Origin of the sequence: Psychrobacter sp. NZS113 (genome assembly GCF_015864825.1) — a bacterium.
Lineage (GTDB): Bacteria > Pseudomonadota > Gammaproteobacteria > Pseudomonadales > Moraxellaceae > Psychrobacter.
In genome coordinates, this window is the sequence record NZ_JADYWL010000001.1 from 403,701 (window position 1) to 461,371 (window position 57,671).

The 57,671-nt window shown below is 43.0% G+C and carries 52 protein-coding genes and 3 tRNA genes (2 of these 55 cut by a window edge); 32 read left to right on the forward strand and 23 right to left on the reverse strand.

Going from position 1 to position 57,671, the window contains the following annotated elements:
• The 4 genes from rsfS to I6E61_RS01745 all read right to left on the reverse strand — a co-directional run.
• Nucleotides 1-340: the 5' portion of a ribosome silencing factor gene (gene rsfS / locus I6E61_RS01730; RefSeq protein WP_194196055.1), read on the reverse strand. It extends 74 nt beyond the left edge of the window; only the first 340 of its 414 coding nucleotides appear in the window; the start codon lies at nt 338-340; the stop codon falls past the left edge of the window.
• Between the two features lie 141 nt (nt 341-481).
• Nucleotides 482-1,405 (reverse strand): nicotinate-nicotinamide nucleotide adenylyltransferase, encoded by a 924-nt coding sequence (locus tag I6E61_RS01735; protein ID WP_227685620.1) that lies wholly within the window; start codon nt 1,403-1,405, stop codon nt 482-484.
• 251 nt (nt 1,406-1,656) lie between these two features.
• Nucleotides 1,657-3,804: a phosphate acetyltransferase gene (pta, locus tag I6E61_RS01740; protein WP_197128895.1), complete on the reverse strand. Its 2,148-nt coding sequence runs from the start codon at nt 3,802-3,804 to the stop codon at nt 1,657-1,659.
• A 186-nt stretch (nt 3,805-3,990) separates the two neighbouring features.
• Entirely contained in the window at nt 3,991-5,220 is a 1,230-nt protein-coding gene (locus tag I6E61_RS01745; protein WP_197128897.1) for an acetate/propionate family kinase, read from the reverse strand.
• Nucleotides 5,221-5,863: 643 nt separating this feature from the next.
• Between I6E61_RS01745 and I6E61_RS01750 the strand changes: the two genes are divergently transcribed.
• The 4 genes from I6E61_RS01750 to I6E61_RS01765 all read left to right on the forward strand — a co-directional run bounded on the left by I6E61_RS01750 (nt 5,864) and on the right by I6E61_RS01765 (nt 9,865).
• Nucleotides 5,864-6,163: a lipoprotein gene (locus I6E61_RS01750; RefSeq protein WP_197128899.1), complete on the forward strand. Its 300-nt coding sequence runs from the start codon at nt 5,864-5,866 to the stop codon at nt 6,161-6,163.
• 62 nt (nt 6,164-6,225) lie between these two features.
• Nucleotides 6,226-7,557 (forward strand): diaminopimelate decarboxylase, encoded by a 1,332-nt coding sequence (lysA, locus tag I6E61_RS01755; protein WP_197128901.1) that lies wholly within the window; start codon nt 6,226-6,228, stop codon nt 7,555-7,557.
• A 329-nt stretch (nt 7,558-7,886) separates the two neighbouring features.
• Complete coding sequence (gene dapF / locus I6E61_RS01760) at nt 7,887-8,774, forward strand: diaminopimelate epimerase (RefSeq protein WP_197128903.1); 888 nt, start codon at nt 7,887-7,889, stop codon at nt 8,772-8,774.
• Between the two features lie 47 nt (nt 8,775-8,821).
• Nucleotides 8,822-9,865: a tyrosine recombinase XerC gene (locus I6E61_RS01765; protein ID WP_197129452.1), complete on the forward strand. Its 1,044-nt coding sequence runs from the start codon at nt 8,822-8,824 to the stop codon at nt 9,863-9,865.
• A 35-nt stretch (nt 9,866-9,900) separates the two neighbouring features.
• Here the strand turns inward: I6E61_RS01765 and I6E61_RS01770 are convergent, their stop codons facing one another.
• Nucleotides 9,901-10,797: a nitrilase-related carbon-nitrogen hydrolase gene (locus I6E61_RS01770; RefSeq protein ID WP_197128905.1), complete on the reverse strand. Its 897-nt coding sequence runs from the start codon at nt 10,795-10,797 to the stop codon at nt 9,901-9,903.
• Between the two features lie 315 nt (nt 10,798-11,112).
• On the opposite strand from I6E61_RS01770, the gene rpoN reads away from it, so the two are divergent.
• Complete coding sequence (rpoN, locus tag I6E61_RS01775) at nt 11,113-12,777, forward strand: RNA polymerase factor sigma-54 (protein WP_197128907.1); 1,665 nt, start codon at nt 11,113-11,115, stop codon at nt 12,775-12,777.
• A 372-nt stretch (nt 12,778-13,149) separates the two neighbouring features.
• Nucleotides 13,150-13,530: a ribosome-associated translation inhibitor RaiA gene (gene raiA, locus I6E61_RS01780; protein WP_197128909.1), complete on the forward strand. Its 381-nt coding sequence runs from the start codon at nt 13,150-13,152 to the stop codon at nt 13,528-13,530.
• 348 nt (nt 13,531-13,878) lie between these two features.
• Here the strand turns inward: raiA and thiS are convergent, their stop codons facing one another.
• The 4 genes from thiS to I6E61_RS01800 all read right to left on the reverse strand — a co-directional run bounded on the left by thiS (nt 13,879) and on the right by I6E61_RS01800 (nt 16,133).
• Nucleotides 13,879-14,079 (reverse strand): sulfur carrier protein ThiS, encoded by a 201-nt coding sequence (gene thiS, locus I6E61_RS01785; protein WP_194196045.1) that lies wholly within the window; start codon nt 14,077-14,079, stop codon nt 13,879-13,881.
• 72 nt (nt 14,080-14,151) lie between these two features.
• On the reverse strand, nt 14,152-14,523 hold the full coding sequence (locus I6E61_RS01790) for a DUF423 domain-containing protein (RefSeq protein WP_197128911.1): 372 nt from the start codon (nt 14,521-14,523) through the stop codon (nt 14,152-14,154).
• Nucleotides 14,524-14,569: 46 nt separating this feature from the next.
• Entirely contained in the window at nt 14,570-15,433 is an 864-nt protein-coding gene (gene rpoH, locus I6E61_RS01795; RefSeq protein WP_197099889.1) for an RNA polymerase sigma factor RpoH, read from the reverse strand.
• Nucleotides 15,434-15,674: 241 nt separating this feature from the next.
• Nucleotides 15,675-16,133, reverse strand: a complete 459-nt coding sequence (locus I6E61_RS01800) for a sulfurtransferase TusA family protein (RefSeq protein ID WP_197128913.1) — start codon at nt 16,131-16,133, stop codon at nt 15,675-15,677.
• 347 nt (nt 16,134-16,480) lie between these two features.
• Between I6E61_RS01800 and I6E61_RS01805 the strand changes: the two genes are divergently transcribed.
• The gene (locus I6E61_RS01805) at nt 16,481-18,199 is read left to right on the forward strand and encodes a M48 family metallopeptidase (RefSeq protein WP_227685622.1); all 1,719 of its coding nucleotides are present in this window, start codon (nt 16,481-16,483) and stop codon (nt 18,197-18,199) included.
• Between the two features lie 56 nt (nt 18,200-18,255).
• Here the strand turns inward: I6E61_RS01805 and I6E61_RS01810 are convergent, their stop codons facing one another.
• Both I6E61_RS01810 and rpsU read right to left on the reverse strand, forming a co-directional pair.
• A complete protein-coding gene (locus I6E61_RS01810; RefSeq protein ID WP_197128916.1) occupies nt 18,256-18,705 on the reverse strand; it encodes a GatB/YqeY domain-containing protein in 450 nt (149 codons plus the stop codon).
• 140 nt (nt 18,706-18,845) lie between these two features.
• The gene (gene rpsU, locus I6E61_RS01815; protein ID WP_110921885.1) at nt 18,846-19,061 is read right to left on the reverse strand and encodes a 30S ribosomal protein S21; all 216 of its coding nucleotides are present in this window, start codon (nt 19,059-19,061) and stop codon (nt 18,846-18,848) included.
• A 409-nt stretch (nt 19,062-19,470) separates the two neighbouring features.
• Between rpsU and I6E61_RS01820 the strand changes: the two genes are divergently transcribed.
• From I6E61_RS01820 to I6E61_RS01835, 4 genes are all read left to right on the forward strand, one after another.
• Nucleotides 19,471-19,839 (forward strand): hypothetical protein, encoded by a 369-nt coding sequence (locus tag I6E61_RS01820; RefSeq protein ID WP_197128918.1) that lies wholly within the window; start codon nt 19,471-19,473, stop codon nt 19,837-19,839.
• Between the two features lie 91 nt (nt 19,840-19,930).
• Entirely contained in the window at nt 19,931-20,464 is a 534-nt protein-coding gene (locus I6E61_RS01825; RefSeq protein ID WP_197128920.1) for a cytochrome c5 family protein, read from the forward strand.
• A 140-nt stretch (nt 20,465-20,604) separates the two neighbouring features.
• Nucleotides 20,605-21,663 (forward strand): tRNA (adenosine(37)-N6)-threonylcarbamoyltransferase complex transferase subunit TsaD, encoded by a 1,059-nt coding sequence (gene tsaD / locus I6E61_RS01830; protein ID WP_197128922.1) that lies wholly within the window; start codon nt 20,605-20,607, stop codon nt 21,661-21,663.
• 81 nt (nt 21,664-21,744) lie between these two features.
• The gene (locus I6E61_RS01835) at nt 21,745-22,116 is read left to right on the forward strand and encodes a CrcB family protein (protein ID WP_025651934.1); all 372 of its coding nucleotides are present in this window, start codon (nt 21,745-21,747) and stop codon (nt 22,114-22,116) included.
• Between the two features lie 130 nt (nt 22,117-22,246).
• Here I6E61_RS01835 and I6E61_RS01840 read toward each other — a convergent pair whose 3' ends face one another.
• From I6E61_RS01840 to potA, 6 genes are all read right to left on the reverse strand, one after another.
• Nucleotides 22,247-22,783, reverse strand: a complete 537-nt coding sequence (locus I6E61_RS01840; RefSeq protein WP_197128924.1) for a hypothetical protein — start codon at nt 22,781-22,783, stop codon at nt 22,247-22,249.
• 141 nt (nt 22,784-22,924) lie between these two features.
• On the reverse strand, nt 22,925-23,473 hold the full coding sequence (locus I6E61_RS01845; protein ID WP_197128926.1) for a hypothetical protein: 549 nt from the start codon (nt 23,471-23,473) through the stop codon (nt 22,925-22,927).
• A 253-nt stretch (nt 23,474-23,726) separates the two neighbouring features.
• A complete protein-coding gene (locus tag I6E61_RS01850) occupies nt 23,727-24,617 on the reverse strand; it encodes a LysR family transcriptional regulator (protein WP_197128928.1) in 891 nt (296 codons plus the stop codon).
• Nucleotides 24,618-24,754: 137 nt separating this feature from the next.
• Nucleotides 24,755-25,561 carry a spermidine/putrescine ABC transporter permease PotC gene (potC, locus tag I6E61_RS01855; protein WP_197128930.1) on the reverse strand — a complete coding sequence of 269 codons (807 nt, stop codon included), beginning with the start codon at nt 25,559-25,561 and terminating at the stop codon, nt 24,755-24,757.
• Nucleotides 25,561-26,439, reverse strand: coding sequence for a spermidine/putrescine ABC transporter permease PotB (gene potB, locus I6E61_RS01860; protein ID WP_197128932.1), 879 nt, complete (start codon nt 26,437-26,439; stop codon nt 25,561-25,563). Before potB ends, potC begins: the two co-directional genes overlap by 1 nt.
• Complete coding sequence (gene potA, locus I6E61_RS01865; RefSeq protein ID WP_197128935.1) at nt 26,439-27,692, reverse strand: spermidine/putrescine ABC transporter ATP-binding protein PotA; 1,254 nt, start codon at nt 27,690-27,692, stop codon at nt 26,439-26,441. The genes potB and potA overlap by 1 nt, the downstream gene beginning before the upstream one ends.
• 570 nt (nt 27,693-28,262) lie before the next feature.
• Between potA and I6E61_RS01870 the strand changes: the two genes are divergently transcribed.
• The 3 genes from I6E61_RS01870 (at nt 28,263) to I6E61_RS01880 (ending at nt 30,679) form a co-directional block, all read left to right on the forward strand.
• The gene (locus I6E61_RS01870) at nt 28,263-28,901 is read left to right on the forward strand and encodes a carbonic anhydrase (protein WP_197128936.1); all 639 of its coding nucleotides are present in this window, start codon (nt 28,263-28,265) and stop codon (nt 28,899-28,901) included.
• Between the two features lie 153 nt (nt 28,902-29,054).
• Nucleotides 29,055-29,636, forward strand: coding sequence for a lactoylglutathione lyase (gene gloA, locus I6E61_RS01875; RefSeq protein WP_197128939.1), 582 nt, complete (start codon nt 29,055-29,057; stop codon nt 29,634-29,636).
• 104 nt (nt 29,637-29,740) lie between these two features.
• On the forward strand, nt 29,741-30,679 hold the full coding sequence (locus I6E61_RS01880; protein ID WP_197128941.1) for a mechanosensitive ion channel family protein: 939 nt from the start codon (nt 29,741-29,743) through the stop codon (nt 30,677-30,679).
• Nucleotides 30,680-31,053: 374 nt separating this feature from the next.
• Here I6E61_RS01880 and I6E61_RS01885 read toward each other — a convergent pair whose 3' ends face one another.
• From I6E61_RS01885 to ribA, 3 genes are all read right to left on the reverse strand, one after another.
• Complete coding sequence (locus I6E61_RS01885) at nt 31,054-31,536, reverse strand: cytochrome c (RefSeq protein ID WP_197128942.1); 483 nt, start codon at nt 31,534-31,536, stop codon at nt 31,054-31,056.
• A 401-nt stretch (nt 31,537-31,937) separates the two neighbouring features.
• The gene (hemF, locus tag I6E61_RS01890; protein WP_197129458.1) at nt 31,938-32,885 is read right to left on the reverse strand and encodes an oxygen-dependent coproporphyrinogen oxidase; all 948 of its coding nucleotides are present in this window, start codon (nt 32,883-32,885) and stop codon (nt 31,938-31,940) included.
• Between the two features lie 52 nt (nt 32,886-32,937).
• Complete coding sequence (ribA, locus tag I6E61_RS01895; protein ID WP_197128944.1) at nt 32,938-33,582, reverse strand: GTP cyclohydrolase II; 645 nt, start codon at nt 33,580-33,582, stop codon at nt 32,938-32,940.
• Nucleotides 33,583-34,101: 519 nt separating this feature from the next.
• On the opposite strand from ribA, the gene dxs reads away from it, so the two are divergent.
• Together dxs and I6E61_RS01905 are read left to right on the forward strand one after the other, a co-directional pair.
• On the forward strand, nt 34,102-36,165 hold the full coding sequence (gene dxs, locus I6E61_RS01900; protein ID WP_197128946.1) for a 1-deoxy-D-xylulose-5-phosphate synthase: 2,064 nt from the start codon (nt 34,102-34,104) through the stop codon (nt 36,163-36,165).
• Nucleotides 36,166-36,524: 359 nt separating this feature from the next.
• Nucleotides 36,525-37,352: an inositol monophosphatase family protein gene (locus I6E61_RS01905; RefSeq protein ID WP_110921870.1), complete on the forward strand. Its 828-nt coding sequence runs from the start codon at nt 36,525-36,527 to the stop codon at nt 37,350-37,352.
• A gap of 42 nt (nt 37,353-37,394) precedes the next feature.
• Here I6E61_RS01905 and I6E61_RS01910 read toward each other — a convergent pair whose 3' ends face one another.
• From I6E61_RS01910 to I6E61_RS01920, 3 genes are all read right to left on the reverse strand, one after another.
• Entirely contained in the window at nt 37,395-38,822 is a 1,428-nt protein-coding gene (locus I6E61_RS01910) for a wax ester/triacylglycerol synthase family O-acyltransferase (RefSeq protein WP_197128948.1), read from the reverse strand.
• Nucleotides 38,823-39,162: 340 nt separating this feature from the next.
• A complete protein-coding gene (locus tag I6E61_RS01915) occupies nt 39,163-39,990 on the reverse strand; it encodes a thiazole synthase (protein ID WP_197128950.1) in 828 nt (275 codons plus the stop codon).
• A gap of 604 nt (nt 39,991-40,594) precedes the next feature.
• A complete protein-coding gene (locus I6E61_RS01920; protein ID WP_227685624.1) occupies nt 40,595-41,323 on the reverse strand; it encodes a DUF4442 domain-containing protein in 729 nt (242 codons plus the stop codon).
• A 327-nt stretch (nt 41,324-41,650) separates the two neighbouring features.
• On the opposite strand from I6E61_RS01920, the gene I6E61_RS01925 reads away from it, so the two are divergent.
• The 16 genes from I6E61_RS01925 to I6E61_RS02000 form a co-directional block, all read left to right on the forward strand.
• Complete coding sequence (locus I6E61_RS01925) at nt 41,651-43,129, forward strand: McrB family protein (protein ID WP_227685625.1); 1,479 nt, start codon at nt 41,651-41,653, stop codon at nt 43,127-43,129.
• A gap of 15 nt (nt 43,130-43,144) precedes the next feature.
• A complete protein-coding gene (locus I6E61_RS01930; protein ID WP_227685626.1) occupies nt 43,145-44,653 on the forward strand; it encodes an McrC family protein in 1,509 nt (502 codons plus the stop codon).
• A 234-nt stretch (nt 44,654-44,887) separates the two neighbouring features.
• Nucleotides 44,888-44,964: transfer RNA gene (locus I6E61_RS01935), tRNA-Pro, on the forward strand.
• 96 nt (nt 44,965-45,060) lie between these two features.
• Nucleotides 45,061-45,137 (forward strand) — tRNA-Arg (locus I6E61_RS01940).
• A gap of 39 nt (nt 45,138-45,176) precedes the next feature.
• Nucleotides 45,177-45,252, forward strand: a tRNA-His gene (locus I6E61_RS01945).
• 288 nt (nt 45,253-45,540) lie between these two features.
• Nucleotides 45,541-46,476 (forward strand): AraC family transcriptional regulator, encoded by a 936-nt coding sequence (locus tag I6E61_RS01950; RefSeq protein ID WP_197128952.1) that lies wholly within the window; start codon nt 45,541-45,543, stop codon nt 46,474-46,476.
• Between the two features lie 289 nt (nt 46,477-46,765).
• Entirely contained in the window at nt 46,766-47,866 is a 1,101-nt protein-coding gene (locus I6E61_RS01955) for a hypothetical protein (RefSeq protein ID WP_197128954.1), read from the forward strand.
• Between the two features lie 611 nt (nt 47,867-48,477).
• A complete protein-coding gene (locus tag I6E61_RS01960; protein WP_197128956.1) occupies nt 48,478-49,032 on the forward strand; it encodes a protein-disulfide reductase DsbD N-terminal domain-containing protein in 555 nt (184 codons plus the stop codon).
• 191 nt (nt 49,033-49,223) lie between these two features.
• Entirely contained in the window at nt 49,224-51,371 is a 2,148-nt protein-coding gene (dsbD, locus tag I6E61_RS01965; protein WP_197128959.1) for a protein-disulfide reductase DsbD, read from the forward strand.
• Between the two features lie 405 nt (nt 51,372-51,776).
• Nucleotides 51,777-53,246 carry a phospholipase A gene (locus I6E61_RS01970; RefSeq protein WP_197128961.1) on the forward strand — a complete coding sequence of 490 codons (1,470 nt, stop codon included), beginning with the start codon at nt 51,777-51,779 and terminating at the stop codon, nt 53,244-53,246.
• 24 nt (nt 53,247-53,270) lie between these two features.
• Nucleotides 53,271-54,107, forward strand: coding sequence for a ComF family protein (locus I6E61_RS01975; protein ID WP_197128963.1), 837 nt, complete (start codon nt 53,271-53,273; stop codon nt 54,105-54,107).
• Between the two features lie 362 nt (nt 54,108-54,469).
• The gene (locus I6E61_RS01980; protein WP_320158557.1) at nt 54,470-54,955 is read left to right on the forward strand and encodes a GspH/FimT family pseudopilin; all 486 of its coding nucleotides are present in this window, start codon (nt 54,470-54,472) and stop codon (nt 54,953-54,955) included.
• Nucleotides 54,952-55,602, forward strand: a complete 651-nt coding sequence (gene pilV, locus I6E61_RS01985) for a type IV pilus modification protein PilV (protein WP_197128965.1) — start codon at nt 54,952-54,954, stop codon at nt 55,600-55,602. Before I6E61_RS01980 ends, pilV begins: the two co-directional genes overlap by 4 nt.
• Before the next feature lie 44 nt (nt 55,603-55,646).
• Nucleotides 55,647-56,537, forward strand: coding sequence for a PilW family protein (locus I6E61_RS01990; RefSeq protein ID WP_197128967.1), 891 nt, complete (start codon nt 55,647-55,649; stop codon nt 56,535-56,537).
• Between the two features lie 32 nt (nt 56,538-56,569).
• Nucleotides 56,570-57,397, forward strand: coding sequence for a pilus assembly protein PilX (locus I6E61_RS01995; protein ID WP_197128969.1), 828 nt, complete (start codon nt 56,570-56,572; stop codon nt 57,395-57,397).
• A gap of 97 nt (nt 57,398-57,494) precedes the next feature.
• On the forward strand, nt 57,495-57,671 hold the beginning of the coding sequence (locus I6E61_RS02000) for a PilC/PilY family type IV pilus protein (protein ID WP_197128971.1). The gene runs 3,573 nt beyond the window's last position; only the first 177 of its 3,750 coding nucleotides appear in the window; it begins with the start codon at nt 57,495-57,497; the stop codon falls past the right edge of the window.

Below are 57,671 nucleotides of genomic sequence, written 5' to 3' on the forward strand. Positions count from 1 at the left end.
GTGATGACCATAGGCCTTCTAAGTCATAGAACTCACGTGCTTGTGGTGTCATCATATGGACAACAACAGCACCCAAATCGATCAACGTCCAATCAGAGTCGATACCGCCTTCACGGCCAAGTGGCATAAAGCCAGCTTGCTTAGCTTCAGCGCCGACACTGTCAGCCATCGCGCGTACATGACGCTTAGACGTACCATCAGCGATGATGATGCGCTCTGTTACGTCAGTCAACTCTTCTACATTCATTACAGTGATGTTCTTTGCTTTCATATCATCTAGAGCGCTTTGTACAATGGTCAAACATTCTGTTAGGCGTTCTTCAGTCATGGTGTTGGTCATAAATTTTAATCTCTTGAATCGTAAATATTTAAAATAAAAGGGTCAATCATCAATTTGCATTGGTTGTCATTGTCCAACGGAGCATATGTAGCCAGTCACGTATACAGACATGGTGGGCAAAATGACAAAGATAAGGCGATTTTAACGGAATTGAGCAGCAGAATATAGCTGATGGGCGATAATATATTGATAAACAGCAGGATTTAGCCATTTAGCTAATGGATTAAGTTCAGTATTGCACATGATATCATTTATTGGTTGCAAAGATGTGATTTGCGTTTCGGCAGTGTGCTTTATATTTAATACGTGAGGAATTTTCTGAAGTTTTTGACGTACTTGTGTGCTTGATACGGCTGTCACAGGGCGCGGGTCTATATAAATGTGGCCTTGATAGTTGTTTTTTAGAGCGCTGTTATTTATCTGTGTTTGAACGTTGGGCATTATCAATTCAGTCGGTGAACCGATTACAAGACATTGTAGCGCCGTGGGTAGTTGTGACTGCAATTCAGTCACATTTTGCGTTATGTGATTTTCGTCCACGAGATTTGGCGTATTTTCAGAGAGATTATGATCATTAATATTGGTTTTAGTATCAACATTAATATCAGGCAGGCTATCACGATTAAAAATCCACAGATTAACATAGTCAGTCAGCCCAAGCCCTTCTTTCCATTTGGTCAAACTCAGTGCACTGTCCATGCCAATGATGAATATCAAACGGTCATGCGGATAGCGCTGTCGTAACGTACGCACGCTATCGATGGTATAGACAGGTGGCGCTTGCCACAGTTCAAGTTCATCTATCTGTATCGGTGTATTGGTTGTTGCCAGTTTTAACATAGCCAAACGATGCTTGGGATCGGTGCTTTGTTTTTTAAAAGGTGAGCGAGCATTGGGCAACAATGACACATGTAACTCATGGTTTAGCTGTTTCGCCATCGGCAATAAATGTTGATAAACGTACATCGCTATTTGCAAATGACCTTTATGCACAGGATCAAACGAGCCACCAAGATAAGCACGGATGGCAGGCGCAGGATATTGAGTCTGTTTATGGTTAGTCATATTAAGCATAAATTATCGGTCATATTAGGTATAAATAACGAGGTCAAATGGCTGGCAAGAAAAACGTGATGGTGGATTCAAAAGAAACGATAGCGCTATTGTAGTGGGCAAGCAGGTATATGTCACTACAAGCGCTCAAAGACCAGAAAATTATAAGTTCTAAAAATTCATAAAATAGGCTTAATAAAAAACCGACTATCACGAGGATAATCGGCTCTATAAAATATGTCTTACCTAATTTGCTTAAACAATTAGATCAAATCGCTATGTGCCTGAATAGCAGTCAGTGCAATGGTGTAGACAATATCGTCAACCAATGCACCACGTGACAAATCGTTTACTGGTTTATTCAAGCCCTGTAGCATCGGCCCAACACTGATGACGTTGGCACTACGTTGTACCGCTTTATACGTGGTGTTACCCGTATTAAGATCTGGGAAGATAAAGACGTTGGCTTGTCCGGCAACGGGTGAGTCAGGCGCTTTTTGTTTACCCACACTCATGACCGATGCGGCGTCATACTGTAATGGTCCATCAACGGCAAGCGTTGGCTCACGTTCGCGCACGATTTGGGTCGCTCGGATGACTTTTTCGACATCCGCGCCTGTACCTGATGAGCCAGTAGAGTAGCTGATCATTGCTACTTTTGGTTCGATACCAAACGCTGCCGCCGACTGGGCAGATTGGATAGCGATTTCAGCCAGCTCTTCAGCTGTTGGATCAGGGTTGATGGCGCAATCACCATACACTACGACTTGCTCAGGTAGCAGCATAAAGAAGATAGAAGATACCAATGAGTACTGCGGTGCCGTCTTAATTAACTGGAATGCTGGGCGTACGGTGTTGGCAGTGGTATGTATGGCGCCAGAGACCAATCCATCCACTTCACCCATCTGTAGCATGATAGTACCTAAGAACACGGTATCTTCAAGCTGTTCAGCAGCGACCAATTCGGTCGTTTTGCCTTTACGACGTTCAACCACAGCAGCGATATATTTGCTCATATCAAGCGTGTCAGGATCCATAATCTCAATGCCTTCTGGCAAGATTAAATCGCGATTTTTGACAACTTGTTCCACTTCGCTGCGTTTTGCGAGCAGTACGCAATCAGCGATGCCGCGGCTTTGACAGATACAGGCAGCTTCTACCGTACGTGGCTCAGCACCTTCTGGCAATACGATGCGTTTTTTGGCGGCTTGTGCTTTTTTGACCACTTGATGACGGAAAGCAGCAGGCGATAGGCGCGGCTGATGGTCATTACTAAAGTATTCTTTAATCCAGCTTAGATTTAAGTGCGCTGCCACATAACGTGTGACTTCTTGTGCACGTTCGATATCATCGTTTGGAATCTCAGCACTCATGTGCATCAAGCTCTGTACGGTCTCAAAGCTATCTGTTTCGACACTCATGACAGGAATACCTGTTTTGAGCGCAGATTGCCATAGCTCAGCGACGGTTGAATTGGGCGAGACACCACCAGTCAGCACTAGGCCTGCTAGCGGAATACCATTGATACAGGCCAATGCTGCGGCGAGTAATAAGTCATCACGATCGCCAGGTACGACAATGAGTGTACCACGTTTGAATACTTCATCAACGCGCGCGACTGAACGAGCTGTCAAACTAATATGATTGATACGGCGTGTCTTTGCTTCACCGACATTTAACCAAGTGGCATCTAGCTCTGCGGCGATATCCCACGTACGCGGTACTGATAGTGAATCGCTAAAAGGTACCACGCCGATTAGACGGAATCGATCGGTATCAAAATGCGGTGACAGACGTTGCACTTCTTGCATGAAGCCAGCGTCCAAGCTGACCATGGCCTCGCCTGGTGCTACTGGCTGAGTATCAAAGGTATTTGGCACATCATGCACACGCATCAAGATGCAGCCTAAAGTACGCTCATGCGCGATACCACCAAATTCACGAGCATGCACATCCAGCTTATCGGCTAAATGGGCTGGGTTTTTGGTATCGACCGTACTCACAAAGATGATTTTGGCATCTAAAGCATGGGCAATAGCACGGTTGATTTGTGAGGCATAAGAGGCTTCGGTGGTAGGTACCAAACCTTCACAAATAACGACGTCTTGATCGCCACCGATGCTATGGAAGTTTTCGATCACTTCTTCCATTAATTCATCAAGATTGCCATCACCAATCATACGCTCAACGCGCTGACGGTTGATAGATTTAGGCGGTGTTAGACCGAATGCGTGCATGGTTAATGCGCTTGAGCTGTCTAGGCTGTTTTGTTTATCGAGCGTATCATCTTGCAGAAACGGCTTCATAAAACCGGCTTTTACGCCGTTATAATCGAGCGCACGAATGAGACCGAGCGCTGCTGATGTCAGGCCGATACCGCGACTAATGGGCACAAGTAAAATGGTTTGCATAGTATATCCTACTATTTATTTTATTATATCCGTGAGAGAGGTGTTGCTGACTGGCTAAAATGATGGCTGCTGCTTTCGCTTGTAGTGATTGGTCAGTAGCGCCGTTACTTAAAGACTTATGTCATATAAAATCTTTATACGACATAAGCCCTCAAATAAGCATCACTGTCATAGCCGAGCTATTTTCTATTTTAGACCTAATGCTTGGCAGGTTTCTTTAGCGATTTGGCATTCTTCATCAGTTGGGATAACCCACAGCTCGATGCTACTACCTTCGTCTTGGAAGCTGCCTTCTGCGCCGCCGACCAAATCATCATTCTTTTCAGCATTAAACTTGATACCGAAATGACGCATGACGTCTAAGATGCGAGCACGTGTGGTGGCTGAGTTTTCACCAATACCACCAGTAAAGACGATGCCAGTAAAGTCAGGTAGGGCACAGCTTAGGCTGGCTAGGTATTTACCGACACGATAGCAGAACATCTCGATTGCGAGTTGAGCGTCTTTATGGCCTTCATTCGCTGCTTGTTCGATCGTACGCAAGTCATTAGATAGACCTGAGATACCCAATAAGCCACTTTCACTATTAAGCATAGTATCGATTTCTTCTAGGCTCATACCCAGTTTACGCTTGAGATGGATGTGCAAGCTAGGATCGACGTCACCACTACGCGTACCCATCATCAAGCCTTCAAGCGGTGTCAGACCCATACTGGTATCCAAGCTCTCACCGTTATAGACGGCAGTCGCTGAGCAACCATTACCTAGATGAGCGGTCAGCCAACCATGTGGACCTTTAGCGTCTGTAATTTCGCTGGCACGCTCTGATACATAGGCATGTGAGGTGCCATGGAAGCCATAACGGCGGATTTTTTCTTCTTCGTATAGGGCTTTTGGAATGGGATAGCGATAGGCAACTGGTGGCATGGTTTGGTGAAATGCAGTATCGAAAACGACCACTTGTGGAATATCAGGATAAATGGCTTCAACTGCTTCAATACCCAAAGCATTGGCAGGGTTGTGTAGAGGCGCTAGGATTTTTAAGCGTTTTACTTCATCAAGTACATGTTGGTCTACACGGACAGCTTTCGAATATTCACGGCCACCATGAACCACACGATGTCCTACAGCGACAAAATGATATTGCTCAAGTAGCGCTAGGATTTTTTGAAGAGCCAATTCATGACGACCACCAGGGATGGTAATCTCAAGTTTTTCGCCGTTTAAAGTAGTATGTTTGATACGAGCGGTATCAAGCCCCAAGTTTTCGGCAAGACCGGTAATACGAGTGGATTCGTCTTCGCTGATTAGTGCATATTTGATGGAAGATGAACCGCAGTTGAGAACCAACGTAGGGTTGATAAGTTTTGATTTGCCGGTATTACGATCATTAAAGACGGGGGTGCTATCGCTCATGCTCTATCCTTAGATTATGTTTTTTGATAAGTGGTGAATCATAGCGGATTAATTTCCGCCGAACAAACAAAAATCAGCAGACCTTTCATAAAAATGAAATAAGCGATATCACGCCTACAAGTCTACCAATAAATCCCTACTCGTCACTTTGTTTGGTTGCTTCTAGCAGTCCATCAAAGCGATATTTTCGGAGTATAATGTAACACAATTAATATCTTATACCACAGTAACTATAAGGTTTAAGATTGAACATCGTCAAGCGTTGTTACACCTGTACACCGAATATGGCTATCAAATCGTAAGTGCTATAAAGGCAAGATTGCCCGCAATAAAAATTGTAAGAAAGTTTTTCAAAATGTGTTTAGCGGTGTTTTGCACCATAAAACAGCATTCCACAAACCATAATTGTCCCATAAAATGCGTAAATTTCTCAGAATTCGTCAAGTAATATGCACCAATCATTATCGTCATAAGCTGTATTTACACATGATAAAGTTAGCAAAATTATTGGTCAATCGCCCTCAAGAGGCTTACCGCCTGACTGATACAATGCTATGCTTACATAGATTATAATATTTTGAATATTTCAGTCGTAAACGTCCTGTTTTCAATCATATTCACACTGCTGCAAGGTTATTGCCCTATGCTTACTATACGCCGCGTTTCAAACACTGAGTGCAATTCTCATTTATCTATTAACACCAGTCGCCGTGCTGTCTCCGCATTGATTATCGGTAGTGCGCTCATGTTAGGGTTAACTGGCTGCGGGCAAAAGGGCGACCTCTATCTAGCCAATTCCAACAGCTCAAAGGCGGCAGGGTCAGAGATGTTGTCTAATGCTGGCGAGTCACAAAGTACAGTATCAGCGAGTAATGATGAACAGAACGCTCGCTATTTAGAGCAAGTGCTATCAGATGTGAACGAAGACCCTAACGATTATTAATCGTTTAAGAGCATCAATGATTCCGAATAAATTTACCTGATTTAATGAGAGACATAACCACAATGACTACAGTAACGACCCAAACAGAACAAGGGTTATATATTAACCCTGAAGCCTTGACCGCTCATTTGCCTGCGCTGAATTATCGCAACGACGCTCTACATATGGAGCAGGTCAGTATGACTGAGTTGGTCGATTGCTATGATACGCCATGTTATGTCTACTCAAAGCAGGCGATACTGGACGTTTATCAGGCTTACACCGATAGCTTTGCTAGTCTAAAGCATCAGGTCTGCTATGCTGTTAAAGCCAACTCTAATCTTGCTGTGCTTGGCGTGTTGGCTCAGGCGGGTGCAGGGTTCGATATTGTCTCACGTGGTGAGTTGATGCGAGTATTGGCGGCAGGCGGCGATGCTGCTCGCGTTGTATTCTCAGGCGTTGGTAAAACTTATAGCGATATCGAGTATGCACTCACCCAAGGCATCGGTTGCTTTAACGTCGAGTCTATTAGCGAGCTGGCTTTAATCAATGAAGTGGCACAGCAACTCGATAAGTCAGCACCGATATCTTTACGAGTTAACCCTAATGTCGATGCCAAGACTCATCCTTATATCTCTACTGGCTTAAAAGACAATAAGTTCGGTATCACTCACGAAGACGCTATCGCTGTCTACGAGCAAGCCGCTGCGTTGTCGCATATCGATATCGTTGGTATCGACTGCCATATTGGCTCGCAGTTGACGGAAGTAGAGCCATTCGTTGCTGCATTAGACAAAGTAATTGAGTTGATACACGCCCTTCGTGAAAAAGGTATTGAGCTGCGTCATATAGATTTAGGTGGTGGCTTAGGGGTGCGCTATATCGATGAGACGCCTGTGTCTATGGACGAGTTTGCTGCTGCGTTATTACCAAAACTAAGCGAGCTTGGACTGACGGTATTCTTTGAGCCGGGCCGCAGTATCGTTGCCAATGCTGGCGTATTATTAACGCGTGTTGACGTATTAAAGCCTACTGAACACAAAAACTTCGCTATCGTCGATGCGGCCATGAACGACTTGATTCGTCCTGCACTGTATCAAGCAGAAATGGCAGTGATTCCAAGCGTGTTACCTAGCGAGGGTATCGATACGGAGGGTACGCAACCGTGGGATATCGTTGGAGCGATTTGTGAGACGGGAGATTTCTTAGCAAAAGGTCGCTTGTTAGCGTTGGAAACGGGAGATACATTGGCCATCACTGGTGCTGGCGCTTATGGCTTTACCATGAGTAGCAATTATAATTCGCGTCCACGTGCTAGCGAAGTCATGGTGTCTGATAACCATCATCAGTTGATTCGTCCGCGTGAAACGATTGAATCATTATATGAAAATGAAAAATTGTGGCAGGCGCAGTAAGGTTATTAAAGACGAGCCAAAACTGTTGTAGCATTTAATGATTGAAGAGAACCCATTGTGATAATGACAATGGGTTTTTTTATGACTCGATTTTGAGGAAGGTATTTTTTAATTAAAGCTGTCTCTTAATTGAAGGCATGCCTGTAGTTGAAAGTAACACCATTCACAAAAATTAGAGTAACAAGGAAAAAGAGTGCAAGTACTACTCACTGTAGACTAAACAAGTTTGACACTGCTAATCGTACTTTTTGGGATTGGTATTATTATGATTGTATCTGACAGCGTGCTAAGATAAGCCATACATAAAAATAGGATAGGATATCAAGGATATGCTAATAGAATTTACTAAGATGCATGGTCTGGGCAATGATTTTATGGTCATCGATTTGGTGACTCAGCGCTTAGAATTAACCAAGGATTTGGTACAGTTATTGGGTGATCGTCATTTGGGTATTGGTTTTGATCAATTGCTAGTGGTTGAGCCACCGATGCGTCCGGATGTTGATTTTAGCTATCGTATTTTTAATACCGATGGCACAGAGGTCGAGCAGTGCGGTAACGGCGCACGCTGTTTCGCCCGTTTCGTACAGGCACGCAAACTGTCATTTAAACAGCGCCTACGTGTTGAGACTGGGAGTGGGATTATCACGCTGACCACAGACCGCTATGGCTGGGTAGAAGTCGATATGGGCAAACCTAAGTTTGAGCCAGACGAGATCCCGTTTAGCCCAAGAGCCACTACCAAAATCCAAAACGCCTACCATTTAGATGTTAATGGAACACCTGTACAGCTCTATGTCGCCAATATGGGCAATCCACATGCGGTCATCAAAGTTGATGATGTGCTCGATGCTGAAGTCGAAACGTTAGGTAAAGCCATTGAATCACATCCTGCGTTTCCAGATCGCGTCAATGTCGGCTTTATGCAGGTGATGAATCAACGTCATATTCGTCTACGGGTATTCGAGCGCGGTGTCGGTGAGACGCAAGCCTGTGGTACGGGTGCATGTGCTGCAGTGGCGGTTGGCATACGTGAAGGCTGGTTGGATGAAGGCGAAGAAGTGCGCGCGCAGCTATATGGCGGTAGTATGATTATCAAATGGCAGCCGGGTTATTCAGTCATGATGACCGGTCCAACGGCCTTTGTTTATGAAGGCGTGTTTAGCCCAGACGGACTAATGGCACAAGCGGGTATCAAGCCTAATTCTGAGGGCTAAACTCGGATGGCGAATGGGTAAAAACTATGGTCATCTCTAATAGGGCTATGTCCAATAACAACAGTCAGGTAGTGGCAACGTCGGGTTCAGAAGTACAATCAGCAGCTTGGCTGTCAGACACACTGGCAGCCACGATAGAGTCGGACACAGCATTACGTGAGCTGTTAGCACCAGTGCATCGTTGGTTAAATACTTTATCGGTACGTAACCACTCGCCGCATACCCTAACGGCTTATTTTGCTGGCTTGAACCAACTGGCGCTATTTTTACGTGGCAAACGGCTAACATGGACGCGTTGTGACAAGCGTCAGTTAGCGCAGCATATCGGTCAGCGTATCGATGAAGACAAGCTTGCACTTGCTAGCGTCCAGCAGGAGCTGTCGGCGATTCGTCATTTTTATGGATGGCTGATTGAAGAAGGGCTAGCACGCATTAATCCTACTACTGGCTACCAGCTTAAGCGTAGTCCTAGGCCATTACCGTCTATCGCGGATGTAGATTTACTCACTCAATTGCTTGACCAAGAAATTCCTGATATTCCAGAGCAAGCGCGCCTATGGTTACGGGATAAAGCCATGTTTGAGTTGCTCTACAGTAGTGGTTTGCGTGTGGGTGAGCTGGTCGCGTTAGATATGGCGGACGTAGATTTATCTGACTTACGCGTACGTGTGACGGGTAAAGGCAATAAAACACGATTAATACCATTAGGGATAAAAGCAGCAGAGGCGATTACGCGCTATCTACCGCATCGTAATCTATGGGTAGAGCAAATGGACACGGCATTATTTATCAGTGAAAAGTTGGGTACGCGCTTATCAACACGGGCAGTGCAGCAACGTCTAAAAGTTGCTGCTACTCGGGCTGGTATTTCACAAAATATGTATCCACATTTATTGCGGCATTGCTTTGCGTCACACATGCTGTCAGGTAGTGGTGACTTGCGCGCTGTACAAGAAATGCTGGGTCATAGTGACATCAGTACCACGCAAATTTATACCCATGTTGATTTTGCCAAATTGACTCAAGTCTATGATCGTGCCCACCCGCGAGCCACTCATGCTCAACGCGACGATGACTCAAATCAAAAATAGTGTGTGTTGAATGTTCAACACACACTAATCATCATTTATGCTAAACGATGACAGTCAAAGATAGGCATTTTTTGGCGTCCTTGCTGTTGGGCGTGCTGATCTAATGATGCTAATACCATGGCATAGTGCTTGCTGTCTTCCTGATTAGTAGCTTCATTCAATACACTATCATCGTAATGGCTGATAACTGTACCATCATAAGCGGTAATCGCTGTATGTCCCCACGTCTGACGTATATCACCATTCTTGTAAGTATGGTCGCCACCTTGTGCCGCCCCAATGACCATACACTGGCTGTCCAACGCACGTGCCCGTAATAAAAGTGACCAATGGGCTTGCCCCGTTAGATAGGTAAATGCTGACGGTGCGCTCAGTATGTCTGCACCTGCTTGACGTAGACGCTGTGCCAATGCAGGAAAACGCAAATCAAAGCAAACCATCATGCCCAATTGATAGACTGTATCATTTGCTTCGATTGGTGTAATCACGGTTTGCGTTCCTGGCTCGAAAGTGGCTGCTTCATTATAGCTGCCGTGCTTATCCGCTACAGTGGCTGTGAACAGATGAATCTTGTCATAACGTGCCACTCGCGTGCCATTAGGCGCAAACAACTGACAGACTTGGCGTAGTCTGCCATCAGGGACGACAATACCATCAGGTCGATAAGGGCAGGGTAGCGAGCCTGCTAGTACGTAGACACCATAAGTGCTGGCATAGTCTGCTATCGTCGCTGATAGGTCATCAAAGCGCTCTGCAGTAGCAAACTGCTCGCCCATGCTACAGCAGTTCTCTGGTAGTACGACCAGCTGAGCTCCTTGCGCACTTGCATTAATAATGGCAGCTTTTATAGTAGCTAAGTTTTGCTCAATATTTTGTTGGCTGTTCATTTGAATGGCGGCAGTGGTCAATTGATTATTCTGTTTACTATTCATGGTTGCAGTCTCAGTTAATTTTTAAGTTAGTTCAGTTTAACTATCTTTCAGTCGTGTATTTCATAACTTTTCTTATAAAATTCATATGATGATAAACCGATTTTTGATATTAATTATTTAGCAGTTAATGCTGAAATGCTAATATTTATAGGCTTTAATAAGAAAAGCGTAACAATTGTATCTGGCCAGAGTGTAAATTATCATAGCAAAATTGCGTCAAAAAATGCTATCGTCATGTCCTAATAACGTTAAACCACTGGTTTGACCAAAAATATTTGTAGAATATTATCACTACCGGAGTGTAATAAGCCGCCCATGAGTATGTCGTTCGGATTGGCGACCACGCTAAGCACCTCACAGAAACTGACACCGCAGATGCAGCAAGCCATTAAATTGCTGCAGCTCTCTAGTCTTGAGCTCGCGCAAGAGGTTCAGATCAAGCTGGATAGTAATCCACTGCTTGAACGTATCGAAGATGATGACGATGAATACGAGCATAGCGGTGACGATATCATAGACGAGCTGAGTGATTCGCTGACATTGGATAGCTGGAATCAAAGTGCTGGCACTGAGTCATTTACTGCCAAATCTGACAGCAATACGACTACCTCTGACTATGATAATGAACTTAGTGATAGCTTTGATAAGTTACAGCAAGCAAATATCGATGATGGTGCCATAGATAGTTATACGATGGATAGTGACGATTATAGTAGCTTTGATAATAGTGCTGATAGCAGTAACTATGCATCTGCGGCTACCAGTTCAGGAAGCAAAGGTGACGATGACTTCGATAGCTATCAAGGTGGCACGTCTGCCACTATCCAAGATCATGTACGTTGGCAGCTAAACTTTAAACATCTATCAGAAGCAGATATGTTGATTGCCACTTATCTGATGGACTCTATGGATGATATGGGTTTTGTTCGGCTTGATATCGATGAGTTGTTGCAGAGCTTTGAGACCATGGCGAGCTTTTATCAATGGGATGAGTCTGTTGAGCAAGATGAAGTACTGGCCGTATTGCGTATTATTCAATCTTGCGATCCACTCGGTGTTGGGGCACGGAATCTTAGTGAATGTCTAGCGATTCAGCTGTCCAAGCTCGATACGAATACTGAATCTTTAAAAGAAGCACAAGCACTTCTATCTGCTAGTGAATACTTAGTCAGTAATAATATTAAAGCACTGACCGAGCAGACTGGACTTGCAGCTGAGAAGATCACACCTGCACTAAACCTACTACGAAGCTTAAATCCTTCACCAGGCTTATTATTCCATAGTAGTCAACCGGATTACGCACGGGAGCCAGACAGCTACGACATTCCTGATGTGCTGGTCACGCCTGTCCGTCGCCAAAGTGGTAATACCACTGCAGGGACTGATACGCAAGAGGATGGCTGGCAGGTACGGCTCAATCCTGATACCTTGCCGAAGCTACGAGTCAACCAAGAGTATGCCAACTTAGTCAAACGGGGTGATGATAGCCCTGACAATCAGTATCTGCGTGAAAACCTTACGGATGCTCGCTTGTTTATTCGTAGTATCGAAGAGCGCAATCAGAACCTACTAAAAGTCGCCACCAGTATTGTGCGCTATCAGCAAGAGTTCTTACAACATGGTGCGACTGCCATGCAACCACTTATCTTAAAGGTCATTGCAGAAGAAGTTGATTTGCATGAATCCACTGTGTCACGTCTGACCACTAGCAAAACCATCCTGACACCCCAAGGGTTGTTTTCGCTAAAGCATTTCTTCTCATCACATGTTAGTAGTACAGATGGTGATGTCTCGTCAACCGCTATCAGTGCCATGATTAAGCAACTTATCGCCGATGAAAATCCGAAAAAGCCATTATCAGACAGTCGTATAAAAGACAGTTTATTAGTTGAAGGCATCGATATTGCCAGAAGAACCGTCGCCAAATATCGCGAAGCAATGAATATCGGATCATCTACCCAGCGCAAACAAAAATATTAAACGATGGAATTCAATAAGTTATAAGTACGCTCATATATTGACGACTATATTTCAGATGGAATATAAAAAATAAAATTTTTTGATTATATAGAAACATGATGGAAACAACAGGTATTGTTACACTTAATTACAATTTAATGGCTTGCTACTATCCTAATTTCATGACAAATTAGAGTCATACCAACAACGAAATCTAAGTGTCGATTTAGCGCATTTATAGTAGCAATCAGAAGATAATGAAAGGATATATCGGCATTTTACTGGGTGTACTGGCTATAAAAGATAGTAGAGCGATTGTTGGTAAAGCAGGGTGATAAGAGCAGGAATGCTACTTCATCTGTTGACTGTAAGTACAATCAAAAGGACAATAATATGAATGTTTCTATCAGTGGTCACCATATCAGCGTTACTGAAGCTATGGACATGGCAGTTCGTGAAAAGCTTGAGAAAGTAGAGCGTCACTTTGATCAGATACAAAGCATTAAGGTGATATTATCGTTAGACAACAGCGGTGCTAGTGATGGCGGTAAAAAAAGCCATAAAGCTGAAGCGATACTGCGAGTCTCAGGTCAAGAAATGTTTGTTCAAGCGTGTGAAGATGATATGTACAAAGCCATCAACGAAATGGCAGACAAACTTGATAGACAAGTGCGTAAATATAAAACTCGTCAAGAGCGTAAAAAGACTCAGGGTGCTGGACGTGATGAACGCTATGAAGACTTCATGGTCGATGATGTAGCACCAGCCGTTTAATTCGATGAGGTTTGGTAGATATCGTATTTAATAAGTATTGGCTGACCAAATAATAATAAATAGTATAGATAGCCAATAGTATAGACAGTCATATGAGTTACATTTGATTCTACTAAACTGAAGTCAGAATACACAAAAAGGAAAAAGGCCTCAAACGTATCATGCGTTGAGGCCTTTTTTAGTACTAATATCAAGAAATAAGAGTATCAGTAAGTCTATTCATTAATCAAAACTACTGATAGTCTTTTTGAAAGTTTGGTTATAAGCCAAATGAAACCAGTATTTTATTCAACAAACTAAGCGAATTACACTCAGTCTATTTAATCTACGATAAGTAAACTGCAGTGACTAGCCGCCACCAACTGCTTGTACTACTTCAATGTTCATGCCCTCAACGATACGTAGCTGACTCAGTTCGCTCTTTGGAATAAGCTCACCCTCTACTTCTACAGCATAGCGACCTTGGCTAAGTCCAAGCTCATTGATGACCAGTTGTACGGTCTGATGAGTGGTCTGTAGTTTTTTGCCATTGACACTAATGTTGCTCATTATATGCTCCTAAATGATGTAAAATTATTTTGGACAGCATAAGTACCAACCGCATTACATTTGCTGTTTATATTATTTTTGAGTGTTTGTTTTGAATGCTGATAGCGCCAGACACAACCATCCTGCGATCATTAGCACACCACCGATAGGCGTAATCGCTCCAAACCAAAGTGGTGCGCCAAGTGTCATAGCATACAGACTACCGGAAAATATTATAATGCCAATCTGTAATAGCCATGCAGTCGTTTGAGTGACGTATTTGAGGCGTATTAACAGACCCACCAGTAACAAGCCGAGCGCATGTACTAACAAATACAATGTTGCCGTATGCCACCACTCGAGTTGCTGAGGACTAGCTATGTTTTTCAGACCATGCGCCCCAAATGCACCTAACGCAACGGCGATAGCCATATTAATCGCCGCAATACCTACCCAATTTAACATGGCATACTCATATTATTTAAAAACGGTCGCTACTACAAAATAACGGCTATTGAATATCATCCGGCAAGATAACGCTATCGATAGTCATTGCATCACGAATTTTATCCATGGCGTTCTTCTCAATCTGGCGAACGCGTTCTGCCGAGATAGAGTAGACGGCTGCTAACTCATGCAAGGTTGATTTTTGCTCAGAGAGCCAGCGTTGCTCAACGATATCACGTGATCGATCGTCTAAGGTTCCCATTGCCGCTATTAATGCTGAAGAATTGTTTTCTTCCCAGTCAGCTTCTTCCAATTGTTCAGCAGGATCAATACCATCTTCTAAGAACAACTGCGGTGCATAGCGCCCGTCGTCATCATCGCTCGATTGCGCTTCAAACGAGGCATCATAGGAGGTAAGTCGTGATTCCATCTCTAACACTTGCTTACGCGTGACATTCAAGTCATTTGCAATCGCATCTGCTTCTTCTAGCGTTAGCTGATTGTTTGTCTTTTTGAGACTACGTAAATTAAAGAATAGTTTACGGTGTGCTTTAGTAGTCGCTACCTTCACGATACGCCAGTTGCGAATGACAAACTCGTGAATTTCCGCTTTAATCCAATGCACCGCAAACGATACCAAGCGAACGCCTTTATTGGGATCAAAGCGTTTTACTGCTTTCATTAGTCCCAAATTACCTTCTTGAATTAAATCGGCTTGTGGCAGACCATAGCCTGAGTAACTGCGGGCAATGTGAATCACAAAACGCAGATGTGACATGACGAGCAGACGTGCCGCCTCCACATCACCTTCGTCATAATAACGATGCGCCAGCTCTTGCTCTTGTACTGGCGTCAAAATTGGAATTTGATGGACGGTATTGATGTACGCACCTAGATTAACCCCAGGCGCTGAAAGATGCGTTGGCATTGCCGGTACCAAATCACGAGTACTGGTATCAACTAGCGCTTCCGCGTCATAAGGTGGTCGCTGTGCCGCAGCTTTTAATGCTGCATCACGTGCTTCGTTTTTTACAGGTGCTGCATCGTCTTTTTTACTCGTTTTTGCAGCATCATTAGCAGTGTTAGCCATATTCTTGACCTTGATTAAATAGTGACGCAAATAGTAAGATAAAAATATTTATAGTTGTAATTGTAAAGGATAGCGACGCTTAGTTGCTATCAGTTTTGGTAATGATGAAGTGATATATTGTATCGAAACGCTGTGATGGTGTGCTATCAGTTGCCTGTTGACTGGTAACGCTATTGATGGTCAGTAGCAGTCGATTGGTCGTGTCTGTTTGCTTACTTTGTCGACAGAAAGCAGCGATATCTGCTTGTGAGTTGGCATCAGTTGCGACCACATATAACGATTCACCAGTTGCGACATCTCGTAATGCTACTTTGGTTTTTAAAAGCGGCATTGGACAAGCAAGCCCACGTCCATCGACGAAACGTACAATGTTAATAGAAGATTGCTTAGCATCTGCTTCGTTATTTGAATCAATATCGTTCGCCGATAGCAATGCTAGTAGGTTATTAATATTTTGTTGCTCAGCACCAGAGAGTTTTTCTGATAAGTTTATGAAATCAGGCGCATGGGTGATGGTGGACTGGCTATCAACAGACATAAAACAACCCTTATAAATACCAATACTTTGGTTTGTAATACTATTTGTATTCTCAATAGTTGGCTTTCAAGCATTGTTGATTTTAAGACTTTTTTATTGAATACCTTATGCTTGATAGCGACGTAAACCTATTGTTGTAACTGCCATTATAGCAAAAAGCTGGGGTGCAATTGAGTTGAATATAGTCAACTCAACATTCGGTTCATTAGAATTACACAGTCATGTTGCGCAATAGTGACACGCCGCTTAGTTATTGGTAGTCATATATATACTAGAATTGACCTTATATGTACAAGCTCGTATAGTCGAGAAGATGTTGTCATCACTTAACTGCATAGGATAAGCATTTGTATCACTCTAATAGACAATCGATGCTTGATAGCGCAGCCATGAATCACTCAAATAAGCATGTGGTCGCCGCACCTTCGTTTGGGCGGGTGTCGTTGTTGTGCGAGCGAAAAAAGAGCGCTCTGTCTATAGCGGTATCGAGCATGTTTATATTAGGGATTTCAACAGCCTTATTGATGGCCACAACGGTTGCCAATAGTAGTGAATGGAACAGTAGTAATAATAGTAGTGGCCAAACGTCACAATACAATTATAACTCATGGCAATCCACGGACTCCAAAGATTTAGACTTGCCTAACTTGCGAGGTCAGGGCTTGAGCTTCGCTGAGCAGTATCAAAATAAGCTACTAGGCGAATGGTCACTACGAAATATCAATGGTGGCGTTAAGATGGAGCACGATCCTTGGATTCAGGAAACGCTCAAAGACATGACTTGGCGTCTGAATGCTCAAGCACGGCAGCAAGCATTAATGGGCTTGGTAATTATCGATAATCCGAGTATCAACGCTTTTGCAGCTCCAGGTGGTGTTATCGGTCTAAATACAGGCACAATATTAGCCGCCAGTAGTATGGACGAGCTTGCTAGTGTGGTAGCGCATGAAGTGGCACACATTAGCCAGCATCATTATGAGAGCGGCACTGATGAGCGCAGCAAAGCATTGCTCATGCAAGTAGGTGGCATGCTAGCAGCAATTGCTGCATCAGCAATCGATGGTGATGCAGCGACAGCTGTTTTGATGGGTAGTCAAACCGCTACGATGAACAGTAGCATGGCATTTAGCCGCAGTAATGAGCGCGAGGCTGATCGAATAGGGATGCAAATCATGACCCAAGCCGGTTATGACCCAAGAGCGATGCCACGGTTTTTTGCCACCATGAATCAACGAAGTCAGCTCAATAAAGTTGAAAACCAGTTTTTGCCAAGTTTTGTTATGTCCCATCCACTGAGTAATGAGCGTTTGAGTGATTCACAAAGTCGCGCGCAGAGTTATCCTTCACTATCGCTAAACCAGCAGCAACGACATCAAGCATTGTTTGATTTGCTCTATTGGCGTGTGCAGATTACTGGTAAGCATGCTTCTGAGACCGTATTGACGACTGCTGCAAAGAATAGTGTCGGTGCCAAATTGGCTTTGATGCACTGGTATAGTGAACAGCAACGTTTTACAGATGCTAACAAGCTACTGGCTGAAATCGATGCATTATCAGCGACACAGCGTCAAACACTAGAGCCTTTATTGTCAATTACCCACAGCTATATGCTAACGGAACAAGGTAAGTGGTCAGAAGCTGCACAAATTTTAGAAAGCCAGCAGCTACTTTATCCTGAGCGTCGCGACTTACGACTCTACTTAGCGGAAGCACTCACCAATAGTAACCAGCCGACACAAGCACAAGCATTGCTCAAACCACTAACCGAGCAGCAGCCAAGCGATCGTTATGCTTGGCAAAGTCTACAACTGGCCAACGAAAAGTTGGCTAAAACCACGACTTCACCGCAGTTGGCCAATATTGCCACTATCAATGCATTACGTTACCGCAGTCAAGATCAGCTATGGAGTAATCGCTACGAAAGTGCGCTCATATCGCTGACACAAGCCAAGCAACTGACGGAACAATTGCAGAATACACCGCAAGCCAATAGTGCTCGGCCGCTTTTAGCTAATATTAATGCAGAACTCAAAGCAGTAAAAACCGCCAAAGACTTTAAGCCTTAGGCGGTTATTTTTACTTTTACAGACAGACAGACAAACCTACCAATCAACAGCAGATGCTAACCTTGTAGGGCGTCTTTTACCAGTTTAGAGATGAGAGCTGGATCTGCACGGCCTGCAGTTTTGTTCTTTAGTACACCCATTACGCTACCCATATCACGCATAGATGTTGCACCTTGCTCAGCGATTTCAGCGTTGACTAAAGCAGCCACTTCATCATCGTTCATTTGTTTGGGCATAAACCCATTGATAATATCAATCTCAAACTGCTCTTTGGTCGCTAAGTCATCACGGTTGTTTTCTGTAAAGATAGTGAGTGACTCTTGACGCTGTTTCAATTGCTTTTGTAATACCTCTAATACTTGTGCGTCATCTAGCTCTATCCGGCGGTCAATCTCAATTTGCTTGATGACTGCTTGTACGTTACGCAATACTTTAACGCGCTCAAGCTCACGCGCTTTCATAGATACTTTGATGCTGTCTGATAAAGTTTGTTTGAGTTGACTCATTGTTATTATCCTTATTCGTTAAGAGTTATTTATTCAAATTTTGAGCAATAATAAAAATTGTAGCATAAAAAACGCCACTGATATCAATGGATAACAGTGGCGTTAATGTAGCACTTGTACTTAACTAATCTTATTATGGATTAGTACATACGAGTAGTACGAATAGTTTCGCGTTGTAATTTCTTTTTATAACGCTTTACGGCAGCAGCTTTCTTACGCTTGCGTACTTGCGTTGGTTTTTCATAAAACTCACGCTTACGTACGTCTGACAATACACCAGCTTTTTCACATGAACGTTTGAAACGACGGATAGCGATATCTACTGGTTCGTTTTCTTTAACCTTAACTGCAGGCATGAAGACTCCTTGATTAGGATGAGATATAAAGGCATTAGTTTGGCTGTGTATTAGTATTTAGTCGTAATATCTCAAGATTACAGACATCAGCTCAAACTAGGATAATCTTGTACATGAGCACAAGGGCAGGTATTTTAATAAAAAATAGCAAGTAAGTCAATGAATTTGTTGTATTAATCCATATTTATCATTAAGTTGCAGGGTTTTTTGTTGATATAGAGTCAGTTTATTAGACAGCATTAATGGTTTTAGTTAAATAAGAGTGACTATATAAGTTTGCTACAGAACATCATTATAAATAAAAAACCCTACTGTCTATAACGGTTTAGGTGGAGTTTATGCTATGATAATTCCCATATTATAGTAAGCCTATGAACCGTTTTGTGTGTATTTTATTGAGGATGTTTGAATGAAAAAGACAGTATTAAATACAGCGTTAAGCAGCGCATTTATCGTCGCTTTTAGCTTTGGTGTTAGTGCTTGTGGTGGCGAAGAGCATGAAGAAGTAATGGCAGTAGATCGCGTTGATGAAGCGGCTGCACTTGCGATTGAAAATGCACCGGAAGCTGAAGACATGAAGTTTCCAGAAACAGCAGCGATGCCTGCGGCTGATGCAACTGCTACGGAAGCTGATGGCACGGCCACTGCTGAAGAAGGAACGGATGCTACTGCTATGGTAGAAACAGCGATGGCAGACACAGCGACTGCAGCGGATAGCGCCGATGCTGACGCAGCAGCTACTGACAGTGCCGAACCTGAAGCTGCCACCGCTGAATAAGTATTGATTCAATGATCATTTGGGCTGCCAAAAGTGATAAATAAGCTTTATCAGCAGCCACCAATATAAAATATAGTATAGAGGTGTGATCATGATGAATAAACGTCAGCGTATAAGCAAGCTTATGGCCTCTGTTATAGGTATTAGCGCATTATTAGCACTGAGTGCTTGTAGTGGTGAGAATACGAGTACAGAAGAGGCATCTACTGCCAATGAACCTGCTGATACCACTGTAGCGGTCGCTGACACACCAGTTGCTGAATCTGAAGTGACTAAGTCTGAAATTGCTGCGCCTGCACCAGAGACTAAATTAGAACCTGTCGAAGGGCCTGTTACTTCAGAAGAGTCGGTAGCAGAAGTTACTGCTGAGCCTGAAGTATTGGCTGCTGATGCAGGCGCTAAGTTGTACGAGACAAACTGCAAAGCTTGTCATGAGGCTGGTTTACTCGATGCGCCAAAGTATGGTGATAAAGCCGCATGGGCAGCGCGCCTTACCAAAGGCAAAGATACGCTACACTTGCACTCTGCTAAAGGCTTTAATAAAATGCCAGCGCAAGTCACTGATAAGGTAAGTGAAGCACAGGTTTATGCGGCTGTAGATTACATGATTGCAGCGGTTAGCTGATATTGACCATTGAAATTTGCTAAACTGACCGTCATTGTGACTGACAATGGCGGTTTTTTTGTGCATGTTTTTTCGCACATAAGCTCAGGCGAAAAACGCTGCAAAAGATGACACGCAGACAAAAGTATAAAGGCAAACATATGAAAGTGTTGGGTTTAGAGACCTCTTGTGATGAGACTGGTCTAGCGATTTTTGATAGTGAGCAGATTTCAAGTGACAATCAAGGTTTAGTTGGTCAAGTGCTGTATTCACAAATAGAGCTACATGCCCTATATGGTGGTGTGGTGCCTGAGCTCGCTAGTCGCGATCATATTCGCAAACTGGTGCCTTTGCTTAATGAGCTGTTAGATCAGTGTGACATGGAAAAAAGCGAGATTGACGCGATTGCCTATACCAAAGGGCCAGGGCTTATTGGCGCATTGATGACGGGTGCATTATTTGGGCGTAGCTTGGCTTATGGCTTAGATATCCCTGCGATTGGCATCCACCATATGGAAGGCCATTTGTTGGCACCGCTGATGGGTGCAAACCCTCCGGCATTTCCTTTTGTGTCATTGCTCGTCTCTGGTGGACATACTTTGCTTATTGCTGCACGTGGGGTTGGGCAGTATGAGATATTGGGTGAGTCGATAGACGATGCTGCGGGTGAGTGCTTTGATAAAGCAGCTAAAATGCTGGGCTTGCCATATCCTGGTGGTCCCAATATCGCTAAATTGGCTGAGACAGGCAATCAAAACGCGTATAGCTTGCCCAGACCTATGCTACATCGTGGTTTGGACTTTTCCTTTAGCGGTATGAAAACAGCCGTGCATAACCTTATCAAGGATACCCCACACTCAGGAGGCTCAGGAAATAGTGCCGAGAGTAATCCACAAGTACGCGCTGATATTGCCGCTAGCTTTCAACATGCAGTGGTCGATACACTAGTAAAAAAATGCGTCAAAGCACTCAAGCGAGTAGATATGAGCCGCTTAGTCATTGCTGGCGGCGTCAGTGCCAATACTCATCTACGTGAAACGTTAGAAGCTGAGCTGGCCAAAATAAATGCAACGGTGCACTATGCACCGCCTGCATTATGTACCGATAATGGGGCAATGATTGCTTATGCCGGTTACGAGCGCTTGCAAGCAGGGCAGTCAGATGATTTGGCTGTTAGCTGTGTGCCACGTTGGCCGATGACAGAGTTGCCTGCGGTATAAAGATGCTATTGATTGGGGCTTATGCCCATGTTTGTGCCCATGTTCATGCTCATGAAATCTATCTGAAGTAAGGATACCGCTATGCAGTGGATTGCGATTGGTTTGGGCGCCGCATTTGGCGCGTGTTTGCGAGGGTGGCTTGCGCGCTTTAATCCGTTGCACCATTGGATACCGCTCGGTACATTGGGCGCGAATGTCTTGGGTGGGTTACTGATAGGGCTAGCGCTAGTATGGTTCGGACGAATGGGTACTGGCTTATCTGACAATGTGAGACTATTCGTCATCACTGGATTTTTAGGCGGATTGACGACGTTTAGCACTTTTAGCGCGGAGGTCTTTACCTTCGTCAATGACGGCCGTTTGCTGGCAGGATTGGCGCTTATCGGTTTACATGTGGGACTCACATTGCTAGCAACCGCGCTGGGATTTTACTTCTTTAAGTTGGTTTTGTAGCCGTTGATAGATATTAATCGTTTGATGGTCTGTTATAGGTGGTTCCATGATAGCAGTCTAGTTTAAGTGGTCTGTTAATACGTTTGAGGGGTGAAATAGCTGGTTCCGCTAGGGTATACCTTTTTATTAACTAACGTCGTATTTGCTGATCAGTTTCAATCAACTGTGGACTATCTGGATCCACTACAAAAAGTGTATAAAAGGAATATATAGGGTTAGTAGTACTGTTTATAGTCACACTGTTTTTGTCAGGATGTTCTATAGATTCTTGTGCGAAACTTTCAATGTACAAGCTACTTTCGAGGTTATCTGTCAACTCGATTTGAAAACGTAAGCTACCATCCGCATTATAAACAGCTGCATTATTAGGATATTTAAAAAACCACGGATAACTGGTAGCTTCACTAAACTTACTTGGATGTTCCTTATAAATAACTACAACTCCTGTTCGATCAGGTAATAGCTCTATGATGTTGGAAACTGGAATAAAAATTTCTTGATCATCTCCTAGCTTAATAAAATATTTAGATGAAATTACTTTATGACCTTTACTTAAGTGCGTATACAATTCGGAGCCTTCATTCTGATCTGCACTACTCTCTATAAATAATCGTCCATCATCGCATGTGCTTTTAATTAAAATTTCTTTAATCAATGTTTTTTTCATTTCAATACCTTTTACCATAACGTCCGTTGTGGGAAAACGTTCGACTCCTGTATAGCGCACCAAACTAGAGTTAGTGCAAAATCAGTCCAATCGTCAGAAAATCTTAGGCATTGAAACTGCCTGTCTGATTAAGGTGTGTAATTAATCCCAGCTAATCCCATATTTCTTTTGCTGTTCCGAGTGCATCATTACGTAAAACAGTTCAATAACCTGATTTGGTTCATATGAATAATCAACTAAGTAATCAGTACCAATCTCCACAGGTACACACTCATCATTGTCTTTGTAAACTAAATAATGACTATCAGCATAGAAATCTAAGTCATACTTATCAGATAATTTATCTAGCCTATCGCTGATTCTAAGCTCATTAAATAATGCACCTGTATAAGCTCCTGAAACTATAATTCCGTATAATACTTTTTTAGGGCATCCATCAAATTGTAAGGTAACATCGTTATTCCAACGGCAAGAGTAAGAATCATAATGTTTACCTAAGATATTAACCCCTTTTAAATGCACTACATACCACAAATTGTCAGTATTTGAGAGACTACTGAACTCCTGTTCACTGACCATTTTATGAGATGAGTATTTGATGAAGTCATCAAAAATTAAGCCAATCTCAATACCTGCAGCACTCTGTAAAGGCACAATATCAGCTTTTAAATCAGGTATAAATTTTTTCACATCCTAAGCCTTTCGCTATTTCGATTAATCAATTACCTATTTTAGAGTGAGATAATCAAATCACATTAAGTATCTCAATATGTACACTGTGAAGTAAACTACAATGAAATAAATAATCAAAACTATTGATACTATTAGCCCACAGCCAAAGGTTCAAGTCCTCACTAGGGAACCATTATTTACCATAACATTCGTTACGATATGAAAAAGTGACTAATATTTTATAACTATAAGAAAGTAATTAGTAATGAAACTACAACGGCTTCACTATCCCTTCCAATAAATTCGCAAACCCTTGCATATAAGCCATGTCTTGGCTTGAGGTACGCGTTGCTGCATACAGCTGACAATGCACACCTGCACCTAACTTCCGCGACACGACCCAACCTTTTTTCTCATATTCCGCCACAACCCAATCAGGCAATGCAGCAACTCCGCGCTCACTAGCGACTAGCTGAATAAGCATCGCTGTCAGCTCTGTAGTACGCACATTCTCAAAACTTACCTGCGCAGGCGTCATAAAGTTGGCGATAATATCGAGACGCTTGGCCTCTACTGGATAAGCAATCAAGGTTTCTTCAGTCAAATCATTGGGTTCAATAAATTCTTGTGCTGCCAAATCATGCGTGGGCGATAGTACCAAGCGACTCTCGTACTCAAACAGCGGCTGATAGCTGATACCGTCTATCGGTAAATCACTGGTGGTAATCAACAAGTCAATGTCACCTTCCATGAGCAGGTGATGCGGCTCAGGTTCAAACCCTGTGGCAAAGTCTAGCTCGACATCTGACCACTCACGGCGATAATGATTGAGTATCGGCATCAGCCAATCAAAGCAACTATGACACTCGGATGCTAGGCGTAATCTGCCCGCTTGACCATGTGCTAGGCGCTTCAGGTTGGACTTGGTGCGGGTAACTTGTGGCATTATGTTATCTGCCAACGCCAGTACTGTCTTGCCAGCAGGAGTAAAGGTGAGCGGGCGTGTACGACGATTGACCAAACTGATATCGTAGTAATTCTCTAGCTCTTTCAACTGATGCGAGACCGCAGAAGCTGTGACATGCAGCTCATCGGCAGCAGCAGCGAGTGAACCATGCGCCCGTAGCGCGGTTAGGGTATTGAGGTGACGGAGCTCTAACATAAGGTAACCTAACCGCTCAGATGAGAAAAATTCATTATAATAGATATAGCGCTGACTTTCATTCAAAGCTTACTATTAATAAGCAGTGTCAATAATAAGCAGTGCCAAACTAGCGATGTCAGATTGGCAACGGCAAACTAGCGTCGACGTAGTAGCAGCTGCGAGATGATAACCAAGATTAAAGAAGCAGCCAGTAGCAATGTACCGATAGCGTTGACTTCTGGTTTGAGTCCTACTCGTACCATAGAATAAATCCGTAACGGTAAAATCTCATAGCTTGGACCGGTGACAAAGGTTGAAACCACCACATCATCCAATGACAACGTAAAGGCGAGTAACCAACCTGCCATTACTGCTGGTAAAATAACAGGAATAAGCACTGTGCGTACCATCGTTGACTCGTTAGCACCCAAGTCGCGTGCCGCTTCCATCAATTTCTCATCTAGACTGCTTAATCGTGCAAATACAGTGATGACCACAAACGGTAGACAAAAGGTAATGTGTGCTAATAACAGCGAGACAAATCCTAATTGCAGACCAATTAATAAGAATAGCGCTAATAATGAGATGGCCAATACAATTTCGGGCGACATCATCAATACGAACAGCAGCCCATTTAGCAAGCCTTTACCACGGAAATTATAACGGTGTAGTGCCAAAGCGGTGAGCGTACCTATCAATGTTGAGACGGTCGCAGCGACCAATCCTAATACAATGGAGTGCCAAAACGCATCTAGCATGGCTTGGTTATTAAATAGCGATTCGTACCACTTTAGGCTAAAGCCGCCCCAGTTGTAGCCAATTTTTGATTTGTTAAATGACATTACTACCAAAACAATAATAGGCAGATATAACAAGGCATAAATCAGCCCAAGATATCCCTTGGCGGCGATACTGCCAATCTTGAGCGGACGAGTTTTTTTGGTTGGTGAGCTGTAAGACATTAGGCCACCTCACTGAAATCGGTCTTGCCAATGCGGCGACTACTGGCGCGATAGGCCAGTAACAGCACGGCCATAGCGAGGGTTAATAACACGCTAGCTGCGGCACCAAATGGCCAATCGCGCGCATCCAAAAACTGGTTTTTGATTATATTTCCCACCAGTAAGTTGCGTGAGCCACCCAAGATATCAGCAACGTAAAACATCCCCATTGCTGGCAGCAAGACTAAGAGCACTCCTGAGATAATACCCGGCGTCGTCAATGGTAGTACGATATGCCAAAAAGTCTGCGTCTTGGATGCGCCCAAATCTTGTGATGCCAGTAGCATGTCCTGACGCAAGTCAGTAAACACGGCATATAACGGCAATACCATAAATGGGAATAGTAAATACGTCAGACCAGCTATCACTGCACCTTGCGTATATAGGATATCGATAGGGGTATCGATGACGCCTATCGCAAGCAGTGATTTATTAATCAAACCATTATTGGCAAACAGCAACTTGAGTGCATAAGTACGCACCAGAGAGTTGGTCCAAAACGGTAGTATTAACAGCATCATCAGCAGTGGCTGCCAACGGGGTTTGGCCCTAGATATCAGCCATGCAAAAGGGTAGCCAAGTAACAAGCAGATGATGGTCGTGATGCCTGCCATCCATAACGAATGGATAAATACGCCAAAATAGAGCGGATCAATCATGCGTGCATAGCTGTCGATACTGACCGGAAAACTAATAAAAGCACTACTATCGCGGGTCAAGAAGCTGACAGCGATGACCAAAATATTTGGCAGTAGCGCGAATATCAGTAACCAACCCCAAATGAGCCATAGCGTTGCGGTACGAAAAGGACTTTTGCTGCCTAAGCTGTGACCTGCCATTAGCTGGCATCCTTTTGCACGGTTGTATGGTCTTCACCTTTATTTGGCTCAGTAGAGTCTTCTGGCAATACCCACTCCCAGCCGTCTACCCATGAGACTTTAACAGCTTCATTCAGCTTATAGTCAAAGCTTGGATCGTCTTCGTCAAAGAATTCTGAGGCTTTAATAATATGGCCGTTTGCTAGCTCAATAATCGAGTCGAGCGTGCTACCTTTATAGTTACTTTCAATCACGCGGCCAAACAGTCCAGCATGCTCGTCATCTTTTGGGTCGTAAATTCTTAAGTCTTCTGGGCGCAGGAGTAAGTTTACGATGTCGCCGACTTGCACATCATTGGCAAAATTAGGCCGACGTAAATTACGCAAACTGGTTGGGCCATCTTGAGCTTGTGCCTCGCAAACTTCTACCTCAATACGTCCGTTGGTGACTTTACCATCACGATCTGGCTGATTGGGATAGACACCTTTTACTTCTGCTTTAAATAGATTGGTCTCACCGATGAATTTAGCTGTGAACAAGTTCGCAGGCGTTTCATAAATCTCGATAGGCGTACCGATTTGCTGAAACGTGCCGTCTTTCATCACTGCGATACGGTCCGACATCGAGAGTGCTTCTTCTTGATCGTGGGTGACAAAGACAAAAGTGATGCCCAGCTCACGTTGTAGACGCTTAAGCTCAGATTGCATTTGCAAACGCAGTTTGTGATCGAGCGCAGATAATGGCTCATCGAGTAACAGCAGTTTAGGACGATTAATCACGGCGCGTGCAATCGCAACACGCTGCTGCTGACCACCCGACAAATCTTGCGGTTTACGATTGGCCAAATGTTCTAGCTGCACCATCGCGAGCATCTCGCGTACTCGTGTCTGAATCTCATCTTTCGGTATTTTTTTAAGCTTTAGGCCATAAGCTACGTTTTGGGCGACGGTCATATGAGGAAACAACGCATACTGTTGAAACACTGTATTGACCGGACGCTTATCCGCAGGTAACCCTGCCATCTGTACGCCATCTAAATGAATAGCACCAGCATTTGGCTGCTCAAAGCCCGCAATCAAGCGTAGTAGGGTTGTCTTACCGCAGCCTGAAGGACCAAGCAGTGTCAAAAACTCACCATGCTGAATATCGAGGTTGATGTCTTTTAATACTTCAGTTTGATCGTAGGTTTTTTTTAGACCAGTCAGTTGCAGCAGCACCTGATCATCATGAGGTGATGCAGAAGTTTTGTGCGTATTGGGTGGTGGGGTGGTCATAATATTTTTCCTAAGCATCTAACATTTCAGTATGGCCAGTCATTTAGGATACTGTGGTCAAAGACATTTGATATGGGTATAAGCTATGGGGATGAAAGTAGTCTGGTTGCCACCTATTATAACAAACCCTTGATATAAATTAGTGCAAGTTCGTCATAAGTTACGTGAGTGACACGGTGGTGATATCGAAAAACTTTTATTTTTAGCTTTTCAGTTCTATTTGCTGGCGAGCCTATTTAGGACATTTGGTAAGGGTTTCTACTTCTATGGTTTAGGGCAGTTAGCAATAATTGCGTCATATAGCGACATTAAAACAAAGTTTTTTATCATTTTTTAGGCGGTATTCCTATACAATCACTCTGTGTCAGATCAATATAATTGGCTTGTCAGTACTTAATAATGACTAGTCAGTTATTTAGTCGATTTGTGTTTGAATATAGCCAGTTAAATACGATTTGGATACTAGAGAAGCGAGCAAAAGTGCGACAGATAGTAGACTGAGTGAGCCTAACTCTAGATCCGATTTAAACAGCTTATAACTCTAATATTATTGATGATAAAGGATATCTTATGCCGAATAATACGCGCCCAAAAACAGGTCAAGAAGCCCTTGAGCTTTTGAAAGAAGGAAATGCACGCTACATTGATAGCTTGAGTAATACTGATCCGATGATGCAAAGGCGTCCGGAGTTGGTTAAAGACCAAGACCCTTTGGCTATTATTTTGGGTTGTTCGGACGCACGGGTACCGGTTGAGATTGTATTTGATCAAGGCTTGGGTGATTTGTTCGTGATTCGAGTCGCTGGAAACGTGGTCGCACCATCACAGATTGGCTCGATTGAATTTGCGGCCGAAAAATTCGGTACCAAGTTGGTGGTCGTACTCGGACATTCCCATTGCGGTGCGGTTACGGCCTGCGTAGAAACACTCATCAATCCTGAAACAAACTACTCGCCCAATTTGCAGTCCATCGTAGATCGCATCCGTCCAAGTGTTTATAACCTGCATGAATTGGCAACTGCCAATGGTCAAGACGTCGATGCCGACGAGCTAGTTGATCGCTCAATCCGTGCCAACGTGCGCATGTCGGTTAGCCAGCTTAAGCATGGATCGCGCGCACTGGAAGACTTGACCAATAGCGGTCAGTTACTAGTTGTTGGTGCAGAGTATGATTTAGAGACAGGAAAGGTACGGTTCTTAGACAGCTAATAAATCGTCTAAATCGGCCGTATCATATAAGCACTATTACAAAATCCTCTCAATCCTTTCGTGATTTTTTATTATGATAAGAGAGTCAAGCGCGTGAAAAGCCTTTACGCGCTTGTTTTTTTAACTCTATATTTTGTCAATATTAGGATAATTATGTCTATATCAAATAATGGCTCAGCCACCAATAATAATAACGAATCACTTATAGCCCAGCCGACTAGTAGCGTAAATACCGATGGTGTTCAGCCTATTTCGGCTCAGACGACTGGCTTTACATTCAACCATACGATGCTACGGGTAAAAGATCCTGCCAAGTCGCTAGCGTTCTACACAGGTGTCCTTGGTATGACGTTGCTGGCGGTAAAGAAATTCCCTGATATGGGTTTTGATCTATACTTTTTAGCCAAGCTTACTGAGAGCGAACGAGAGAACCTACCTGCTGGTGATGATTTAGAAATCTTTGCATTTCGTCAGCGCGGTATCTTAGAGTTGACTCATAACTACGGTACCGAAACCAAAGCTGATTTTAGCTATCATGATGGTAACCAAGATCCACAGGGTTTTGGTCATATTTGCTTTAGCGTGCCGAGTCTGGATGAAGCGGTGGCGTGGTTTGATAAAAATAACGTCGAATTTAAGAAACGTCCAGAAGATGGTAGCATGAAAAATATTGCCTTTATTAAAGATGTCGATGGCTACTGGATTGAGATTGTACAAGCTGACTTGATGCGCTAGGTTTTGATTCTTTGCATAAACGATCGTTGCTTATGTAAAGAAGTGATGGCTATTAAAAAAATGAGTAAATCAGCGAACCCATTGATCAAAGGAGTGACACCTAGATGCCGACCTCTGAGGCAGCAACACCTGATGCACTGACCTACCAAAGTATTATTGATTCAGCAAATGGAATATTGGTTGGTTTTCTTGAGCGTATTCCGTATTTTGTGGCATCAATCATCGTTATTCTTATTTTTTGGTTTTTATCAATTGCTTTTAAAAAAGTAGTCTATAAAATTTTAGGCAGTCGTAGACGGCACCAAAATTTGGTTAAGGTCTTTCAGCGAGTGGGCGGTGCACTCATTATATTTATTGGCATCATGATAGCCATGGTGATTACGGTACCAGGCTTTACGCCTGCGAAGTTGATCGGCGCCCTTGGTATCGGTTCAGTGGCTATTGGTTTTGCCTTTAAAGATATTTTTCAAAACTTATTATCTGGTATTTTATTACTCATCTCAGAGCCATTTCGTATCGGAGATCAGATTGTTTCAGGTGAATATGAAGGCACAGTAGAAGATATTAAAATTCGTGCAACCACTATCAAAACTTATGATGGTCGGCAAGTCGTTATTCCCAATTCTGATTTGTATACCTCAGCATTGACGGTTAATACAGCCTACAAGCAGCGCCGGTTACAACTGGCGGTGGGTATTGGTTATGAAGATGATATCGAAGCGGCAAAAGTTGAAATCTTGCGAGCATTAGATAGGGCAGATAGCGTGTCAAAGAAAGCTGAGCCGAGCGTGATTGCGACAGGTTTTGGAGACTCAACGATTGATTTGATGGTGCGTTGGTTTATTGAGGATGGTACGCAAGCTCACAAAGTCGCCTCTATTCATCAAGTATTTGTAGAGATTAAACTCGCGCTAGATGCAGCAGGTGTAAATATTCCATTCCCGATTAGAACGATAGACTTGAGTGACTCATCAGTGATGACGATTGTCGATAAACTTAATGAGCAAAAAACCATCAATGTGGAAAAGACAGCAGTAGAATAATCAAGCCATTATTCATATTGTCTCTTAATTTCAACCATAAAAAACCGCCACATCAAACAACGTGGCGGTTTTTTTATGCTTATCTACTGGCTATTAGGGCATGTTGAACATTCACAAATAGGCACTGCTGATGACTAAAACTGTTCCAGACAAGGCGTAAAATGATGGTAATGCTCATGCCTTAACAAAGTTTACAACACAGTATGGGGCGGTTTTAGCATCAGCTCGCAGAGACAGCACTATTTTTTGCTATTTCATGGTTAAAAGTAGACGCTTAGAATGACTAAACTTACTATTTTTAACAGTCGAACTGTCTAAAAAATAGTCGCTGTCAGTGCCATGGTCGAATATTCAACACGGCCTAGTATAAAGATTTATTCATCTTTTGCTCTAAAGTCTGTATGGCATGACTTACAGCTAGCACCAACTTGACCGAAGGCAGGTTTGATGTCATCCATGCTAGTAGCTGTTTGAGCAGCAGCATTTAGTTCAGCGGTAACTTTTTGGAAGTTATCAGCTTCTGCACGGAAACCATCAGCATTAGACCAAACTGCTTCAGTGGCATTACCCATCTCTTCTTGGTTTTCAAAATGACTCCAAGGAGTTGTAGAGTCTTCTGCTAAGAATGCAGCTTGCTCTTTAACGACATCAGCGTCAAAGGTATCTGGTGCTTTGGCCATATCACCCATGACGCCCATTGCATCACCCCAGTTTTTCATGCTGTCTTGACGGGCTTGTATATCAGGGCTAGAGTCAGACTCGGTTGCAGTACTACAGGCTGTTAGACCTAAGGCGGCTGCCATTAATGTGATACCGAAGATAGATTTCAATGATTTGTTAGAATGAACCTGTGCCATATAGATTACTCCTTTAAATTTGGCTAATAGTATGCGTATTTGCAAACGATGGCTTTGATACTGTTGTAAAAATCAACTCATAATTACTTAAAAGTATGTCTGCTTATCAGTGATTTTTTGGAAATTTAATCTGTATTGTAACCATTATTTGAGTAGCTATGGTTAAAATAGTTGTTATAGCATCGTAATATTCACAGTGACGATAATTATCTAAACCATATCATTGGGTTGGCTTATGTACGATTAATCAATGACACTACCTTTAAATAAATGGCAGTCTATATCTCTGTGAAGGTGATAAGCCCCATATGATAAAGGTCAGCTGTTATAGCTGACCTTTATTTGAATCTACTAGATTGTTGTCTAGTATATATTCCTAATCTTTATTGTATTCACATCGGCTATAGAGTCAACCACTCACGCGGCTTTAGATAAACGTCAGTTAACTCAAACTCCGGTGAGCCTTCAGTAGGCTCGAAGCGATAGTGCCAACTGGCCAGTGGCGGCATACTTACTAAGATAGACTCAATACGGCCATTACTCTGTAGTCCAAATAGCGTGCCGCGATCGTAGACCAAGTTGTATTCAACGTAGCGGCCACGGCGATACAGTTGGAATTCACGCTGCTGTTCGGTATAAGGCGTGTCTTTACGCTGCTCGAAGATAGGTGTGATACCGTCAAGATAACCATTACCCACTGCTTTCATAAAATCAAAGCAAGTCTCAAAATCCCAGCCGCGGCTTTCAGTATTGACATCATCATAGAATAAGCCGCCGATACCTCGTTGCTCATCACGATGACGTAGGTGAAAGTACTCATCACACCATTGTTTAAAGTCAGGATAAACAGTATCACCGAAAGGTGCGCACAGATCATGGCAAACTTGATGCCAGTGGACGCAGTCAGCAAGTACGGGGTAAAACGGTGTCAAATCAAACCCACCACCAAACCACCAAATAGGCGCTTCGCCCTCAGCTTCAGCAACGAACAAACGGACATTGGCATGGCTGGTCGGGACGTTAGGGTTTTTGGGGTGCACGACCAGTGACACGCCCATGGCTTGAGCCTTTCGGCCAGCGATATTGGGATGGCGCGCCGTAGCTGAAGCTGGCAGGTTGTGTACATGAATGTGGCTAAACATCACACCAGCTTTTTCAATCACGTCGCCATCTGCTAGTACGCACGAGCGTCCACCACCACCTTCAGGGCGTTCCCAGTTATCAGGGACGAAGGTTGCATTGCCGCCACCATCGTGCTCTTGCGCTTCTAGTGCTTGACAGATACGTGCCTGCAAATCGACTAAAAACTCACGCACTCGGGTGATGTCATTATTGGTCGGTGTTACCACTGATTCTGACAGGTCTGATTTATTATCTATATTTGAAATACTCATAAAATATCTATTTATTCAGGTGTATTGCAGTATTGAAGTCTTTGTCCAATAGATGTCCCATGCGGTCACGCTTGGTCGCGAGGTATTCAGCATTCATATCATTGACGCCTACCAATAATGGTACACGTTCCACAACATCGATACCATGCTCAGTAAGATAAGCAATTTTGTTAGGGTTATTAGTAATGAGTCTGACCGCATCAACACCGATATGAGCGAGCATCGGCCCACACATGTCATAAATACGCGCATCTGCAGGCAAGCCCAACATCAGATTGGCGTCTAACGTATCATGACCTTGATCTTGAAGGGCATAAGCACGAATCTTATTGGTGAGACCAATACCGCGACCTTCTTGGCGCAGATATAAAATCGCACCACAGCCAGCCTCTTGTACGGCTTGCATCGCCGAATTAAGCTGCGGGCCACAGTCGCACTTCAATGAGCTAAAAGCATCGCCAGTGAGGCACTCAGAGTGTATACGAATCAAGGGAGCCGGTCGCTCTGATGGCGTAGCTGTATTTTGGTCGACCACAGGCAGCCCGACGGTCAGCATTACATGCTCTTGACCATCTTCGTTTTCAAAGATATGAATATCAAACTCGCCATGACGAGTCGGTAGTTTGGCACTAGTAATAAATTGATATGACATTAATGTCCTGCATAAGCCGGTAGTTGTGGCAGTAAGGTCTGTATTAGCAGTAATAACGCAGCGATGTCATCCTAGCTGTATCATTATAGTTAGGATAATAGCAGTATAATCTGTTCGTAAAACATGCGTGCTGATTGTCTTTATTATAAAAACACACAAAGTTCACAGACGATGCACGATGATTAAAGCGACCATTAAAAAAAAATGCTATTATGCCATACTATTTTGACGGATACAGTGACAAGTCTTTACCCTTACATTACTATGTCGTCACGAACATTCGATATTGATGCAAAATAATAAGGCATAATATCAACCCCTAGTATGGAAGCGCTGTCTATTATGACGGCGCGTTTGTTGTTAGGCGCCGCGTAGGTATAGATACGTAGGCGATGCATGAATAATTATATGGTCAGTTACATCAATAATGATGTAGATATTATTGACGTCGCTTAGCTATAGTTATCTTTATACTCTAAAGCACGTCTTGTCAGCAGATTGGTAGGTATCGTACGGTTTATGCAGCAGTCACCTCATTCCCCACAGTCTCAGTTCGTATCTGCGTCAGCCATTAAACCTGCTGCCCAGCTGTCAAATTTGCAGCAGACTTATGCTGTCATTCCGCGTGTGCGTCCAAATACGCCACTACTTGATAGCATCGATGCGCCGTCTGATCTAAACGCGTTTACCACCACTCAGCTTATTACCTTGGCGGACGAACTACGACTGTTTCTGCTGTATTCAGCTGGTCAGAGTGGTGGGCATTTTGGTGCCAATTTGGGCGTGGTCGAATTGACCATTGCGCTACATTATTTATTAGATACGCCGCAAGATCAGATTGTTTGGGACGTAGGCCATCAAGCCTATGCTCATAAAGTATTGACTGGTCGTCGTGAGCAGTTAGGCACTATTAGATCGAAAGATGGCTTAACGGCTTTTCCAGAGCGTGCGGAGTCTGTATACGATACCTTTGGCGTTGGTCATTCATCGACTTCAATCTCAGCGGGTCTAGGCATGAGCTTAGCGCTGCGCTATCAAGGCCGTGCACAAACAGTGGCCTGTATCATCGGCGATGGTGCGATGACAGGCGGCATGGCGTTTGAGGCCATGAATGATGCAGTACAGCAAGACGCTGATTTGCTAGTTATCTTGAACGACAATGATATGTCGATATCTTGTTCTATCGGTGGGTTTTCGCGGCATTTAGCCATGCTGTGGGAGTCAGGATATCAGGTTGATATCTCTGAGGCAGGCGAGCCTGTTCTCTGTCATCGTCCTGATATGCAAGGGTTTGATCGCCGTAAGCGCCACAAAGAGATGCGCGACGTCCCGCAGTTAGAAGACAACTTATTTAAAGCGATTGGGTTTACCTATTTTGGTCCGTTTGATGGTCATAATATTCCTGAGCTACTGCGAGTATTATCACTTGCCAAGCAAGTATCAGGTCCAGTATTGGTTCATATTTATACCACTAAAGGCAAAGGCTTTGCGCCAGCTGAATTAGATCCAGTCGGTTATCATGCCATTAGCAAACTGCCTGTCGAAGATGACGAAGCGAAGACCAAGGTAGCTGATACTTCAGTAGCTAACGTTCCAAAAAACAAGCCAGCGTTAAAATACTCGCAAGTGTTCGGACAGTTTTTGTGTGATAAAGCCGCTGAAGATGACAAACTGCTTGCCATTACTCCTGCTATGGAAGAAGGCTCCGGAATGATCGACTTTGCTCGTCATTTTCCAGAACGTTTTTTTGATGTGGCGATTGCCGAGCAACATGCAGTCACACTAGCAGCTGGCATGGCGACTCAAGGCGTCAAACCGATTGTCGCGATTTATTCAACGTTTTTACAGCGTGGCTATGATCAGTTGATTCATGATGTTGCATTGCAGAATTTAGACGTAACATTCGCTATTGACCGAGCAGGCTTAGTCGGTGAAGATGGCGCAACCCATGCTGGCGTATTTGATTTTGCATTTTTACGTTGTGTGCCTAACATGGTAATTGCAGCGCCAAAAGATGAAAATGAATGTTACCATCTGCTCAATACTTGTTATGACTATCAAGGATGTACAGCAGTACGCTATCCACGTGGTGTGGGTACGGGCGCGACTATCGAACAGCCAGCACAAAATTATAAAATCGGCGAAGCTGTGGTAGAGTCAGTATTAGGCTCTAATGATGCGCCGAAAAAGCTCGCATTATTGGTATTTGGTACGATGATGACCACGGCTCAGCACGCAGCAGACACTATCGTCAGTGGTGATACAGAATCAGAGTATCAAGTGCATGTGGTGAATATGCGCTGGGTAAAACCTTTAGACACTAGCCTATTAGAAGCGCTCTTGGCAAAAGGCATTACTCATATCGCGACCCTAGAAGAGCATGTCATTACTGGCGGCGCGGGTAGTGCGGTCAATGAATATTTGCTCAATGAGTCAGCTGCTTTTAAGCGTACTCGTCCAGTTATTGCTAATATGGGCATCCCTGATCGCTTCATTGCGCACGGTTCCCAATCTGAGCAACTGGCTGATTGCGGTTTGAGTGTCGACGGTGTGAGTAAGCAGCTTCGACAGTTATTATCATAAGCCGGGTTGTTATAAATAGTATGGTCGAAATTGATTTAAAATTAATAATGTTAGTTTGAACAGATAAAGGCTCGATAGATAGAGCTAACGCCTGCTTAGCCGTAGGTGCTGACTTTTTTACAACTTGCGCAGTTTGTGATGACCACCAAAATAGGGGTTGGTTTGGCGAACGTAATGGTTTTTTCGTTTTTATCGAATAATTTTAGTATAATGCGGTTGTCGTTTATAAGTTTTCATCTATAAAAGATACGTTTTTTTAATCGCATAGATGTGGTGTGATGCGGCTAGTCTAATCGGCATGTTGTGGGCACAAAGTTAGTCTTATTTTTTTATTCATTCATCAAGCAAATAGGTTATTTATGGAACCCATGGTCGTCATCGCAGCGCGTACTGCTGAAAAAGTTGGTAAAGAGATTTTATATGCGCATCAGAACCGCCACAAAATTGAATTGGACATCGAGTCGAAAGGACTTGATGGATTGGTCACACGTATTGATCGTTTCAGTGAAGAGCTGACGATTGAGACGCTAAAAGCCAGCTATCCGAATCATTCGTTTTTGGGCGAAGAGTTTGGTATGCAAGAAGGTCGCGGCGAAGACGCTGACTGGTGCTGGATTATCGATCCGCTAGATGGCACCAAAAACTTCGTTCATGGTGTGCCGCAGTTCTGCGTATCGATTGCTGTACAGCATAAAGGCGTTACTCAACATGGCGTGGTCTATGATCCAGTCCGTGACGAGATGTTCTCTGCTAGCCGCGGTAAAGGCGCGCGCTTGAACAATCGCCGTATGCAAGTGAGCGAACGAAAAACGCTTGATGGTGGCCTATTTACTACGGGTCATCCGCTTGAGCGTAAGCGCAATGGTGAAGTGATTTCTTATGCGAAAGAGCATTTTGAAAGCCTACAGAAAGTCTCTGAAGCGGGTGGTCAAATTCGTCGTTTAGGGTCTGCAGCATTGGATTTATGCTATGTAGCTGCTGGTCGTTTCGATGGTTATTTCGAGATGTCTATCAAGCCGTGGGATATCGCTGCTGGTGAGCTTATTGTCACTGAGGCACGTGGTGTGGTTGTCGATCATACAGGCGCGCACAACTCGATGACTTCAGGTTCTATTTTTGCTTGTAACATCAAACTGTTAAAGCCATTGATGCAAGTAGTCGTTCCGAGTTGGGGCGAGGCTGTATAAGTAGCAATACTTAAAAGTATTGATAATAAAAAGCTGGTTCCGTTAAGGAGCCAGCTTTTTTGTTGCTTTATCACTTTCACTGCCAACGGTTATACCCTGAAATTCAAGCGTCTTACTGGTCGTTTCTAGCAGTGTTAATTCTTCTTCTATCAGCGCGAGCATGTCTTGTACGTGAGGCAATGCCTTACTGCAAGCCGCAATACCAAACTCAATTTTATCCAAATAACTGGCTAACGTAATATTCATCGCTTGTCCGTTGAATACGATAGAAGCCGGATATAGAGATTGCAAGCGCGCACCATTCCAATATAGAGGTTTTTCAGAACCAGGTACGTGGGAGATAATGAGGTTAAAGGCTTGTTTTTTCGGGAATAAACCGGTTGCTAGATTGATACCTTCCCAAGCGTAGGCGATAACACTGTAGTTGATAACTTGTGCTTGGTTCATACGGCGGAAGCGGCGCTTACCACTGTTCATACTACGATGGATGAGCTGTATCCGACGTAATGGATCATCTAAATGTGTGCCTAGGTTGGCCAGTACAAATGACAGCTGATTACCCGATACGCTATTATCTGTACGCAGTGACATCGGTACAAAGGCAATTAGTGGCTTACTAGGCAACGCATCCATCGATATCAAATAGCGACGGATGGCACCAGCGCAAACTGCCAGTACCACATCATTTCTACTGATTTTTAATCTGTCGGCAATATCATTAAAGCGCTGAATATCATAAGACTGCGCTGCAATACGCCGTGATGCAGAGATACGCTTGTTCAAAATACTCATGGGCGCATCAAAAGTGCCGACATAGCCATCATCTCCAGAATTTTTGAGATTGTCTAGCAATTCTGTAAACACAGGCTTGATGGTAGATATCTGCTCTTTAATAATGCGTCTGATAGATCTTTTCGAAGGAAGTATGGCGTTGACGTGGTTACGATGACGTGCCATTAAAGACCAGATTGGCAGGGTTACGGGTTCAGTAGGTGACTGCGATAAAGATTTTTGAACGAGGCGCATGGCAGCAATGCCATCTACCAAAGAATGATGAATTTTGAAATATAAAGCAAAACGTTCAGGATCGCCTTCATTTTCTGGCTGAATGCCTTCAATCACGTGACATTCCCATAAAGGCATCGCGCGATCCAAGAGACGTCCATGCTCTCTTGAGACATACATGAGCAGTTCGCGTACCCGTGCAGGTTTTGGTAGTGCGACATGATGAAGGTGATGCTCGACATCAAAGTTTTTGTCATTTTGCCAAAACGCCATATGCTCCAATACTTGATTAAACGGGAAGCTTGGCGGTACATCAGAGTCTTGCATCTGTTTGACTAGCTGATAGACAAAGTCGCTATCAGCCGCATCTGGTACTTCAAATAAAAATAAACCACCTACATGCATAGGTTGTTTACGCGACTCAAGAAGCAAAAATAATTGGTCGACTGCTGTGAGAAGTCGCATAATAAATCCTTTTATGACGATGTGGTTGATTCGATCTAAAAGTGGGACAAGGCGATCAAGTATAAGTGTATAGGTAATACTTCACGTAAGGTTAACGCTGTCATACTTTTATTGTGAATTGATATACGTCGAATGAGAGACTGTCATTGGTAGGTATTCAATTAAGCCAAGTATTTAATGAAGCTTGGTGTTCAATGAAACAGTGACTAGGTTATGTTGAACATCTACCACTAGTCGCTGCCAATAGTAGAGTGTTCAAAATCCCTAAGTGCTTATTTACGCCTGACGTCATTTTTTCTTATTGTTTTATCACAGACTTTTAGACGTGTTGCTAGATGTTTTACTGAAAAAAGTATCCAGTTTGTGGCGAGCTAGCAGTTGCCATTTTACGTACCGGCATACGCCCTGCTAAGAATGCTGCGCGACCAGCCCACATGGCATGCTTCATAGCATGTGCCATCATGACTGGGTTTTGAGCATTGGCAATCGCAGAGTTCATCAATACACCATCACAGCCGAGCTCCATCGCAAGCGCTGCATCAGAGGCAGTGCCGACGCCAGCATCTACCAGTACGGGTACTTTAGCGTTTTCAATAATCAAGCTAAGCGTATGACGATTGAGCAGACCAAGACCTGAACCAATCAAGCTACCTAGTGGCATAATAGCGACACAGCCCATGCTTTCTAATTCTTGTGCGACGATAGGATCATCTGACGTATAAACCATCACCTCAAAGCCATCATCAATCAATACTTTGGCGGCTTTTAACGTTTCCATTACGTTTGGATAAAGCGTTTTTTCATCGCCCAATACTTCAAGCTTAACTAAGTTATGCCCACCCAATAGCTCACGAGCCAGCTTGCAAGTACGAACGGCAGTTTCGGCATCAAAGCAGCCTGCAGTGTTGGGCAATATGGTGTACTTATCAGGTGAAATTACATCCAGCAAGTTCGGCTCATTACTGTTCTGACCGATATTGACTCGGCGAATAGCAACCGTGACAATCTCTGCTGCTGAAGCCGCAATAGCAGCACCAGTTTCGGTCATGTCTTTATACTTACCAGTGCCAACCAACAATCGTGAAGAAAATGTACGACTGCCTACAGTAAACGTATCTTGTGAAAGTGGCGTAGGGCTGGTAGTAGAAATAGCGGCTTGTTGTGACATAAGGATAATCCTAATAGCGGGCGAACAAAGGTGACAAACGAAGAGTTAGTTCAATAGTAAAAGTTATTCATCGTAGGCAGTAATTTTATGGCAGGCGGCAGCTTCTAATCATGATGGTGAAGACCAGATAGGCAGCGTCCAAAATTGGAGCCTTGCTACTCACGAAAAACAAAATGTTATTATAACAAACTCATGCGCGCTTACAGACAATCTTTACCCAGTTTAACGATTTAAGCAACCCGTCTTTTTTATTATTGGTTTCATTAGGGTATACGACAATATGTACAGCGGCATCTATAGCAGTGGTATATATAGGTGGTACTTATGATTCATACGTTACGACAGACTATGCGCTGTAATACTATTGAGTAGGCGTTAGAAGGGTGTACATGTCAGAAGGCCTCAGCGATAGGTGCTGATGGGCTACACAATATTATAGTTGAAGATAAACGTTAGAAGCGGATAAGACGTTAGATATTTACACAGAGAGTATTGTTGCTGGTTATATAAGTGCTAACCTTAATCAACTACTGAAACGATGCGCTATACAAATATAAAAAGTGTATAGCGCATCATGTCTCATTGAGTCGGGATGAACTATTGGCTATTTAGCGGCTTCGTCATTTATCACTGGTTGACTGCTTTGCTCAGTATCTGTTTCTGCCGGAGACACTGTAGCAACTTCTGCAGCCTTTTCATTCGCTTTGCCTTGACGACGGGCCTCTAGCTCAGATTTAGGTATCCAAGCCCATGTCATCTCAACCACGATTGGGTCACGGTCGCTGTCAGACTCACGGTCATGAATCACGCAAGGTATAACCATTTCACCTTTTGGCGTATTTAAGATATTTAAGCGCTGCTCATCAGATAAACTTGCCACCGCAGCAATTTGACCTTTTTTGATGGGGCGATAAAAGTTAACCGAATAAGACTTAATTAATAGCACTCGGTCAGAGGGTAGGTTTAAACCCAAGATAAATCCGGTGGCCGTTTCAGCCAATAAGGTAATGGCCACTGCATGAATGGAACCAATGTGATTCTGTACAGACTTGGTGTTATTTAAACTGACAACCACCTGATTGGGGTTGACCGTTTCATAATAGACGCCTGTCGTGCCGACATATGGCACGACTTTGCCAAAGGCTTTGGACAAGATGCTCGATCGTGCACCGGCAGGCAAGTACTTAGTCACTGATAACAGTTTGGTGAATTGGTTGCTGATTGGCTTAAGTGTGCTGGTTGGCTTGTCGACTGGCAATCTTGTGTTGTCAGATATTTTAGCTGGCAATTTATTGGTCAGCTTGGTGGGGAGTTTTTTTAATAAACCTGACATACAAAATTCCTTAACTTAGATGCGTTGAATGAGATTTTGAGTAGTAGCGTGTATCATCATAGCGGAAAAATACGGAGTATTATGCAAGCCGCTATACTCACTATGTTACATTAACTACCGCTGTCCGACCATTATTAGAATGAACTGATGCGCTTATAAAACAACACTGATATGGTGATGTCTTGGACACTAGAAACAGTTTGGCTAGCAGCAGTGTTGTGCAAAATAATGCTGCTAGATGTCATGTGAAGCGTCACGCTATAATGATGCCGTTTTAGCATACTTTATTTATTTTTCTCACGTACACCTTATCTGCTGGATAACGCTATGCCTGACATATCACCTCATAAGCCTACTAATATTATTTATACAGGTGTGGCTGGTACGGGTAAAACCTATCGATTGCTACAAATTGCTAAGCAATATACCGACTACCTACCTCGAGCCAATTCTAATGATTTATTAGTACAGCTGTTGCAAGCGCTCAGCTGGCGAGATGTCGTCTGTCTAGTATTTTTAGATTTACAATCCAAAAATCAAGAATTGGTCAAGGTGCCTGAAATTGTCAATCATGAGTTTTTTGTCGCCAAGGCATCGCAGAATGAGCGAGAGAAACACTTAAGTAATACGGCATGGTCTGTGCTGCAAATGCATACTCCTACTAGCTCAGACACCGTAAGTTATAAAAATCGTGCTGGCCAAGCTTACTTTGATAAAGACAACAGTGGTGCATGGTATTTATTACCAGAAAGCATGGCGTTATTAACGGATTTATCGCAGCAACTAGAAGAGTTTCAGCAGGCAAAGCAAGACAATAATACTAGCCAAAATCAAGCTTTCAGTCAGCAGCATTTTAGCATGGTGAGCTTCCATCAGGCTTATGGCTATGAAGAGTTCGTTGAAGGCATTCGTCCTGTGATGGTGGCTTCTGGTCAGTCAAATAATGCTAATAACGGCCCATCTCAAATGAGTTATGCCATTCAAGATGGGGCATTTTTAAAGTTATGTCAGCGCGCGGCAAACAATCCCAAACAGCGTTATGCCATGCTGATTGATGAAATCAACCGTGCCAACGTGTCACGAGTATTTGGCGAACTACTCAGTCTGATCGAACCCGATAAACGCACAGGTATGACAAATGCGATGACGGTGAATCTGGCTTATTCTGGACGTACTTTTAGTGTCCCTGACAATGTCGATATTTATGCGACCATGAATACCCAAGACCACTCTTTAGCACCACTAGACATGGCACTACGCCGACGTTTTCGGTTTATTGACTGTCCACCACAGCCGGAGCTATTACCAATTATCAGTCTTAGTAAAGGCTCAGAAACGTCTAGTACAGCAGAACATAATGAAGCAGAAACCATAGATTTAGCTAAACTATTAACAGGTTTAAATCATCGCATTATTCAGACGCTAGGTGTGGATGCGCAATTGGGTCATGCGTTCTTATTTTCAGTGACGACCCTTGAGCAGCTACAAGGCGTACTAGTCGAACAAATTATCCCGCAGTTGGCGCAAGCGACTGGAGGACAAATTACTATGCTGCAGTATATTTTTAAAGATGAGCAGCAGCCAATGAGCGCACAGTTTATTCAGGACAGCCAAGCATTGATGACAAACGAGTTAAATGCTCAGATCGCCAATCAAAATAATCTAGCTGCACAAAATCAGATGTTTTCAGGGCATCACTTATTTCTCGATCAGTCAGTCAATGCAGGTAGCTATAGGGTTAATAGCGACCTAATTGCCAAGATAGGCGAGTTTATAAAACCTGCTGTCTACCAGCGTTTATATTAATTGGGTTATTAAAAATTGATAAATAACGATGGAAGAAATCAGAGTATCACCAGCAATAGTATCAATCGTAGTGGTATGGGCGAGCCTGATACGAACGTTATCACTGTATTTGAGCATCAACGCCTAACGGCTGATAGTTTCTTACAGATAGCTGATTTTCATTGGTTGATGGCACAAGAGTTCTCGGTGTTCAGCATCAAACGTCAGCAAGGGCAGTGGCAGCTGAAAGTCGGGCACTATATCGGTATCATTCTCCTGCCTAGCGGCATGGTATTAGAGATATTGCCAAAGCTTAACCCGTCTATTCAAGACAGCGATCTCGCACAAACCCGTCAATGGGTGCAAGGTATGATGTCTGATTTGATTGGTAATCGTGATCGAACCTACAATAAACTGCCTCATACAAAAAATTTAGGCCAGATCAGTACTCAGCTTACGTCACTACCGATAGCCGCATTGCCTTTATCAGATTGGCTGGTCACGCAGTTTTTGCAGCGATTGGCACAGCATCAACCGACCAAGCATTATCAATCGCAAACCCACAACCAAGCATCGCTACAAGGTCGACTACTCATCAAAGAGCAGCTGCGCCATAACAGCATGCAGCCGTATAAGTTCGTCTGTGAGAGTAGTGTGCTGAGCCAAGACATGCTAGGCAATCGATTGATTAAAAGTGCTTTGATGATATTAAGCCCACTATTAAAACAATCCACTACACCTAAATCTCTGCAAGCGTGGCAATCAATATCTATGCTAAGCCAGCATGAGATGCAGCGTCTTGAATCTATATATCATCAAGCAAAGCAACAGCTAGTCGGTCTGCCACTTCACGTGCAAAAATTACAGGCTATACAACAGTTGGTGGACTTGGCTTATTGGTTATTGCAACAGTCCAATACCGAAACGGGTCACATGATTGATCCGAATAAAGCATCTAAACACAAACAAACATCACCACGATTGTGCCTATTGATTGACATGAATCAAGCCTTTGAGCAATGGGTCAGCCAGCGTATCGCCTCAATGTTTAGCCAAGTAAGTCCGAATTATAGACCCCTATATCAAGCGCAGAGTGTCTGGCTAAGTGATACAGAAGGGCAGGCCTGCTTGTCTATACGACCTGATTTACTTATATATAAGACAGCAATTAATACTGACACTCATGCCGATACCCATGCCCACCAAGATCAGGACAATATAGAAGCAGCTTCTCACATTAACGCGTCAGGCAGTTATAGTCATGTCATCGATATTAAATGGAAGTATTTATCCCACGCAGCGAGCATTAGTGCCAGTGACGCTTATCAATTGACCAGTTATGCGCAGGCTTACCAAGCAGGTCAGGTCTGGTTGGTCTATCCTGTACAAGGTGATGAGAGACAACCGATAGCACTTAGTCAGCGGTCTCTGAATGGTCAAGATATTGATAATAATATGAATTCTGCTCAGTTATGGCTCATGCCATTTAATGTCTTTACTGGAACGATAAACGAGCGCTTGTGTTCGGCCTTGAATCGAGTATAATAGCGCTACCGATGGTTAGCGCCGTTGTAGGAAAGACTTTTTGTTTAAGCTGTTTTGATGAAAAGTAGGTGTTTTTGAAATAATTTAGAAATTTTTTAAATTAATTAAAAATAAGTGTTGACACTACCACCGTTTCCGCTTAATATGTGCACCTCGATAGCGAGGAACATTAACGAGTTAGCAGTATTTCTGATAACAAGTTAAGCAACAAACTATCGTGATAATAGAAATTTTCGGAGTGTGGCGCAGTTTGGTAGCGCATCTGGTTTGGGACCAGAGGGTCGTAGGTTCGAATCCTATCACTCCGACCATCTATTTTTAAGAGCCTTACAGGCTTTTTTTTATGTATAATGGTTTAGTTTCTGGTATATTTAGAACTGACTTTAATGTATAAAAGTCCTCTAAGAGCGCCTGTAGCTCAGCTGGATAGAGCATCTCCCTTCTAAGGAGGTGGCCGCAGGTTCGAATCCTGCCAGGCGCACCATTTAGCCTGCAAATTTTGCCTCATCAGGCAATAGTTATGGCGGTTGTAGCTCAGTTGGTAGAGCCCCGGGTTGTGATCTCGGTTGTCGTGGGTTCGAGTCCCATCAGTCGCCCCAATTTTTTCTGCATTACCTCTCTTTAGTATTTCTAGCTTTACCTCATTATAAACCCCCCATATAAATAATTAACATATGCCACTTTTGGCGATTTTTTGCGTCTATACGATTTGTTTTGATGACAAGTCTTCTGTATAAGCGACCTGTCTCTGTGCCTTCTTCATTATTCCTTAATGGCTCTTATATAAGCCAATAAAGATAAGCTTTTAAGTTGTGCATTATGATAAGGTTTTAAAGACAGTTGGTGTATACGACGCGACTGATTTTATATTATTGAAGGGGTAACTGATGGATGCATTGAGTGTACTGTTACAAAACGTACATTTGTTTGAAACCAAATATTATCGCCTGAATGGTACTGGCAATTGGTCTTATTCCATCACTCGGCAAGATACAATTTTGTTTTACTTGGTTATGTCTGGTAGCTTTTGCATTGATGTCGGTAATGGTATGCGGCAGGCACATACTGGTGATATGATTATGATTCCGAACGCGCATAGACATGTTAGCTATGCGTTGAACCATCATGGTGATGCTGCAGAATCGTTGGATGATCTACTACCTAGTTGTAAAAGTAATACGCTTGAAATCAATGGCAATGGTGACCCCAATTCATCTTTGATATTGATTGAATGCAAATACGATAAAGAAATGATTCGTCCTTTATTATCTGTACTGCCTCCGATTTTGCCTGAAATAAATGATGCCTCTGATGGTAGGTTCGAAGTCATCGACGTCGAGATTAAACTCTTAACACTAGAAGCTGAACGTGAACGCATGGGCAAGACTGCGGTCATCAATCATTGGGCAAGTATTATGATGATTGAGTGCTTACGTGTGTATATCGAAAGCCTGCCTGAGGCCACAGAAAACTGGCTAAAGGCGATGAAAGATCCATTTCTGACCAAAGCATTGGCCGCTATGCATGAAGACCCAAGTCAAAGCTGGACAATTCATAATCTCGCCGAGGTAGCCGGTATGTCACGCTCAAGCTTTGCACAACGTTTCAAAGATACAGTTGGGATGCCACCGTTGACCTATCTGATCGATTATCGCCTGCGCTTGGCTGCACGTTATTTGCGACTACAGCAAAACAGTATCAGCCGTATTAGTGAGCTGGTTGGCTATGCGTCAGACTCAACCTTTAGTCAGGCATTCAAGCGCGTTTATGGGGTATCACCTAAAGCATATCGTCAGCAGTATCAAAAAAGAATACTGGCTTAGCTTGCGATTACCGTACTCATTTTTGTTAAAAGCGTTAAGGGCACCACTGTGCCTTTAGCGCTTTTTTTATGTTTAACTATGATGAATGAGATGTCGATAGAGACTTTTTATCTGACTGTTACGCCTGATGTTTTGACGATGTATGGCTGACAATGTGCTCATGTTCAGGTACTATGGAGTAATGAATTATCTAGGCACATGTGCTTATTTTTAGCGTACTATATTTCACTGTATGGTAGGAATATCGTATGGTCTAGATGATGTTTATTTTTGCTGCTGATGGTATGTTATGACTGAACCGACCGCAAAGCCAAGCGCACAAGCCAATAACCAAAAAGGCTCTGCTGCCTCTGCTAAAAAACAAAGCAATATAAGTACAAGTAACGCTACGGACAAGGTTGAGGATAACCCATGCCTAGTAGAAAGTACGGAACAAGACAACATAGTCGAGCCACTTGATAAGGCAACATTGCTAGCGCTGTTTACGTTACCAAATTCAGAAGAGATGGTGGCTGAAGGGGTAGGGATTGAAGTAACGTCTAAAACTTCATCTACTGGATTGGCTCATAGCCATTCGACGACGCAAAAACCTGCTGATAACCAGAATAATATCGCTGAACAACGAGTGGCGCTTTATCGGGCTCAGCACGAGCGTACTCGTCTGTTATATATGGCTTCTGCCAGCACACGTCCGACTTATCTGGTACAAACGCTCAAGCTACAGTTTGCAGAGCATCAGCAGTATTTACTCGCTCAACAGCTTGATAAGCGTGGTCTGATGGATACGGATGGGTTAGAGCGTCTTTGGCAGCAGTTACATGTGGTTGACGACATCATTGCCGATATTATCCGTCATATGCCAGCCCAACAACCAGCAGGGTGGCAGCTGACTACCCAAGATGGTCGCAACCCGTTATGTTTTGCAACTGTGGGCAAGCTAAAATATGGTAAACCTATCCTTGATCAAGGCAGTCTCAATAGCTATGTGCTTGGCCACTTTGGTGTGAGTAGCTTTACCTATGACCGCGGCTATTATATTGGGCATGTCGTTGGTTACTTATTTAGCTGTTATTTCTGTGCTCATTTGTCTATCAGCTACGGTGTTACGGCACTGGGTCAGTCGGTCGTTGCAGATTATGATTATGCCAGTCTCGAGACTCCGCATATGGTGAGACTGTTGCAAGGGTTGGATGGCTATTGTAAAAAACGTATCTATCAATTGGCGGTTATTTGTGCGCGATTAAGTGTGTTTGCCAGTGAGAAGCGCATCGAAAGAATGTTGATTGCAGAGGTAAATGATTTCGACAAAAAACTGCAACAACAGCATTTAGATGTTCTGCTATTGCAAGGCATAATGCCAGATAGCAGCGACTCTACGCCACTTCTTTAAGTTTTGACTCTCTCAAATTTATCGTTAGATATTATTATTGAATATGGCTGTATTATCCTTTGGCGCTTTATTTTAACTGAAATTGCCAAAGACTTTGACTGGTTAGTGCGAGCGTTAAGGCTGTACATTTAAGCCATTCTTTGATTATAGGATATCTACTATAGCTGCTTCTCTAAACCTTACCTTAGCTTTCTTAATATTTGCTTACTGTTGTATATTATTGACTGAGTCACATTTTTACTATGGTAAAACCAGTCATCAAGCTATAGTGAGCTTTCTTTAAACAACCATCATTATCCAAAAGTTATTGTTATAGAAATTAGCCATTATGCTACTTACTCTTATTGAAAGTATCAGCACAGAGGTATACTAGAAAAATAACGTATAGACGGGGTGTTTGACTGTTTAAATGAGTTATCGCTCAAAATCAATCAATAAGACAATTATTGGTTGATATTTTTTATCAAGAGATAAAATAAAAGCCGCTCTATACCGTTTTTACATTATAGAGTTTTGTATGAGACAGTCGTTTTCTAATAATTTGAGTACAAGAAAGCTGGTTTAGGTTTTCCCCATCAGTCATTAAAAGTAGCAATCAAAGGTAGCCATTCATGTCAATCCAAACGTCAACATCAGCCGCAATACTAAAGCGTCCGGCTAACAAATATTATGTGCTTGCATTTACCGTTATGGGTGCTTCGTTAATGGCTGGGTTGTCAATGACATCCATGAGTGCGCAGGCCGCTAGCTTAGGTGAGCTGTTCAGTAACAGTAATAACAAATCAAAGTTTTTGCCCGTTGATAAAGCCTTTCAAGTAGTGAGTAGCACTAAGGCGACATCTAAAGGTACGCAGTTGTCAATTAATTTTGACATTACACCAGGCTACTATGTCTATAAGAATAAATTAACCTTAAGTTTTCCTAAAGGCGTGAGCGCCTCACCATTTAATTTTAGTCAGTCTCCTGTCTCAATTGATGATCCAACCTTTGGTAAAGTACCTGTGTTTACGCAAAGAAATATGGTGGCCACCACGATGCTGACCACGAATAATGGTAAAGGTGCCAAGAATGTGCCGGTTGTGATTGGATGGCAAGGCTGCGCCACTGCAGGTTTGTGCTATCCACCAGAAAAGGTAAAAACCACGGTCGATATCGCTGTTAGATAGTGAGTAAGTCGATTTAACTCTTGGTCGTAAACATAGTCATAAACATAGTCATAAACATAGTCAAATCCATATAAATCCGCTACATCGTCATCCTCGCTAAGCATACTAACGTATAACTTGCACTCGGTTTTCTTGTATCGAAATTATTTGAATTCAACTATAGAATATTGGTCATAAATAGGTAGCCATTCATGTCGATTAAGGCAAAAGAAAACCTCTCATCGCTAACGCTAAGTCGTCCTGCTAAGAAGTCCTACCTACTAGCATTTGCGATAAGCAGTAGCTCATTATTTGCAGGACTGTTACCTACAGGTGTAGTGGCTACTGGGTTGGCAGCGACGTCCATGACGACGCAAGCAGCTGGATTGGGTGACTTGTTTGGCAATAGTAAGAGTGCGGCGCAGCCAAAATTCCTCCCAGTCGATGAAGCATTTCAGGTCATTACGGATACTACTGCCACGGGTAGTGGTACACGCTTAGCTATTAATTTCGATATCACGCCTGCGCATTATGTTTATAAAGATAAAATCAAGCTAATGCTGCCTGATGGAGTGACAGCAGCACCGTTCACCTTTAGTCAGAAGCCCGTCTTGATTGATGATCCCACCTTCGGAAAGGTACCAGTATTTGATCAGATCAATATGGTCGCAACCACAACTCTGACGAATAAGAGTGGAAAAAGCGTAGACAATGCCGCTGTCGTCATTGGTTGGCAAGGGTGTGCCAAGGCAGGACTATGCTATCCACCCGAAAAAATTAACACGACTATCAATATCGCTGCTACAACGTCGCAGTCTGTAGAAAGTAACACCAATACTTCTAATACTGACGTAGCAACTAACGCTAGTCTAGCAGCTGGTTCACAGGTGTCTGAAAATGATATTGATATAGACAATGCTGATGCAGGGCAAGTACAGGCAGATGATGAGGTTATTGATTATGCCTTGTTAGATGAAGGCTCTCTAGACAGTGAGCTGATGACTACTAATGCAATTTCTGGAGCAGATGGAGAGAGCACGGCTAACGCTGCGCAAAGTGATACGGTAGCGGCTGCCAATAGTGTCGTCGATAGCGATCCTTTTGGCTTAGGAACGCATCCTGGCTTAGCACTGATTTTACTGTTTTTAGCAGGTCTTGGTTTGGCTTTGACACCATGTGTATTACCCATGCTGCCTATCGTCGCCAATATTGTCGCTCGTGAAGAGAACCCAACGGTTAAACGTGGCGTTATCTTAACCACCAGTTATGCCATCGGCGTAGCGACAGCATATGGTATTTTGGGCGCTGTCATTGCGGTGTTCGGTGAGTCATTGGGCATTATTGGTTGGCTACAAAATCCCATTATCCTAATCAGTTTTGCGATCGTCTTCGTTTTACTAGCGCTCTATATGCTAGGGATGTTTAGTATCCGATTGCCACGAGCCATCAGTAGCAAAATGCAAGGGTTGAGCCAAGCAGGTGATAGTAAGCTTGGTAGTACAGGTGGTAGTTTGGTTGCTGGTTTCTTGTCCGCCTTAGTGGTATCGCCTTGTGTCTCTGCACCATTATTCGGTGCGCTGCTAGCGGTGTCTACTATTGGTAGTCCGTTGCTCGGTTTCGCTGCCTTATTTATGCTTGGGTTTGGTTTGTCGGCTCCGCTTATTCTAATCGGTGCAACCCAAGGAAAAATCATGCCGAAAGCTGGCGAGTGGATGAATTGGGTCAAGCAAGGTTTTGCCTTATTACTCTTTGCCGTGGCGTTATTATTAATTGAACGTGTCTTTATATCGCCAGTGATGCTAATAGTGTGGGCACTATGGTTTATGGTAGTAGCGACTTGGGCGTGGAGCTGGTTAGGTAAAGGCCGAATGCTCACACAAGCATTAGGTTTGCTCGCAGGTATTTGGGCGGCTTGTTTGATGGTAGGTGCAGCGTTAGGTAACGATGATAGTCTACATCCGCTTGCGTCATTGAGTGCGGCACCGATGACACAATCAACGACGAGTCAGCCAGCTGCTAATAATGTGACGGATCAGACTGTCACTACGTTGGCTGAGTTAGATGTCATTATCGCTGCCAATCCAAAAGTTATAGTAGATGTCACTGCTGAGTGGTGCATAGAATGCCGTATTATGGACAAGAACTTGTTTCATAATCGTCCTGTGCAGATGCAGGATTGGCAATTAGTCAAACTTGACATTACGGAGACTACTGACGACTCTAAAGCTATTTTAGGGCGCTATAAACTATTTGGCCCACCTGCTTTACTGTATTATCAAGATGGTCAACTGGTCAATCAACAAGTGGGTGAAATTGGTCGTTCAGAGTTTGAGCAAACATTGACGATGCTTAATAACTGATAATTAATAACTCTCAGTTAATGGCGCGCAATTAATAACCTTCAATTAACAATACTGGCAAGTCTTTTGATAAGACTTAATAATCTGAAAAAGCCAACATACTATCATCATAGTATGTTGGCTTTTTTAATGCTGTTAACAACTATCTATCATTGTAGGACTAAGCGCTTGGTTTAACGTCTTTTATTCACATCTACATTTGTATTATGCAGCGATAACGCTAGTATAATATCCATATTTTCATTACAATAAAGCAACAATGCTGAAGAAGCGTATTCAATGATAATTTCGGACTTTTATATCCGAATATTATTGGTCATATTCTATTTTAGCGATGACGCTAATGGTCATATTCATTACTTCATATACTTGCTGGCGATGATGCCAGTGAGACAAAGGATACTTATGTTTCCCAATATCATTGTACAGCGCCCATCTATACCTCTTATCAAAGCGAGAAAAAATATCTTACTTCAAACAGAGAAACATCATTTGAACATTGCTATCGGTATAGCGTTAACCTGCTTAACAGTGCAAGTGCATGCTGCCGACAATACGCAGACTTACAATGAGTTGCCAATACCAGAGACGGCATTTGAATATGAAGATTACGAAAAGCCACAAGTTATGGATGAGCAGTCAAAAACTTCAAATACGGCTGAGCAAAATCGCAAAGTAGTGAGCAAAGAGTTTGTTGCTGAGCAGGCGAAGTTGTTTTTTGATTGTACTCAAGTGCAGAATAGTGCCGCACGTTTGGCCTGTTTCGATAAAGTGGCTGACCAAGGTAAGACACCGAGTTACACCACGACCAAACAGCCATTAGATTTGGCAAAAACTTTTCAAAGTACGATTTCAGGCAATCCACAAGTGGTATTTGCTGAGAATGAAACGGCTATGAGTGGTACGACAGTTGAAGATGCGGATACTATTTTAGTCAGCAATCAGCGACTCGCAAAAAGTAAATTAGAAGAAAATAGCAACACCGAAACGAATAGTGAAACCCAAACTGAAGCGCAGATTTTAGAAAATATTGGTGTCACTCAAACGGATATCGAAAAATACTCGCCACTCAGTCTTGCTTATGACCTAGATCAAAACAGTGAGCGTGGTACATGGACTATTAGACCACATAACCCTAACTATCTCTTGCCAGTATTTTATACCGCTGATCCTAATTTGAGTCCAAGCTCACCATCACAAGATTCAGTCGAATTTACGTCTAACGATAGACGTGAAACGGAGCTCAAATTTCAGCTGTCTTTGAAAACCAAAGTCGCTGAAGATTTGTTCGATACCAATGCTGATTTATGGTTTGGTTATACGCAAGAGTCGCATTGGCAAGTGTACAACGAAGACAACTCACGACCATTCCGGGCTACTGATTATCAGCCTGAAATGTTTTTGACGCAACCGGTAGCTGCTAACTTACCCTTTGGTGGCCATTTACGCATGCTAGGCGCAGGTGCAGTCCATCAGTCAAATGGACAGGATGATCCTTTGTCTCGTTCATGGAATCGTATTTATTTGATGGCTGGTGCTGAGTGGGGCAACTTCTCAGTCGTACCTCGTTTGTGGGCACGCATCAATGATGATGAAGATCAAGATGATAACCCAGACATCGAAGATTATATGGGCTATGGCGATATCAAATTCTTGTATGATTTGCCAGATCAACAAAGTATCAGTGGTACCTTGCGCTATAATCCAGATACCAATAAAGGCGCGGCTCAAATTGACTACGTCTATCCGCTAAGCAAAAACGTTAATGGTTACGTACAGTTGTTCCAAGGGTATGGCGAATCTCTTATCGATTATAATGACGAAACTACCGCTATTGGTATTGGTGTTATTCTCAATGATTGGAAAGGATTCTAGTAGCATGGGCATTAATGGTCATTTATGTGGCGATTAGCGCCCTATCAAACTGGACTATGGCTGGCAGAGTATCTAGATATACGCTGTCAGTTATGTCGTATTTATCGTAGCTCACCACAGTCTCAGCTATTACAAAGTCAATCAGCGCTCAATAGTAACAATTCACTAAATACCAATGCAGTATTTAGACTATCAAATAATAAATCCCTCTCTGCTAAATTTTATAATCAAGTTTATAGTCGCTTAAATAGAGGACTACTGTGTGCACACTGTCATCATAGTATTATGTGGCTGCCAAAGCCTTTCGAGGTTGATATTTCTGATGGCACCTCATTGTCTATTCAGGCCGCTACCTATTATGATTATCCGATACGTCAAGCCATTAGAGCCTTTAAACATCACGAAGACATAACCAAACTACCAATACTACTCCATGCCATACGTCAGTTACCACGGCCACATGGTTGTCATCATGGTAATAGCGTGATGGTTGCGATGCCAACGACCAATCAACGACTGGTCAAACGTGGGTTCGATCCAGTGAGTGTTTTATCGGCACAACTGTCCAAGCATTGGCGGATACCATTGTGGCAAGGCATCATGCGAGTGGACGATACCATTAGTCAGCAAGGACTCACGCGTGCTGAGCGCTTAAGTAATTTAGACAATGCCTTTAAGTTAATAAAAAATCCACCAGTCAAACGTTTATTGCTGTTTGACGATGTTGCGACCACAGGGGCCAGCTTACAAGCGCTAGGGCGTGTACTGTCTGTACCAAAAGCAACCACGTTAAATAAACAGAGTAATAATAACTATTATTCCCTGTCCGCCTATGCTTTAGCACATGGAAGCCAACCTTAATAGCTACTTTCAGCCACTCGAAATATACTAATATGTTGCTAATTTGTTACCTTAGCGCTATATTATGAAAACTGTATATATTAATTTGTTAGCGATTAACAAAATATTTCTCTTATCATTGAATTAAACTATATAACAAAAAATGACAAGTTCTAGAGAGCTTGTACTATTAACGTATCTGCTATTAATTCATTATTAGTTAGTAACTAACCATTATGGAATAAAAATTGCAGGTTTTATGTTATATAGACATAAAGACTTTAGCAAAAATACTATAAAAATATGAGTCTATGATTAATGCTTTCAGCGGAACTTAGCATCGCTATCAGACAGACAACGGCCGTTATAAATAGGGATTTGATGTGAACGCATCTACAAATAGTCTACCAATCAGTTTACGAATGAACAGCTCCGGATTTACGTTAATTGAGCTGATGGTAACAATTGCTGTGCTTGCCATTATCGTTAGTATTGCCACGCCTAATATCACTGCCCAAATTGCTAATCAGAGAGTTAAATCTACCACGGCGACGTTGCTCAATGCTTTGAAAGAAGCCAAGGCTGAAAGTATGATTCGTCGCCAAGAAATAACACTGTCTTATGACAATGATGGCACTAACGCGGGCAGTATAGAAATAGAAAATGACAATGAGGTTATTGATACTTATCAATATGATGCTGAAAGCACTATCTCATCGACTGCTACCCAAATTGAATTTAAGCCAAGCAAAGTTGCGGATGCGATGATTTATACTATTTGTGATAGCAATGATTCTGCATCACCCAGACAAGTCATTATAACTGCGGTTGCCAATATTAGTAGCCAGCTAGGAGGCTCTTGCCCATGAAGGTTTTAACTTATCAGCGTGGTGTGGGTCTAGTTGAGGTCTTAGTTGCCGTCTTATTGCTATCTATTGCCGTACTAGGCTTCAGCGCGCTTCAGATGCGGGCAATTACAGCGACAGATGAGAGTTTGGTTAGGACCAAGTCTTTAACAGTCGTTCGTAATTTAGCTGAAGTCATGCGTGCTTATCCTGAAGCCTATGTGACGGGCAGTGGGACTTCTTTTAGTGATGCAGAGCCATCAGATACTGGTGCAGAGCCAACGGTTCAAGCGATCATTAGTAGCACTGCGAGTCAAACAGTGACGGTTGGTGGTGATAGTATCAGTATCCTGGCAAGTGGTAATAATTGCCTATCGACAGAGATCGTGACCACAGGTAGTGATAGTACCCCAAAGCAGCCTTGTTCTATTAACCAGCTAGCGGCCCGTGACACATTGATGATCAAGAAAATGGCAACAGATGAAGAAATAACGGTTGCTGTCACTATGTGTCCAGGTACTTCCGTTCAAGCCATTCAGCAGCAGATGTGTGTGATTACTGCATGGAATGACACCAAAGCACTACTGGATGATAGTGATGCTGATGCATGTGCAGATAGTAATGGAGTCTATAAAACGGGTAGCCACTGCTTGATATCGGAGGCTTACTAATGAGCTGCAATCACAATATCGTTCATCATAAAAACGAGCTTAAAATGAGTATTGTTAATAGGTCACAGGGCTTTACACTCATTGAACTGATGATATCTTTAGTATTGGGTTTGCTTATATCAGCTGCAGTGATGCAAGTTTATATAATCAACATGCGTACGCTGACTGTACAGCAGAGTGCTTCAGAAGTACAAGACAGTACTATCTTCGCTTTGCAGGGTATTGAAAACCATGTCCGTATCGCTAACTTAGGTAACTCTGTTATTGAAATTACTGATGGTACTAGTCATGGTGGTATCGTGCTAACGACGACAAACCTAGGAGCTAGCAATGCTACAGATAGTAAGTATCTGACTAGTAGCGAGGGCACCACAGGATGGGTTGGGTTATCAAATGTTGATAGCGTCGCTAGTGATCAGTTGACGATTCAATATAATAATATCACAGAAAATTCTTTATACGATTGTGAAGGAACGGAAGTAGCCTCTGGTACTGATGATTGGGTTGTTGAACGTTATTTTATACGTGAAGACTCAGGTTCCAATGATTTGGTGTTGGCTTGTGATGCTGGTCGAGTAACTGATGCTGGTGTGGTGTCAGAAGACTTCTATGGTAATGGTGCTGTTGTTGCACCGGGAGTGGATCAATTTAAAGTTTTATTAGGGGCGCAGACAGATATAAGTAATTTGACTTATTTACCAGCAGCAACTTATGCACAGCTGACTGAGAAGCCTGCCATTACGACTGTAAAAATTGGATTCATTGTTCGTAGTGAGACGCCATTGGTAAACACAGATGACAAGCTGACTTTTACGGTATTAGGAACAGATCAAACTTTGAAAACTGATGCGACGCGTGCTCAGTACTATCGCCGCAGTTATGAGTCAACCATCTTGCTACGTAACGCTCGTGTTATGTCAGTGACGGGTCTTTAATATCATAGAGTGTCACTATCAGAAGAGGCAATATGTCAAATATTCAGCAGTATCAATATCCTAAAGTATCTCCATCCTCACAACACGGTGCTGTGCTCATTGTAGTATTGCTGTTTTTGGTTTTGATCATATTAGCTGGGGTGATTGCTGTTAAGCAAAGTACGACTGATTTACGACTGGCAACCAGTGATCAAATCAATGCATTGCTATTACAGTCAGCAGATAATGCAAATCAAAGCATCGAGCAAAGTATCAACGGTAGCAGTGACGATGATATCTATGATGACATGCTGTCAATAACTGGGCCTTTCGGGCACTTTATTTTGGATCCTGACAGTTCTGATCATGAATATGTCTTTTGTTTTCGTCCACGAGATAGATTCTTTAATATTAGTAGAACGACAATCTTAGCGTCAACTGGCACAGTACTTGGTAGCGATAATGGTTATTGTGACCCCTCTGAACCAGATGATTATGTTAGTAACCGTAACGCCAGTATGACCCAAGTAAATATATCATTAACACCTACCACTGCTGATACTGAAGCATTTAGTAGCTATACCATCGGACAAGATAGTAGTTCGGTTTCTAGTCAAGCATATATATTTGACATCAACGATACAGCTGTACTACCCGCGTATGCAGACACGGAAATAGGTAGTAAAAACTGTTTTGCACAAACCAGCCGAGTAGATACGGTTACTGATAGTGAAGATACTATTGGCGGTTGTATGGCTGCTGCTGGTGTGCCTAGTACTGTTATTTATGAAAAAGCCAGTGTAGAAAACCTGTCAGAAGGTACCGAATGTGTCAAATTTGGAACAGGTACGGGTCTACTTTGTACATTACCATCAAGCTGATATTTTAACTATTCTGTCCCAGTTTACGATATTGGATAGCGTCACTGCTATAAAGTATGGTTAGCGAGTCGCACCAATTATCATAAGGAAATACGTCATGACACCCCTAAATAATAAGAGATTCAATCAGCAACCATTGCGTGTGAAGGCATTGGCAGTTGCTGTATTGCTAGGACTTGGTGGTACATTGTCTCAAGCGGCTACGACAAGTAGAAATCCTGTTGGCGATTTAGAGATTTATACAGCGGCCACACCAGGTACTGCTACTATTTTT

Coding starts and splice junctions, on each gene's coding strand:
- gloA (WP_197128939.1), top strand. CDS start 29,055: ATGTCTATATCAAATAATGGCTCAGCCACCAATAATAATAACGAATCA.
- I6E61_RS01840 (WP_197128924.1), bottom strand. CDS start 22,783: ATGAAAAAAACATTGATTAAAGAAATTTTAATTAAAAGCACATGCGAT.
- I6E61_RS01850 (WP_197128928.1), bottom strand. CDS start 24,617: ATGTTAGAGCTCCGTCACCTCAATACCCTAACCGCGCTACGGGCGCAT.
- potA (WP_197128935.1), bottom strand. CDS start 27,692: ATGACCACCCCACCACCCAATACGCACAAAACTTCTGCATCACCTCAT.
- I6E61_RS01750 (WP_197128899.1), top strand. CDS start 5,864: ATGCTTACTATACGCCGCGTTTCAAACACTGAGTGCAATTCTCATTTA.
- rpoH (WP_197099889.1), bottom strand. CDS start 15,433: ATGCCAACGCATCTTTCAGCGCCTGGGGTTAATCTAGGTGCGTACATC.
- I6E61_RS01905 (WP_110921870.1), top strand. CDS start 36,525: ATGGAACCCATGGTCGTCATCGCAGCGCGTACTGCTGAAAAAGTTGGT.
- rpoN (WP_197128907.1), top strand. CDS start 11,113: ATGAGTATGTCGTTCGGATTGGCGACCACGCTAAGCACCTCACAGAAA.
- lysA (WP_197128901.1), top strand. CDS start 6,226: ATGACTACAGTAACGACCCAAACAGAACAAGGGTTATATATTAACCCT.
- rpsU (WP_110921885.1), bottom strand. CDS start 19,061: ATGCCTGCAGTTAAGGTTAAAGAAAACGAACCAGTAGATATCGCTATC.
- I6E61_RS01800 (WP_197128913.1), bottom strand. CDS start 16,133: ATGTCTGTTGATAGCCAGTCCACCATCACCCATGCGCCTGATTTCATA.
- I6E61_RS01990 (WP_197128967.1), top strand. CDS start 55,647: ATGAGTATTGTTAATAGGTCACAGGGCTTTACACTCATTGAACTGATG.
- dxs (WP_197128946.1), top strand. CDS start 34,102: ATGCAGCAGTCACCTCATTCCCCACAGTCTCAGTTCGTATCTGCGTCA.
- I6E61_RS01880 (WP_197128941.1), top strand. CDS start 29,741: ATGCCGACCTCTGAGGCAGCAACACCTGATGCACTGACCTACCAAAGT.
- dsbD (WP_197128959.1), top strand. CDS start 49,224: ATGTCGATTAAGGCAAAAGAAAACCTCTCATCGCTAACGCTAAGTCGT.
- I6E61_RS01975 (WP_197128963.1), top strand. CDS start 53,271: ATGTGGCGATTAGCGCCCTATCAAACTGGACTATGGCTGGCAGAGTAT.
- I6E61_RS01960 (WP_197128956.1), top strand. CDS start 48,478: ATGTCAATCCAAACGTCAACATCAGCCGCAATACTAAAGCGTCCGGCT.
- raiA (WP_197128909.1), top strand. CDS start 13,150: ATGAATGTTTCTATCAGTGGTCACCATATCAGCGTTACTGAAGCTATG.
- I6E61_RS01915 (WP_197128950.1), bottom strand. CDS start 39,990: ATGTCACAACAAGCCGCTATTTCTACTACCAGCCCTACGCCACTTTCA.
- I6E61_RS01925 (WP_227685625.1), top strand. CDS start 41,651: ATGCCTGACATATCACCTCATAAGCCTACTAATATTATTTATACAGGT.
- I6E61_RS01970 (WP_197128961.1), top strand. CDS start 51,777: ATGTTTCCCAATATCATTGTACAGCGCCCATCTATACCTCTTATCAAA.
- I6E61_RS01870 (WP_197128936.1), top strand. CDS start 28,263: ATGCCGAATAATACGCGCCCAAAAACAGGTCAAGAAGCCCTTGAGCTT.
- I6E61_RS01770 (WP_197128905.1), bottom strand. CDS start 10,797: ATGAATAGTAAACAGAATAATCAATTGACCACTGCCGCCATTCAAATG.
- I6E61_RS01920 (WP_227685624.1), bottom strand. CDS start 41,323: ATGTCAGGTTTATTAAAAAAACTCCCCACCAAGCTGACCAATAAATTG.
- I6E61_RS01950 (WP_197128952.1), top strand. CDS start 45,541: ATGGATGCATTGAGTGTACTGTTACAAAACGTACATTTGTTTGAAACC.
- I6E61_RS01955 (WP_197128954.1), top strand. CDS start 46,766: ATGACTGAACCGACCGCAAAGCCAAGCGCACAAGCCAATAACCAAAAA.
- I6E61_RS01885 (WP_197128942.1), bottom strand. CDS start 31,536: ATGGCACAGGTTCATTCTAACAAATCATTGAAATCTATCTTCGGTATC.
- I6E61_RS01745 (WP_197128897.1), bottom strand. CDS start 5,220: ATGAGCGATAGCACCCCCGTCTTTAATGATCGTAATACCGGCAAATCA.
- I6E61_RS01790 (WP_197128911.1), bottom strand. CDS start 14,523: ATGTTAAATTGGGTAGGTATTGCGGCGATTAATATGGCTATCGCCGTT.
- I6E61_RS01765 (WP_197129452.1), top strand. CDS start 8,822: ATGTCCAATAACAACAGTCAGGTAGTGGCAACGTCGGGTTCAGAAGTA.
- I6E61_RS01810 (WP_197128916.1), bottom strand. CDS start 18,705: ATGAGTCAACTCAAACAAACTTTATCAGACAGCATCAAAGTATCTATG.
- dapF (WP_197128903.1), top strand. CDS start 7,887: ATGCTAATAGAATTTACTAAGATGCATGGTCTGGGCAATGATTTTATG.
- pilV (WP_197128965.1), top strand. CDS start 54,952: ATGAAGGTTTTAACTTATCAGCGTGGTGTGGGTCTAGTTGAGGTCTTA.
- thiS (WP_194196045.1), bottom strand. CDS start 14,079: ATGAGCAACATTAGTGTCAATGGCAAAAAACTACAGACCACTCATCAG.
- potC (WP_197128930.1), bottom strand. CDS start 25,561: ATGTCTTACAGCTCACCAACCAAAAAAACTCGTCCGCTCAAGATTGGC.
- ribA (WP_197128944.1), bottom strand. CDS start 33,582: ATGTCATATCAATTTATTACTAGTGCCAAACTACCGACTCGTCATGGC.
- I6E61_RS01825 (WP_197128920.1), top strand. CDS start 19,931: ATGATGAATAAACGTCAGCGTATAAGCAAGCTTATGGCCTCTGTTATA.
- I6E61_RS01735 (WP_227685620.1), bottom strand. CDS start 1,405: ATGACTAACCATAAACAGACTCAATATCCTGCGCCTGCCATCCGTGCT.
- pta (WP_197128895.1), bottom strand. CDS start 3,804: ATGCAAACCATTTTACTTGTGCCCATTAGTCGCGGTATCGGCCTGACA.
- tsaD (WP_197128922.1), top strand. CDS start 20,605: ATGAAAGTGTTGGGTTTAGAGACCTCTTGTGATGAGACTGGTCTAGCG.
- I6E61_RS01995 (WP_197128969.1), top strand. CDS start 56,570: ATGTCAAATATTCAGCAGTATCAATATCCTAAAGTATCTCCATCCTCA.
- I6E61_RS01910 (WP_197128948.1), bottom strand. CDS start 38,822: ATGCGACTTCTCACAGCAGTCGACCAATTATTTTTGCTTCTTGAGTCG.
- I6E61_RS01820 (WP_197128918.1), top strand. CDS start 19,471: ATGAAAAAGACAGTATTAAATACAGCGTTAAGCAGCGCATTTATCGTC.
- potB (WP_197128932.1), bottom strand. CDS start 26,439: ATGGCAGGTCACAGCTTAGGCAGCAAAAGTCCTTTTCGTACCGCAACG.
- I6E61_RS01835 (WP_025651934.1), top strand. CDS start 21,745: ATGCAGTGGATTGCGATTGGTTTGGGCGCCGCATTTGGCGCGTGTTTG.